We start from the raw sequence: 56707 nt of genomic DNA on the forward strand, positions 1-56707 counted from the left end.
TGGCTCATGCCTGCACACCTGTAAGCGTGAATCTGGTATCGTTGGGTCTGGGTCAGCTGTCGGTATGCCATGCTCTGTTTCACTTTGGTCGGTAAAGCAGAGAGAGTACCGGCGCTGGCCCTCCTGCTTCTACCTTGAGATCCAAAGTGCTGCGGTTATTCTATGAATCTAGGTTTTCAAGTGTTGGTATTAAAGAGGTGAGAACGCCTGCCCATGCGACAGTCTGTCGGATTGACCCACCGCTAGCCAGTCGGCATATTAGCTGTAAAAAAGGAGAACCCATGACGACCATGACGCATTATCCTGCCAGCAGACGGCTCAAGCGCTCCTGTTTAGGCAGTCTGGCGGTCAGCGCCTGGCTGCTGGCGACCAGCGCGTTGGCCAATGCCAGCGAGCTTCCCAAAGGGCACTTTTTGCTGCCCGAAACAGGCAACATGATTGGCGAGATCTACACGGTCACGGCCAGCAATGAAGATACGCTGCTGGATATCGCCCAGGCTCACAACGTGGGCTACGAGGAGATCCGCATGGCCAACCCGGATGTCAGTATCTGGGTGCCTGGCGAAGGTACCGAGGTGACCATTCCCGGCCAGTTCATTCTGCCTGACGAGCCGCGTACCGGCATCGTGATCAACGTCGCTGAACTGCGCCTCTACTACTATCCCGAGGCAGCGGCTGGCGAGCCTGCCGTGGTCGAGACCTACCCCATCGGCATTGGGCGCGATGCCTACAATACGCCTCTGGGGATTACCAAGACCACCATGCGGCTCGAAAATCCTGCCTGGTATCCGCCGGCGTCCATTCGTCGTGAGGCCGCCGAGCGGGGCGACCCGCCACCGGCTGTCGTGCCTCCGGGCCCTGATAACCCGCTGGGGCAGTTCGCCATTCTGCTCGATATACCGGGCTACTTGATTCACGGGACCAACCAGCCGGACGGCATCGGTATGCGCGCTAGCCGAGGCTGTATCCGGATGCACGGGGACGATATCGAGTCGATCTTCTGGCGCGTGCCTGTCGGCACTCAGGTCAATATCATCGATGCCCCCATCAAGCTGGGCTGGAGCGAGCAGGGCAATGCCTATATTCAGGCATTTTCCTCTACCGACGAGAAGGCTTTCGGCATGGACACCCTGCTGAATGTGATTGGCCTGATCGAAGAGCATAACGGCCAGGGCAGTGCCAACTACGAGCAGGTTGGCCGCGTGCTCGAAGAGGCCAATGGTCAAATCGTCCCCCTCAGCTAATGCTCAGGGCGGTAGCGCGGCCACCAGGCCCAGCGCTACCGCCTGACGTACCCAGTCTGCCACATTGCCCGCCTGCATCGTTTTCATGGCCCTCAGCCGATAGACTTCCACGGTTTTAGGGCTCACCTCCATGTGTTCGGCAATTTCCCGGTTGGTCAACCCGCGAGCCACATGGGTCATGATCTGCTGCTCCTTCGGCTTGAGCGACCTGTAGCGCGCCTTCAGGCTAGCCACTTGCGCCTGTGCCTGATGCCGTTGGCGAGCGTGTTCCAGGGCTCGCTGCACGATTTCGATGATCTGCTGGTGGTTGAAGGGCTTCTCGATGAACTCGAACGCCCCGGCTTTCAGGGCGGCCACCGCCATGGGAACATCGCCGTGGCCGGTCATCATGATGATCGGCAGGGTGTCCTGCTGATCCAACAGCGCCTGCTGTACCTGGAGGCCGCTGAGGCCGGGCATGCGCACATCCAGCAGCAGGACGGCTATGTGATCGCGCTGGGCCGCCAGAAACGCGTTTCCGCTGGCAAAGGGCTGGGCAGTCAGGCCGACCGACGACAGCAGCCATACCAGCGATTCGCGCAGGTCGGTGTCGTCATCGACCACGGCAATGGTGGAAAGGGGAGGTTCCATCAAACGTCTGTCTCCGTACGTAGCAGTACTTCAAAACAAGCCCCCTGGGGGCAGTCGCGAAGCGTCAGGGCACCGCCCATGCTTTCCAGCAAGGTTCGGCTGATGGCCAGACCCATGCCCAGCCCATCGTCCCGAGTGGTGTAGAAGGCATCGAAGATGTGTGGGCGCTGGGTATCGGGCACGCCTGGCCCTTGGTCTTCAACGCTCAGCGTTAGCTGGCGATGCCCGCTGGGTCGAACCGTGATGACCACGGCGGGGCGGTCGGGCATCTCACGGCTGGCGGCCAGTGCATTCAGTAGCAGGTTGACCAGCACCTGCTCCAGCGCGATGGGGTCGCCATAGACCCTGGGGAGTTCGTCGGGTAGCTGGCGCTGCAAAGGAATGGCAGCCTGCTGATACTGCCACTCGCAGAGTTGGCAGGCCGCCTCGATCACCGGAGCCAGCGCGACCGGATGCACTCGATGGCTGCGTTTGCGTACGAAGCTGCGCAGATGTCGCAAACGTTGCGCCAGGCGTTCGACCTGCTGGTTGATACGTTCCAGCGGCAGGCGCAGTTCTTCGGCAGAGGGGGCAGGTTGCTGCTGGCACTGCATCAGCGCGCCGCTGGCGTAGTTGGCGATGGCGCCCAGCGGTTGGTTCAATTCGTGGGCAATGTTGGACGCCAGCTCACCCGCGGCCGCTAGCCGGTTGGCATGGGCAATGTGCTCCTGATGGCGGCGCGCCTGCGCTTCGGCCTGCTTGCGCGCGCTGATATCGCGGTTGATGAGCGCGTAGTGGCCGGGTTCGGCGCCCTGAGCACGGTGGGCCAACACGACGCTGAGCACGGGCAGCAGGGCATCTGGTGCGCGTATCTCCAGCTCGCCGCTCCATGAACCGTAACGCTCGACGGCAGGAAAGACCACCTGCCGGAGCAGCCGCAGCGACTCGCAGGAGTATACGGTCTCCAGGGGAGCTTGCAGGGCCTCGTCGGGCAGTGCCAGGCAGCGCCGAGCGGCTTCATTGGCGCTGAATACCCGCTGGTCGGGCCCCAGAAACAGCACGTAGTCGGTGGTGGACTCGACCACCTGCGCCAGGCGTTCTCGGGTGGCTTCGGCTTCGATGCGCCGCCCCACGTCCCGTGAGACACAGAGAATGTCCAGCAGCTCCCCCGTGTTGGCGTCTCGTCGGGTCCGGCTGGTGGTTTCAAACCACACGTAATGGCCCGCCTTGGCGCGAAAGCGATAGGTCTGCTGGTAGAACCCATCATGGTAATAAACCCGTGGTGACTTGTTGAGCAGCGCGCTCAGGTCGGCGGGATGAAAGAGCTGATAAGCCGAGACGCCAATCAACTCCTCGGGCGCGTACCCCAGCAGGTCGCGGGCGGCTTGGGAGGCATACAAAAACGTGCCGTCGCGGGCATGCCGAGAGATCAGGTCGGTGGTGCTTTCCGCCAGCCACTGGTAGTGGCGCTTCTCCTCTTCCAGGGCGGCATTGCGCGCCTGTAACGAGGCGATTTCTGCTTGCAGGCGGGCTTCCAGCGGCGTGGTCATGGCATTATCGCGCGGGGTCCAGTACGCCACCCAGCGAGGCATTGCGGCGGAACCAGCCAGCAATGCTGGTGCGCGGCAGGCGCGTGGGCAGCACTTCGTGAGGGATGGTTTCCGATAAAAAGCAGGCAAACGTTCCCGCTTCGGGTACGACCCGGGCTACTTCCCGGCTGGGGTCTTCGGGGTCGTAGATGACCATTTCGCCTCCACCATCGGCGGGCCAGTCGGGGGTGAGGTAGCCGACGGTCGAGATGACGCGATTGGCCCGCCCGCGAAAGCTATCCAGATGGCGTTGGTAAAACGCCCCGGCAGGGTAGTGGGCAAAATGCGCCTCGTACTCGAACAGGCCAAGAAACAGCGCCTGATTCAACGAGCGCTGCAGCTCGGCCATGGCATCGAGATAGTGCCGCTGGGCTTCGCTTTCACGGTCCAGCCAGTGGATGGCGTCGCCGCGAATATCCTTGCGCAGCAGGTGCTGCTGACCACGCCCAATGCCTGCTTCATCGAGCGCATCGTGGGCTGCCAGGTGCAGCAGCTCGCCTTGCAGCGCCTGGCACAGGGCCGGGTCGATGACCCCTTGGCCCACGTACCAGCCCTGTTCCACCAGGGCGTCGACCAGAGCCACGTGGGCATCGGGGGCAAGAGCATGGGGGCGGGTTTCCATGGAAGCGATCATTTGGTGTGTCTCGTGACTGGCTTGTCGTTGCGATTGACGGTGGCTGGGCGCTGAGGAGAGCGCCGTTCGGGGTAGTGGCGCAAGGCGCCGACCGGGCGGCGGTAAAGGTCGATGTCCATGCCAAACCCTTCGGCCAGCAGCTCCACCAGCATCATGGCCGAGAGCCCCCAGATCACGTGGCTGTCTACTCGGTAGCTGGGCACGTAGTGAGCGACGCCATCCACGGTGATGACATCGGTATGGGTGCGCTGGTCCTCCAGAAAGTGGCTGAGCGGCACTTCGAAAATGGCATCCAGCTCCGCCGGGTCTGCCACCAATGGCAGGTCGGGGGGGATCAGGCCTACCCAGGGGGTGACCCGTATCCCGTGCAGCGAAATCACATCGGACAGGCGCCCCAGCGGCTGCACTGCCTGCGGTGCTAGCGCAATCTCTTCCTGAGCCTCCCGCAGTGCGGTGGCGTAGAGGTCTGCATCGGTGGCTTCACGCTTGCCGCCGGGGAAAGCGACCTGGCCGCTGTGGGTAGTCAAGTGGCCCGCGCGGCGGGTAAACAGCAGCGTCGGCGATGGCCGCTCGACGATGGGCATCAAGACGGCGGCCTCTGGCAGAGTAACGTGGTCCAGCCGTTGAGGCGTATGCAGTTGCAGCTGTTTGCGCAGTTTCTCTAACATAGGGGATTCCCGTGACTTTGTTCTCTTTTACCCAGCCATGACGATCAGCGTCAAGCGCGTTGATAGCTCGCCCTTCCAGCCATAGAGAAAACGCGATGAACTTTTGTAGTCAGTGTGGTGAAAAAGTCCGCTTTGCGGTGCCTGACGGAGATGACCGCCCCCGCTACCTGTGCGATGCCTGCGGTACCATTCACTACCAGAATCCGCGCATTGTGGCGGGTACGCTGCCGGTGAGCGGCTCGAAGGTCTTGCTGTGCAAACGCGCCATTGCGCCGCGCAAAGGGTATTGGACGCTGCCGGCAGGCTATATGGAAAACGCCGAAACCACGCAGCAGGCCGCATCCCGGGAGACCTGGGAAGAGGCCTTCGCCGAAGTCGTGCTGGGAGACCTGTACACCTTGATCGACCTGCCGCACATCAATCAAGTCTACATGATTTTTCGTGCCGACCTGGTGGGTGGCTTCAGTGCCGGACCAGAAAGCCTGGAGGTGGCGCTTTTCGAAGAGCACGAAATCCCTTGGGACGCGCTGGCCTTTCCTACCATCGAGCGGACCCTGCGGCACTACTTCGAAGATCGCCAGCAGGCGGAGTTTCCGCTGCACATCAGCAAGATCACACCCGAAGACCGCGAGCGCTACTTCGGCAGTGCCTGATGGGGCAGGGGGGAGCGCCTACAGGTTGGCCAGCTGCCACACGTCGTAGGCCACTTCTTCGTAGGGGTGGGCCAGCTTGAGGGCGGCAATGGCCGCCTGGATGTGCGCGTCGTCACAGACCAGCTCCACCTTGAACTCTTCCACCCTTTCCAGGGTGCCTACCTGACCGATATGCGGTTCGGCGCCCTCCATCGGCCGAAACTGGCCGGTGCCGCGGGTCTGGAAACAGACGTGCTCATAATCACCGATACGCCCCGCACCCGCGTCGAACACGGCGCGCTTGACGCTCTCGACATGGTCGACAGGAACAAAAAAAGCGAGTTTATACATGGATCATGCCCCTTTTTGAGCGGCGAAAGTCAGCAGAGGGCCACATGATACGCGATTTGGCGGTAGGTTGGGCACCGCCACCCTGTCAGGGGGCGGTGCCCTGTCGCTGGCTTACCAGGATTTATAAGGCAGGAACTTGCCGTTCAGGGTGAGCAGCACGCGGTCGCCTTTGGGGTCTTCGATCTTTTCCATCTCCATGGTGAAGTCGATGGCGCTCATGATGCCGTCGCCAAACTTCTCCTGCACGACATCCTTGAGGGTTTCACCGTAAACGCCGACCACTTCGTACAGGCGGTAGATGAAGGGGTCCTGAGGAATGGCCTCATCCCATGCCTTGGTGGGGAAGGCGGTCAGCGCGGTGGCCACGTCGCCATCGACTTCCAGCACGTCGCACAGTTTATGGGCGACATCGGCACTGGCGCTGTTCATGCCGTAGCAGGCTGACGCCACCCAGACCGGTGACATGCCGACCGCGCTGGCAATCTCGTCCCAGCTCATTTGCTTGCGTGCCTTGGCGGCGAGAAGGGTGTGACGCATTTCAAGCTTATCCATGACGGATCTCCTTGGGAGTAAATGTGACCAGCTTTTCCTGGGGCGGCACGCTCTTGGGTGCCGGGGTGGAGTCGGGCGAGGCGCTGCCTTCTGCCAGGGTCACGGGGTTGACCGGTGTGGGGTAGCGCAGGCCCTTGCCGTCGGACTCCTGGGTGCGTAGCTCACTGGAGCGGTTTACCAGGAAGTCGACGAGGTAGTTGCGAATCGTATAAAAGTGGGGATGCTTGACGATCTCCGCCCGCTGGCGCGGCCGTGGCAGGTCGATTTCGACCGCTTCGGCAATCCGCGCCTGGGGGCCGTTGGTCATCAGGAAGATACGGTCGGCCAGCAGAATGGCTTCGTCCACGTCGTGGGTGATCATGAACACGGTCTGCTGGTCCTGGCTCCAGATCTTGACCAGTTCGTCCTGGATGACGCCGCGGGTGAGGGCATCCAGGGCCCCAAAGGGCTCATCCAGCAGCAGCAACTTGGGCTTGGTGGCAAACGCACGCGCGATGCTGACCCGCTGGCGCATGCCGCCAGAGAGCTGGGCGGGCTTGCGGCCGACCACTTCTTTCAAGCCCACCAGGGTCAGGTATTTCATGCTGTGCTCGGTGATTTCGTGCTCGCTCCAGGCGGGCCAGCGGGCACGTACGCCAAAGCGCACGTTGTCCAGCGCAGTGAGCCAGGGCAGCAGGCTGTAGTTTTGAAATACCACGCCACGTTCGAGGCTCGGCCCATGGATCTCCTTGCCATCCATGACCATGGAGCCTTCGGAGAACTGATCCAGCCCGGCCAGCGCATTCATGATGGTGGATTTGCCACAGCCGGAGTGGCCGATGATGCAGACGAACTCGCCCTTCTTGAGCTGAAAGCTGATGTCTTCGAAGACCGTGAGCGGTGCAGCGTCCTTGCCAGCGCCGGGGAAGCGTTTGGCGGCCTTCTGCACCTCTACAAAGGCATGACTCATGACAGGCTCCTTATTCGGCGTAGGTGACGAAACGGGCGACATAGCCCAGCGACATATCCAGCAGCATGCCGACGACGCCAATCATCAGGATGGAAAAGATCACGCTGGTCAGGTCCAGGTTGTTCCACTCGTTCCAGACGTAGTAGCCGATGCCGGTACCACCCACGAGCATTTCTGCGGCGACGATGACCAGCCAGGCAATACCGATGGAGATACGCATGCCGGTCAGAATGGTCGGGGCCGCGGCGGGCAAAATGACCTTGAAGGCCGTTTGCAGCGGCGACAGTTCATGGGTGCGTGCCACGTTCACCCAGTCGCTGCGCACACCGGCCACGCCAAAGGCGGTATTGAGCAGCATCGGCCAAATGGAACAGATAAAGATCACGAAGATGGCTGACGCTTCGGCATCCCGAATGATGAACAGCGCCAGAGGCATCCAGGCCAAGGGAGAAATCGGCCGCAAGACCTGAATAAACGGGTTGAGCGCTTTATACGCCAGCGGTGACATGCCAATCAGAAAGCCGATGGGGATCGCTACCACGGCGGCCATGAGATAGCCGCTGAGCACGCGGTAAAGGGAGTAACCCAGTTGGATGCCGATCCCCTTGTCGTTGGGGCCTGCATCATAGAAAGGGTTGGAAAGCTGCTCCCATGCCCGCTCGAAAATCGCCGACGGCGGGGGAACGCGGGCCGTTTCATCGGCCCCGCCCAGCAGCAGTTCGTACTCGCTCAGCTCTTCCGTGCCGCCCAGCAGCGGCGAGCGGTCGAGTCCTTCCCATAGCCCCAGCAGCACGGCAAGCAGGACGAAGGCTAACAAGCCAGCGCGCACGTTCAGGCTGATGTTCCAGTCGGTAGTGGTGCGGTCCATGATTAGCTCCTGCGGATATCAAAGCTGGCCAGATACCCTTCGGGGTCGGTGTAGTCGAAGGTCTTGCCCATGATCTGGTAGTTGCGCGAGGTCTCTTCGGGGGCGTCGTAGCCCAGCTCGTTCATCACCGTGCGTGCTTCGCTGGCCAAAAAGACATCCCGGGCAATCTGCTGATAATCGACGCTGCCCTCGATGTAGCCCCAGCGCTTCATCTGGGTCAGGATCCAGACGGCCATGGAGTGCCAGGGGAAGGGGTCGAAGTCGATCCGGTCCGGCACGTTCTGAACATTGCCCAGGCCATCGGCAAAGCGCCCTGTCAGCACCTGCTCGATCACCGTGACCGGCTGGTTCAGGTAGTTGGTCGGGGCAATGGCCTCGGCGATTTCCGAACGGTTGGCCGGGTCGGACGAGTATTGGGTGGCATCGATGATCGCCCGCAGCAGCGCGCCGTAGGTGTTGGGGTTTTGCTGGGCAAAGCGAGCGCTGGTGGCAAAGGCGCAGCACGGGTGGCCGTCCCAGATCTCCTTGGTGAGCAGGTGGATGAAGCCGATGCGCTCGAACACGGCGCGCTGATTGAACGGGTCGGGGGAGAGAAACCCATCGATGTTGCCCGCGCGCAGGTTGGCGACCATTTCGGGGGGCGGAATGACGCGAATCTGAATGTCCTGATCCGGGTCCAGGCCATGCTCGGCCACGTAGTAGCGCAGCAGGAAGTTGTGCATGGAGTACTCGAAGGGCACGCCGAAGGTGAAGCCTTTCCACTGCTGCGGGTCACGCTTGTCCTGGTGGTCGTTGTGCAGCACGATGGCTTGCCCATTGACGTTCTCGATGGCAGGCGTCACGAAGGCCCGCTGGGTCGAACCTGCCCCCAGGCTCATGGCCAACGGCATGGGGGAGAGCATGTGAGCGGCATCGTACCGGTCGTTCAGCGAGTTATCGCGAATCAGCGCCCAGCCAGCGGTCTTGATCACATTGACGTTCAGGCCGTAACGCTCATAGAACCCCATGGGGTGGGCCATGATGATGGGCGTGGCGCAGGTGATCGGAATGAAGCCGATGTCCAGCTCGGTTTTCTCCAGCGGGCCGAGGTTCTCCTTGACCGCCGCCTTGATCGACTCCATGGGCAGCAGCGTGGCCAGGGCAGCCGCCGCGGTGCCGCCACCCACCAGCTTCATGAATTGCCGGCGGTGCATGTCGCTATGGCCAAAGATGCCACGAACCAGCGCGCTCTCCACCACCCGATCCATGATCTGTTCGGCATTGCTGGGCGGCGCTTCGCCACCGGCCAGGGTGGCCTGATGGGAAGGTACGCTGGGGCGGGCAGGGTGGCACTGGTGGCAATCACACTGGCGGCCATGGATCAGCGATTGACGGTGATCGAAAGGGTTGCCGAGACTGCTGTGGTCATTGTTCTCTTTCATGGGCGTTCACCTCTCAGGAGCAAATGGGCTTCTAGCTGCGCCGTCTTGGTGCGAAACAGAGCGTTGCGGCACTGTTTCGGTAGTGCGACTTGTGTGCCACAACCGTTCGTTTTGTTTAAAGATTCATAAATTCAATAAGTTGTGGTGTTTGGTGGAATCTTGGAGGCCATGCTTGAAAACAACGATTTTTCGTTAATAACGATATTTCGTTGTTTAAATGACGAAATATCGTTATTGGCCCGTTGTTTGTATGGGTAGTGGGTATGTCGCCGCCATCGCCAGGAGATGCAGATGCCCCCCATGCCCATGACGACCGAGCCGTTGATGAGCGAGCCGTCGCTCAAGCTCATGGCCAGCCATGCCCCGCTGGCCATGCTAGTGGTCGACCCGCTGGCCGATGAGCTGGTGGCTGCCAATGCGGCGGCCTGCCAACTGTTGATGCTGGAAGAGGGCGATTGGCGGGCGTCGCCGTTCAGCCATCGGTTGAGTGCCTCCTTGCCGCTGTGGGTCAGCTTTACCGATGAGGTATTGACTACCGGGCAGGCGTGGTCGGATGACCTGGTGGTGCTGGACAGCGTGCGTCAGCCACGCCGGGTAGAAGTCTTCGGTGAGCGTTTGCCGGACCCCCCGCGGCTCTTATTGACCCTGATCGACCGGCAGAAGGCCGAGCAGCGGCGCGCCCGCGCCGAGCTGGGGCGTCAGCATCGCCAGGGGGATGTAGGGTGGCAGCGCGTCGAGCAGGTGTTCGAGCGAATCGAAAGGCAGAACCAGCTGATTCTCAGCGCCGCCGGAGAGGGCATCTACGGGCTGGATGCGCAGGGCAGAACCACTTTCGTCAATCCAGCGGCCGAACGCATTCTGGGCTGGAGCACCGAGGATATGGTGGGCCACGATGCGCATTTGATGTTTCACCATACCCATGCCGATGGCTCGCATTTCCCGGTGCAGCAGTGCCCCATCCATGCCTCGTTCAGCGATGGCCAGGTGCACCACGTCGACGATGAAGTGTTCTGGCACAAGAACGGTGAGGCGATTCCCGTCGAGTATACGAGCACCCCCATTTTCGAGATGGGGCGGCTGGTGGGGGCCGTGGTGCTGTTTCGTGATATCCGCGAACGCAAACGGGCAGAGCAGCAGCTGCGCGATGCCCTGGAGGAGGTCGAGTCGCTGAAACGGCGGCTGGAGCTGGAGAACGAATACCTTCAGGAGGAGATCAAGGCAGAGGTCAATCACCGCAATATCGTGGGCAACAGCCCGGCGGTGGCCAAATTGATCCAGCAGATTGCCATGGTGGCGCCGACCGGGGCCAACGTCTTGATCAGCGGTGAGTCCGGCACGGGCAAGGAGCTGATCGCCAGGGCCATTCATGCTGGGAGTGGGCGCAGCGACCGGCCGCTGATTCGGGTCAACTGTGCCGCCATACCGCGAGATCTGTTCGAAAGCGAGTTCTTTGGCCATGTCAAAGGGGCCTTTACCGGGGCGATGCAGGATCGTCCGGGGCGTTTCGAGCTGGCCCACGGCGGCACGCTGTTTCTTGACGAGGTAGGAGAAATTCCGCTGGAGCTGCAGAGCAAGCTGCTGCGCGTATTGCAGGATCAGCAGTTCGAGCGAGTGGGAGACAACCGCACCCGCGAGGTGGACGTGCGCGTGATTGCGGCCACCAACCGTGATTTGAAAGAGATGATCGACGCCGGGCATTTCCGAGAGGATCTCTATTTCCGGCTCAACGTGTTTCCCATCGATTCAGTGCCGCTGCGCAAGCGCATCGAGGACGTGCCCTTGCTGGCGCGACATTTTCTGCACCGCGCCTGCTTGAAGTTCAACAAGCCGGGCGTGCGTATTCCTCCCGCCCAATTGGAGCTGCTGACCCGCTATCCATGGCCTGGCAATATCCGCGAGCTCGAAAACGTCATCGAACGACAGGTGATCGTGACCCAGGACCGCCGGCTCTGCTTCGACGACCTGTTGCCGCCGGAGCCCAGTGTGCCGGGGCAGGTCATGGCGGAGCGTGACAAGGGCGCCGAGCCCCTTGCCGAAACGCCGATGACCGAACAGGCGCTACAGCAGCGCCAGCGGGACAATGCGCTGAAGGCGCTGGCAGCGACACAGGGCAAGATCTCTGGCGCGGGTGGGGCGGCGGAGCTATTGGGGATCAAGCCCACGACGCTGGCCTCCCGGCTGCAAAAATGGGGCATCGACCCTCGGCAATTCAAGCGCCGTGAGCGTAAAAAGCCCCCCACCAACGGTGCATTGGACTAAGGTAAAAGGGCTTGGGCTGGGTAGGCGCTTTGTACACACAAATTCGCCAAGTTCAAGGCTGGCATACATACATGAATGTAACTATAATGCCCACTCTTTCAGGCTGGCGCCGCGCGTCTTCCAACGTTGACACCTAGAGGCAATCCCATGCGACTAGCACACTGGGCAGTCAATGCCCCTTTACGCCCCTTGCTAATGGCCGTGCTGACCTCCTCCTTCATTCTGCCTGCCCAGGCGGCTGACTTGATCACCATCACCCGTGATGCGTTGAACAACAACGCCGCCCTTGCCTCGTCACGCGCCGAATTTTCTGGCGTAGAGGCGGGCCGGGACGTAGCGCGCGGCGGCTTGCTGCCCCAAGTGAATGCTTCCGGGAGCGTCGTGCACAACCAGCAGTACGAAAGCCAGGGTTCTGCGCGGGGAGCGGGCGTCGGCGTGGGTGCCGACCAGGCCGCGGTGGGGGTCAGCGATGACCGTTACAACACCGCATCGCTGTCGTTGGAAGCGACCCAGGCGCTGTTCAATGCCGTGACGCGCCAGGAACTCAACCAGGCCGAGCGCCAGATCGATCAGCAGGTTTACCTGCTGGCCGCGACGGAACAGCAGCTGCTCATCGACGTGGTCAGCGCCTACTTCGATATTCTGCGTGCCCATGAGGTTCTGGAAGCGCGTCAGGCGCAAGAGCGCGCCATTGGCCGCCAGCTGGAGCAGGCTCGCGAGCAGTTCGAGGTCGGGCTGATTGCGATTACCGGAGTGGAGGAGGCGCGGGCCAGCTTCGACCAGTCTCGGGCCGACCGCATTGCCGCCGAGAGCAGCCTGCAAGTGGCGTTCGAAGCGCTGGAGCAGTTGACCGGGCAGCGTTACGCCAACATCGATGCCTTGGGCGACGCCATGCCGATTGCGCTACCTGCGCCCACCGACCGTGACTATTGGGTCGACCAGGCACTGGAGCGCAACCCGCAGGTGCTGGCCCAGCGGGCAGGCATCGAGCTGTCGCGGGCCGGTGTGGAAGTCGCCCGGGCAGGGCGTCTACCCACCGTGCAGGCGTTCGCCAACTATCAATACTCGGACAGCGACAGCGATGTGGTCAGTGGCTACAACTCTTCTAGCCAGGTAGGCGTTTCCGCCAACCTGCCGATTTACACCGGTGGCAGCACCAGTGCGCGTATCCGCCAGGGCACCTTCCAGCTCGAAAGTAGCCAGTACGACTTCGAGTCCCAGCGGCGCACCACGATCCAACAGGTGCGCTCGCTGTACACCCAGGTCAGCAATAACGTGGAAACCGTGGATGCTCGCCGCCAGGCCATCGTGTCTACCCGCAGCGCTCTGGAAGCAACGCGCGCAGGCTACGAGGTGGGTACCCGCAATATCGTCGATGTGCTGAATGCCGAGCAGAACCTCTATAACGCCATCGCCAGCTACGCCGAAGCGCGCTACGACTACGTGGTGAATCTGATGTCGCTGCGCCAGCAGTCGGGCATGCTGGACGTGGCGGCCATCGAGGAAGTCAATGCCTGGCTGACCGGTGACAGCGTCAACTTCACCCTGCCTGAAAGCAACGCGCCTGATACTTACCAGCGCGCGATGGACATTGGTGCTCCTCCTACCCCAGGCGCCTGAGCGCGGCCAATGGGGGCACGCCTGCGATCCGTCAACGTACAGAAAAAATGAATGGGAATTCGACGCATGAAAAGAGTGATGCACTCCACCCGGGCGAGCCTGGTGACGCTGATCGCCGTGCTGGCGCTGACCGCTTGTGGCCAGGAACAGCCGTCCCAGGAGCCGCAGGGCCAGCAGCAGGAAGCGCCACCCCACGCGGTGGAAGTCGCTGAAGTAAGCCGTCAGGACATTCCGCTCAACAAGTCCTATCCTTCGCTGCTGCGTAGCGACAGTGAAGTCACGCTGGTGGCGCGGGTCAACGGCTTTCTGGAAGAGCGGCATTTCGAACCCGGGCAAATGGTCGAGGAAGGAGATCGCCTCTACACCATCGAGCCGGACTTGTACCAGGCCACGGTGAACCAGCGTGAAGCAGACCTGCAGAGCGCCCGGGCAGAGCTGGCACGCGCCCAGCGGGATGCGCAGCGTTTCGAGCAGCTGCTGAGCCAGAACTCGGTCAGCCGCCAGCAGTACGACCAGGCGCTGGCAGAGCAGCGGGTCGCGCAGGCCAGCGTGGCACAGGCGGAAGCCGCGCTCACCAGTGCCAATCTGGACCTGGGCTACTCCAACGTCACCGCGCCCGTTTCGGGCATGATCAGCTTGAGCCAAGTCAACGTGGGCAACCTGGTCACGTCAGGCACTGAGCTGGCCACCATCACGCCTCTGGACCCGCTGGAAGTGCGCTTTCAGCTACCCCAGCGCGATGCCTTCGAGCTGCGTCGCCAGTTGGCCGCAAGCGCCGGTGACATGTCCTCCATCACCGCCCATCTCAGCGTGCCCGGGTTAGCGGGTAGCGCTGGCGATGAGCTGGCGGGTCGCTTGAATTTCCTTGGCTCTCGTGTGGATACCGGCACCAGTACGGTGCAAGCGTCGGCCACGTTCGATAATCCCGATGGCGAAGTACTGCCGGGCCAGTTCGTGCGCGTACGCCTCGAAGGCTTGAAGCGCTTCGACGTCATCGCGGTGCCTGAAATTGCCGTTACCCAGGGGCTGATGGGCCCCCGTGTCTTCGTGCTGGACGACGAGAGCAAGGCGCGTGAGCGGACGGTTCAACTGGGTGATGTGGCTGGCCCCTGGCAGATCATCGTGGATGGTCTGGAACCTGGCGAGCGCGTTGTGGTAGGTGACCCGGCGGGTCTCAAGCCGGGCATGGAGATCGACCCGGTGCGTTTCGATGGCGATGCAGAACAGCTGGTCGATGACGTGGAAGAAGCCGAAGCGCAGGAACAGCAGGAGCAGGCCGAAGCGGCTGCCGAGATGTCCGAAGGCGCCGGTGATGCGCCCGCGGAAGGGGAAGAGGGCGCGCAATAATGAATTTCTCCAATTTTTTTATCAGTCGTCCGATTTTCGCCACTGTATTGGCGATCATCCTGACACTGGTGGGTGCGCTGACGATGCGGATACTGCCTATCGAGCAGTATCCCAGCGTTGTACCTCCCACGGTATCAGTGACGGCACAGTTCCCCGGAGCTGATGCCGAAACGGTGGCACAAACCGTCGCAGCACCACTGGCAGAGGCCATCAACGGGGTTGAGGACATGCTCTACATGACCTCGAACAGTGCTGATAATGGCATCATGAGCCTGAGCGTGGCGTTTGATATTGGTACCGATGGCGATATCAATACCATCAACGTCAATAACCGCGTGCAGGGGGCCTTGTCCCAGTTGCCAGAGGCCGTTCAGTCTCAGGGTGTCACCGTGGAGCTGCGTTCCGACTCCATTCTGATGCTGGTCGCGCTGACCTCGCCCAGCGGTGACTACAACAACGTCTATATGCAGAACTATGCCACGCTCAACATTCTCGATGAGCTGCGCCAGGTACCTGGGGTGGGCAACGCCGAGGTGCTGGGGGGCGGCGAGTTTGCCATGCGGATCTGGATGGATCCCGACAAGCTGGCTCAGTACGACCTGACCCCGAGCGAAGTGGCCAGTGCCATTCGCGCTCAGAACACCGAAATTCCGGCCGGTAATCTTGCCGCGACGCCCCAGAGCGAGCCGCGTGCCTATACCTACACCATTACCGCTGGCGGGCGTCTTTCCAGCCCGGATGATTTCCGCAACATCTTCCTGCGCACCAATGCCGATGGCTCTTCACTGCGCCTGGAAGACGTGGCGCGGATCGAGCTGGGCGCCTCTTTCTACGGCGTGGATGCGCGGTTGAACGGCGCGACCATGACGCCCATCATCATCAACCAGCAGCCGGGCGCCAACGCGCTGGAAACGGCCAACTCGGTGCGGGCGACCATGGAAGATCTGGCTGAACGCTTCCCGCCGGGGCTCGAGTACGTGACGCCTTACGATACGACGCTGTTCATCGATGCGTCCGTCGAGACGGTGCTCAAGACGTTCATCGAAGCGTTCCTGATCGTTATCGTGATTCTGTTCATCTTCCTGCAGAACTGGCGCTTTACGGTCATCGCCATGTCGGTGGTGCCGGTCTCGGTGATTGGTACCTTTGCCGGCTTCTACCTGTTCGACTTTTCGATCAACCTGTTGACGCTGTTCGCGCTGGTGCTGTCGATCGGTATCGTGGTGGATGACGCGATTCTGGTGGTGGAGAACGTCGAGCGGGTGCTCAGCGAAGAGGACGATATCAGCGTTCGCGATGCCACCATTCGCGCCATGAAAGAGGTCGGTGGGCCGGTCATCGCCACGTCGCTGATCATGGCGGCGGTGTTCGTGCCGGTGGCCTTCATGGGCGGCTTCACGGGCCAGATCTACCAGCAGTTCGCGATTACTGTGGCGATCTCGGTGGCGTTGTCGGCGCTGATGGCACTGACCTTCACCCCGGCGCTGTCCGCGATCTTCATCAAGCACAACCTGCACAAGACCCGTCAGTCCGCTTTCAAGCGTGCGATTACCACGCCGCTGCGCCTGTTCGATCGTTTCTTCGCAGGCTTCACGGCGCTCTACATGTGGTTCGTGAAGAAGCTGGTGCGCTTCTGGGTGCTGGCGCTGGCGCTGACCGTGGCGGTAGGGGCGGGCTCTTACTGGCTGTATGCCAATACGCCCTCCACGCTGGTGCCCGAAACGGACCAGGGGATCGTGCTGGTCAGCGTGTCGCTGCCGGACGCTGCCTCGCTGGATCGTACCCAGAACTACATGGCCGAGCTAAGTGCTGCCATTGAAGATATCCCCGGCGTGCAGTACTCCTCGGCGGTGGCGGGGTATGACATTCTCTCCAGCGCGGTGAACACCGCACGCGGGATCATTTTCGTCAACATGCAGCCCTGGTCGGAGCGCGACCTGACCGCCAACGAGCTGGTGGGCCGTATCATGCAGCTGGGTGCCAGCATCGACGGTGGTTCGGCCATGGCCTTCAACGTGCCGCCCATCATGGGGCTGTCGACCACTGGGGGCTTCACCGGCTACCTGCAATCCTTCGACGGCGCATCGCCCCGTGAGCTGTATGAAGCATCGCTGCAGATCATGGGGGCGGCGAACCAGCACCCTGCGCTGAATCAAGTATTCTCCACGTTCAACATGAACGTTCCCTCGTTCCGGGCGGAGATCGACCAGCAGAAGGCGTTGAGCTACGGCGTGGCCCTGGAGAATATCTCTTCGGCACTTTCCAATACCTTTGGTAATGGCTTCGTCAACTTCTTCAGCTACCAGAACCGTAACTTCCAGGTGTATCTGCAGAACGAGGACGAGTTCCGCAAGACCCCCGAAGACATCAACAATGTCTACGTGCGGGGCGGCAACGGTGAGCGCATCCCGTTATCCGAGTTCGTGACGCTGGAGCGCCAGGTAGGACCTTCGGTAGTGTCACGCTTCGGGGTGTACATCGGGGCGCAGTTCCAGGGCGGGGCGGCTCCGGGCTACAGCTCGGCGCAAGCCATCGCGGCCATGGAAGAAGTCGTGCTGGAAACGCTGGGGCCGAACTGGGGCATGGGCTGGACCGGTACCGCGTATCAGGAGGCCAACCTGGGCAATACCGCCATGCTGGCCATCGTGTTCGGTATCCTGATGGTGTTCCTGATCCTGGCGGCCCAGTACGAGAGCTGGTCCTTGCCGCTGGCGGTCTTGACGGCCACCCCGTTTGCCTTCCTCGGGGGGATTGGCGGTATCGTGCTGCGCGGGCTGGATACCAGTGTCTACGTGCAAATCGGTATGCTGGTGGTCGTGGGGCTGGCGGCCAAGAACGCGATCCTGATCGTCGAGTTTGCCGAGCTGCAGCGTAAAGAGCAGGGCAAGACGATTCGTGAAGCCGCGATCACGGCGGCCGAGCTGCGCTTCCGGCCCATCGTCATGACCTCGCTGGCGTTCGTCTTTGGCACGCTGCCGCTGGCCCTGGCCACCGGGGCCAGTGATGTCAGTAGCCACCATATCGGCACCACGGTGGCCGTGGGCATGGCGTCCGTCGCCATTCTGGGCAGCCTGTTCATTCCCAGTTTCTACGCCATGATTGCCACTGTTTCTGACTGGCTCTACCGCAAGCGTCATCCTGAACGCAAGGAGGATGAGCAGGCGGCGCTGGGTCACGATCAGACCTGACCTGATCGCCAGCGATCCACCAGACGGGCACCCCACGGGGTGCCCGTTTTTTGTGGGCGTCGGGCCAAAGGCTGATACGGGGCAATGCCCGAGCTACTGACATGGCTAAGATGAGCTAAGCTGAAAGTGACCATCGTTTTAGCCTGAGTAGCACAATAATGGTCGACAATAGGCTCAGGCGAGAACAAGACCGGGCAGCTTGCCCGGAGGAGAACACGCCATGCAAACCTTCATGTCTGCTGCTCTGCAGTTTCCAACCATCGTCTTTGCCCTGTTGCTGGTGCTGGGCACGCTCTATTGGCTGCTGGTGTTGTTGCGATTGGCGCCGTTGGAGCTGTTCGAACGCGATAGCCTGCGCGATGACCACATGGCGAGCACGCTCGTCTCGCTGGGCTTTGCAGGCGTGCCGGCCTCGCTGGCGCTGAGCCTGCTCGTTCTATTGGCAGGCGCCATCTCGCTGGCCGTCGAACTACTGGTGCTACGCTGGCTACCGCTGGGCATGTTGAGAGTGCCCGTGGGCGTGCTGGTGCTGTGGGCTTCCTTTGCCGTTGCTTCGCCGCTGGCGGCCGCCGTGTGTCACGCCCTGCAGCGTGGGCTGCATCGCTACCCGCCGTTCCAGCGCCGTTGCCTGCTGGGCGCTACCGCGGTGGTGATCGAGCGAGACCAGCAGGGCGGTGCCACTGCTCGGCTGCTCAATGAGCCAAACAGCGTGGTGCGCTTGCATTGCAAGGCGGGGGATTGCCCCCAGCCGGGTGAGCACCGGGTATTGGTCAAATATCTGGCCAGTGAAGGGGCCTACCGCAGCGTCATGGAGCAGGACTACCTGGATACGCGGGTACGTCTCAACAGGCTGCGTTTGCAGCACAAGCATCACCCCAACGGCTACCCGACGTAACCAGTCCTATCTACCGCCTCTCAGGTAACGCCACACATCTGCCAGCCACTGGCTGAACGTGCCAGCTGGCTGGGCAGGTGTCGCCGTGGACGGCGCGGCTAACGGAGTCGTCAGAAAGCGCTGTATGGGTTTGACCTGCTGGGTGTCGTTGAGCATCGGCGCATGCCCGCAGCCCGGCACGGTCATGGTCACCAACGATGGCTGTGACTCGGCCATTTTGGGCAGCGTCTCGGCGGCCAGCAGAGCCGACGTTTCACCGCGAATGACCATGAGCGGGCAGCGAATCTTCGCCCAGTCGGCCCAGGTATCCCGGGGGGTGTCGTGGATAAACTGCTCGCCTATGCGGGGGTCGAAGTGGTAGGTCCAACTGCCATCGGGCAGGCGTCGTGCGCTATTGAGCGCCAGCTCGCGCCACTCCGCCTCGCTGGTGATGCCGAAGCTGGCATAGTGCTTGATCAGCTCTGCCTGCAGGTTGGCAAAGTTGTTGAAACGGTGGGTGACGCCAAAGTAGCTCGACAGCGCAATCAGCCCTTCCTTGTCGAGTTCAGGCCCAACGTCATTGAGGACCAGACGCGCAATGCGTGCTGCGTGTTGCTCGTCGGCGGCGATCAGCATACCAAGCAGCCCTCCCATGGAGGTGCCCAGCCAGTCCACCTGCTCCAACTGGTAGTGATCCAGCAGCGCGATGGCAACGGTGACATAGTGGCTGTAAAGGTAGTCATGGGCGGGAAACAGCGACCAGCTCGATAGGCCGCGCCCTGGGGTGTCCGGGGCCAGTACGCGCCATTCGCTGCCTAGCTGGCGGGCCAGGGCGGCAAAATCACCGCCGTGGCGAGCCAGCCCGTGCCAGGCAATCAGGGTTCGTTTGGCGTCAGGGTTCCAGATGCGAACCGCAATCTCCAGCTCACGTACGCGTACAAACTCCAAGGCATCCATACACGGCTCCTGTCATGTGGTGCCTGTAGTATAGATGCAATGCTGCGGTGCAGTAGAGCGTTTACTTGCGCATCATGCGGATCAGCGTATCGATGATTTCTGCGCCGCGCTCGGAGACAGAAAAAGCATCGGGTGTGCGCAGCCAATCATGAAACAGGCCGCCGAGCGTACACAGCATCAGACGGGTGGCCGTTTCCGGGCTGATATCTTCGCGCATATCCTGCTGTTGCTGGGCCAGTTGGAACACCGGCAGCATTTCGTCGAAGCACTCTTCGCCGATTTCATCCTGCATGGCAATGGGGTTGATATCGCTGAAGAATTCACAGCGGTGAAGCAGGATCGACAGAATACGCTGATGGGAAGGTTGCTCGATACGCTGCAAGCCCGCGTGGCAGGCCAGGCGAATGGCTTCCAGCGGCGAGACGTGTGGGTCGGCGTTATTGACTTCATCGATCAATGACTGGAAGGGTATGCGCACCCGCTCCACCAGTGCCATGAACAGATCGCCCTTGTTCTTGAAGTGCCAATAGACGGCGCCGCGGGTCAGCCCCGCATGGCGGGCAATCTGCTCAAGCGAGGTGCGAGCAACGCCTTTTTCGAAAAACACCTCTTCAGCCGCATCCAGCAGCGCTTCGCGCGTTGCCGCAGCCTCCGCTTTGGTTTTTCTTGCCATGGAACCTCACCTCACTCTCGACACGTATGCGGCGTATTTTATATGAACTCGTCGGTTTTTTACATTCAAAAGTGTATGGTTAATCGCAGAACTTCATGGCGTGCGTTAACAAAGATGTCGGATAATGCTAAATAGAGTTGTCAGACATCAGGTTTTCCAACCTTTTAGCTACTGCACGATGCTTGATCGAGGAGTTGTCATGGGGCGAGCGCCTTTTACGCTAGCCGGGCATGAGGTGTTGCCCGGCCAGCGGTCACAGATCGATGTGCCGGTGGCACGCCTCTACACCCACACACCGCTGCATATTCCCGTCGAGGTGGTGCATGGCCGCAAGGAGGGGCCGGTCATGCTGGTCTGTGGCGGTATTCATGGGGATGAAATCAACGGCGTGGAAATCGTGCGGCGCGTACTGCGCTCGAAGTCCATCAACAGCCTGCGCGGAACGCTGATTGCCGTGCCGGTGGTCAATGTCTTCGGTTTCTTGCAGCAGACCCGCTACCTGCCCGACCGCCGCGACTTGAACCGCTGCTTTCCAGGCAGCGAAAAGGGCTCGCTGGGGGGGCGTATCGCCGCGCTGTTCAGAGATGAGATCGTCGATCATGCGACGCATATCATCGACCTGCACACGGGGGCGATTCATCGCACCAACCTGCCGCAAATTCGTGCGCAGTTGACCCCTGGCAGCGAAACCGAGCGCATGGCCGATGCCTTTGGGGCCCCGGTCATTCTGAATGCCGAACTGCGGGAAGGCAGCCTGCGCCACTACGCGCAGAACCTGGGCATTCCCGTGCTGACCTATGAAGCCGGTGAGGCATTGCGTTTCGATGAGTGGGCGATTGCGCCTGGCGTCAAAGGCATCCTCAGAGTCATGCGCCGCTTGGGCATGCTGAGTGGCGAGCAGCGCCGCCGTACCCCCGCCCCCGCCGAGCTGGCCAATGGCTCCAGTTGGGCGCGTGCGCCTATCGATGGCATTTTACGGCCCCAGGTGCGCCTGGGGGCGCGCGTGGCCAAGGGCGAAGTGCTGGGCAAGGTAGCGGACCCCTTCGGCAATGATGAGGGCGAAGTGCTGGCCATGGCCGATGGCATCGTGATTGGCATGAGCCGCCTGCCGCTGGCCAATGAAGGCGAAGCGCTTTATCACATCGCTCGTTTCGATGAGATAGAAGAAGCCGAGACGGCCATCGAAAGCTTTCAATCCAGCCTGGAACCGCCTCCCGACTCCCTGTATTGAGCTTTTTAATAGCAAATATTGATCGCTTCAATAGCCAACGTTAAGGCGCCATGGATGGCGATATGCCTGCTTGTTGACTATACCTGTGGGGGAGCCAGCCAGCGCAAAGGCGAAAGCCTCGTGCGCTGTGGGCCATTTCCAACGACGCAACGGCGTCTGGTCGAATGTGACAAGGAGGAAGCGCCATGAGTAGTCACCAGCACTCCACCACCAACGAAGCCGGTATTCCGGTTGCCAGCGACGAGCACTCGCTTTCGGTAGGGGCCGATGGTCCCATCGTCATGCATGACCACTATCTGATGGAGCAGATGGCGGCTTTCAACCGTGAAATGATTCCTGACCGTCAGCCCCATGCCAAAGGCAGCGGGGCGTTTGGTCATTTTGAAGTGACTCAGGATGTCAGCCAGTACACCAAGGCTGGCTTTCTACAGCCGGGCAAGAAGACCGATGTGCTGATCCGCTTCTCGACCGTGGCAGGCGAGAGCGGAAGCCCAGACACTTGGCGGGACCCCCGCGGGTTTTCCATCAAGTTCTACACCGAGGAAGGCAACTTCGACATGGTGGGTAACAACACCCCCGTGTTTTTCGTTCGCGACCCGATGAAGTTTCAGCACTTCATTCACTCCCAGAAACGCCGGGCTGACAACGGTCTGCGAGACCACGACATGCAGTGGGATTTCTGGACGCTGGTGCCCGAGTCGGCCCACCAGGTGGCATGGCTGATGGGAGACCGGGGCGTTCCTGCCACGTGGCGGCACATGAACGGCTATTCCAGCCATACCTATATGTGGGTCAATGAGGCAGGCGAGCGGTTTTGGGTGAAGTATCACTTCAAGACCGACCAGGGCATCAAGTGCATGACCCAGGAGCAGGCCGACCAGATGGCCGGTAGCGATGCCGACTACCACCGTCGTGACCTCTTCGAAGCCATTCAGCGGGGGGATCACCCTACCTGGACTTTGAAGATGCAGATCATGCCCTTCGAAGATGCCAAAACCTACCGCATCAACCCTTTCGACCTGACCAAGATTTGGCCCCATGACGACTACCCGCTGATCGAGGTGGGCAAGCTGACGCTGGACAGGAACCCCACTGATTTCCACAGTGAAATCGAGCAGGCCGCTTTTGAGCCCAACAGCATGGTGCCGGGCACGGGGCTGTCGCCGGACAAGATGCTGCTGGCAAGGGCGATCTCCTATGCCGACGCGCACCGTGCTCGGCTGGGGGTGAACTACAAGCACATTCCGGTCAATACGCCCAAATGCCCGGTGCACAGCTATGGCCAAGGGGGCGCAATGCGTATTCGTCACGCCACCGACCCTACCTATGCACCCAACAGCAAGGGTGGCCCCAAGGCAGATGGGCAGCGCTTCCCGGAAGACGCCGTGTGGTCGACCGACGGGCAATTCATACGGACGGCCTACACACTCAGAAAAGATGACGATGACTGGCGCCAGGCCCACGCGCTGGTGCGCGACGTGATGGACGACGCCCAGCGCGAACGGCTGGTGTCCAATGTGGTCGGGCATCTCTCGGGAGGCGTCTCTGAGCCGGTATTGGGCCGGGCGTTCGAGTATTGGCGCAATATCGACCAGGAGGTGGGAGAGCGTATCGAGCAAGGCGTTCGCGAACAGTAGCCTCTTGAACGAAAACGCCCAGCGATCAGCTCGCTGGGCGTTTGTTCGGAACAGCCCGTTGGCCGTCAGGCCACGGGCTGTTTTGTTGCTTGCTCTTCTACTGGCGGTGTATCGGTCTCCGGCTCGCGCACCAGGCCGAGCGCGTCATCGAACAAGCGTAACCCCGCACCCTCTTTATGGGCGTGTTCCGACAGATGACGGCGGAACCGGCGCCCGCCCGGGCAGCCCTGGAACAGCCCCAGCAAATGCCGCGTAATATGATTTAGTTTGGCGCCCTCATCCAGGCGCTGCTGAATATAGGGGCGAAAGGCCGTGGCCGCTTCCAGGCGCGTGCGGGCCGGACCGGGCTCACCAAACAGCTGCTCATCGACACCGGCCAGTAGCCACGGGCTCTGGTACGCCTCGCGGCCTACCATCACGCTGTCCACGTGCTCCAGCTGCGCCTGGCACTCGTCCAGGGTTTTAATCCCGCCGTTGATGCCAATGTGCAGCTCGGGGTGGCTCTGCTTCAAGCGATGCACCCGAGGGTAGTTCAGCGGTGGAATGTCACGGTTCTCTTTCGGGGATAACCCCTGTAGCCAGGCTTTGCGGGCGTGAACGGTAAACACGCTGCAGCCTGCCGAAGCCACGATATCAATGAACCGCGCCAAATCGGCGTCTTCATCCTGGTCATCGATACCAATACGGCATTTCACCGTCACCGGAATCGACACCGCCGCCTGCATGGCCTTGACTGCGGCGGCCACTTTTTCGGGGTGGCCCATCAGGCAGGCGCCAATCATGTTGTTCTGCACCCGGTCACTGGGGCAGCCCACGTTCAGGTTGACCTCGTCATACCCCCACGCCTCAGCAATCGCAGCACACTCCGCCAACTCTCCCGCATCGCTGCCCCCCAACTGCAGGGCAATCGGATGCTCCACCTCGCTGTACCCCAAAAAGCGCTCACGCGGGGAACCGTGCAGCACCGCACCGGTGGTCACCATCTCGGTATACAGCAGCGCACGCCTGGTCAAGGTGCGAGCGAACGCACGGTAGTCTCTTGTGGTCCAATCCATCATGGGGGCCACAGAAAACAATCTACCCCTGTCGGCACTGTTGTTGCTAATGAAATCAGTCATTTAAGAAATTCTGTAACTGTAAGAATATGCGCATATGTTGCCACCTGATACCGTTAAAAACCGCCCTCAGTGTACCGCCAGTGTACCTAGTGGCGGAGAACGCCCACTTTCCAAAAATCGTGGTACACCAATAGCGAGTCTTCAGAAGCGGCAAGGGGAATGGCGGACTATTGTACGGAAGAAAGGCCATCGCTCACAGAGTAAAACGTGCAGCAACAACGCTCGGGCTCAGAAGTGGCCGCGCCAGGCCGAGGATTTCATCACCGTGCTATCCGGTGGAGAGGATGTCTTGTTTGCCCTGTGCAATACCGCGCAGCATCAGCAGGCGAGCAGGGGCCTTCCTGGAAAGCACTTCAAGCTGTTGAATCCGCTTCATCTCGGCACATGCGAGCTTGTTGAGCTAGGCCATCATGGGCTGCTGGCAGCCTCACGTGGCATAATTCAGCTTAGGGTTAATGGTGTTGTGAGGGTTCATGAGTTAGGCTCTAAATATCAAAAACGATGCATTTTAACCCGCAGCGCTCGTTCACACGTGCCAGCTTGCGCTGAAGGAAGTGCTCGTCAACGTGCAGCGATTCGATGGACGGCACCTTGGCCGATGGCGACTGGGTGCTGGTGGATCGCAGCAACCGCGACCCGAAGTAGGAAGGGGTGTTCTTGCTGCTGGTGAGCGGCGGATTAAGCGGGTACAGCGACTGGCGGGCGGGGCGCTGTATCTGATTAGCGATAACGACCATTACCAGCCGGAAATGATCAAGCCGCAGGATATGCACGATGTGGAAATCTTGGGGCGGTGTGTGGTTCGGATTGGGCGGGTGGTTTGAGTTTACAGCGTATTGGTAGAAAAGCATTTCTTATTACTGATATGAATAATTATTAACAGCCTATTAATGCATGAATTTTAATTTGGGGTGCGATATGGCCAAATATCCTTATTCAAAAGAATTATATACAAGTGAGTTATTGTTTGATCCAGAAAACCCTAGGTTTCCTAGAGAGGTTTCGTCTGGAGCAGACAGCGTCATCTTAGAGAAGATGATTCGAGATGAGCGTGTTGCAGAGATTATGCAAAGCGTGGGGGTTCAAGGCTACTTTGAAGGTGAGCCATTACTGGTGGCGCAGGTGCCAAGTAGTGATGATTATTATGTCGTTGAAGGTAATCGCCGCTTAGCTGCTTTGAAACTCCTCAACGGAGAGCTTGAAACTCCAAAAAGACTTAAAAGTGTTGTTTCAATAATAGACGATGCGTCCGAAAAACCTAATAAAGTGCCGTGTATAATTTTTTCAGAGAGAAAAGATATCTTAAGATATTTGGGTTTTCGCCACATTACTGGGATAAAAGCTTGGGGGCCGCTTGCTAAAGCTAGATACTTAAAACAATTAAGAGAAGATATATATGCCAATGAGCCAGAAGATGAGCAACTCAAAATGCTCGCTAAGGAGATAGGCAGTAGATCTGACTATGTTGGAACTATGCTTACGGGTCTTGAATTATATGATAAGGCGAAAGATAGTGAGTTTTTCAATTTGCCGGGCATTAATGAAAAAAGTATCGAATTTACACTGTTAACTACTGCTATTGGTTATAGAAATATTTCAGATTATATTGGTCTTGATAGCAAAGTTGATACCCAGTGTGAGCATGTGGAAAAAGATAGACTCAAGGACGTGTTTTCTTGGATATATTCCCAAGATCAACAGGGAAATACTATTGTCTCTGATTCAAGGAAGCTTAAAGACCTTGCAGCTGTTGTGGCCAATCAGGATGCAGTTTTGAATCTAAAAAAGAAAGGAGATTTAAATGAAGCCTTTCTTATGACTGAAGGGCCGCAAGTTGCTTTTTCACAAATGCTTGAAGCGGCAAAAAAGCGGTTAAGTTTGGCTTATGAAACTTTGCCCGCGGTCAAAGAGCTCGATAAAAGCCACTACGAAGAAATTCAAAATATTTTCGAATTAACAAAAAGTATTCGTTTGGTTATTCAAGGGCGATTAGATGATGAATAATGGTATCCTGACAAAATTAGATTCTTTACCAAGGCTGCCTGACGTATTTGTATGGAATGACTATATTGAACTTCGCTGCTTAGTTCATCCTGATAAAGCTTTTTCTCGCTCTGATTTGATGGAAACACAGGAAGAGATGACAGATACGAGAGATGACGCGGATGATATTTCAGATGAGGAATATGCCTATGATTTAGGTATTAAAGTTGATGATTTTCAACATGATGATATGTATCAATCTACTCCAGCTAAAAATGATCGTTTGCAACAGAAAACTTACGAGCGTTTTGTACATTTACAGAGTAGGCTGAGGCATTATGGCGATGAGCTTTACCCCTTTTATTTCGATGAAGAACTCCAGTCAATTCACCTAAGGCAAGAGCTGAATGATTGGCATTATTTTTATTTGCAACTTTTAATATCTTCTGCGCTACGCTATTGCCCACGCTCTCGTCGTCATGAGCTAACGGGCCCATTTGAAGAAATTAGTTATGCCATATTCAAATGCTTAATGCCAGATGGCTGGGTGGTACATCAATTCGGTAAAGACAAGTCAAGTAGGTATGAAGGCCACTTGTACGATAAACTTTCACTTCTTGCACAAGATGTTTGGGGGAAGTTAGATACTAAACGGTCGCATTTTAATGAACGTGATCGAGGTGATGGTGGGTTGGATTTAGTGGCGTGGCACCCAATGTCCGATGACCGCAATTTAGTCCCTATGGCCTTTGCTCAGTGTGGTTGCACGGCTGAAGAATTTGGCATGAAAATGTTAGAAGCATCCCCTGGTAAATTAGCGCTACACCTGAAAGTAGGGTATGAATGGGCTTCTTATTATTTTATGCCCCAATCTATGCTTACAAATGACGGGAAGGACTGGTTGAAATATTCAGACTTTGCTAGAGCTATTGTTGTTGATCGCTTTCGTATTATCAAAATTGCTAAGCAATACGAAATTAATGTTAGGGAAATTATGAAGTCAGAAACAATTCAAGAAGCCCTTGAAACTTCTTTTTATTAATACCAAATGTTTGGTAGAGCCCGTGCTACTGCCTCAAAAAGGGGCGGTGGCACAGCGTTTCCTACAACTTTATAGCGCATGCTCATGCTGCCCGATTTATGTTCCGGGAAAACAAGATTTCCAAATCCCTGTAACTTGGCTGCTTCGCGATAACTAAATCGGCGAGCGGGTCCATCATGTATGAAACGCCACACGTTATGCTCAAGCTTCTCCAATGGAGGGCTCATCGGGTGCAGTGGCATGTGGCGCGGGTTGGCAACGATCGTTTTTGACTGTTCTTTCCAGCCGTTCCGGCGGTTTCTGGAGAGGTAGTACCAATGAAAATCGAGATCGTAAAACTCACCTTCCGGCCACTCAGGCATACCGCCAATGGCGTCTTCTATGGTGGCTTTAGCTTGCCCGCCTACAACGCCGTGGGTCGGCTGGGGGAATTCGTACTCAATTCCAAAATCGTCACGAAGCCCGACGATGAAAATTCTCTTTCGCTCCTGGGCAACGCCAAAATCTGCTGAGTTAAGCACTTGGAATGACACGTTATAGCCAGCCTCAGTGAACACGCGAAGCTGATCCTGAAGCAGGTGGGCGTAATTCTTACGCACCATGCCAGAGACATTTTCAACGATGAACGCTTTTGGCTTGATTTGGTACAGGGCACGGGCAAATTCGAGATAAAGGGTGTTGATTTGGCGACCAGCATCACGCACGCCGCCTTGGCTAAACCCTTGGCATGGGTAGCAGCCCACCAGTAACTCAGCATCAGGGAAATGTTCTATTCCACTTATGCTTCCAAGGCGGTAGTCAGTCTCTGGGTGGTTGTGCTCATAAACTGCCTTTGCATAGGCCAACACATCGTTGGCCATCAGCACATCAAAGCCAGCATTGATGATACCAGCGTCGGAGCCCCCGCAACCTGAGAAAAGTGACACTGCTGTTGGCATGATGTTGTCCTAAACCTTAGCTCCCTCACGGGATGGTGATATTCGAGAAGGTGGGATTCTAACGCTCCCTGATGGCGTTGGCACACCCCCTGTGCGTTATTTCTTCATTGCGTTCTTGCGTCGTAGCGTTATTTCACGCCATTTGAGTGCCTCACCAATGATGTGGTCAGCGCTCATTTTGCTGCCTTCTCATCCGTATACGCCTTCATCAGATCCCAGTGCGTCGTGGCTACGGTTCGCACAGCGTAGGCTCCAGGAGTCTTTTTTCCGGTAGGCCCAAGTGTGCCGTGCCTTGCCTTTTACTATCTGCCCGAGCAGTACATCCATGGTGCCCACATCTTATTGGCTGAAAGTGCCTTTCCATAACCCTTGTCAATGGCTGGTTTCTTATACAGTATAAGGCGTTAGGGGCGTGACGTGCCAATGCCATGGCACGTCGCCAAATGTGGAGCTAGCACAGGGCAACAGCATGCGAGTGACCTACCTAGGGACTGCCGTGGTGGGTGTGGAGCACCCGGAGGTAGCAGAGATAGATCGGCGAAAAATTCCGCCGGCCTGCTTTCTGGTGGAGATCAACGACGACGTGCCCCAGGTGGGCCATGGATGGAGGGCGACGTGCTGGTGGTGGACGAAGCGCGCTCTTATGGCCACGCCGATTTGGTGGTGGCGGAGGTAGAGGGCGAGTATTGGCTCTTCAAAACCCACCACGTGGGCAGCCGCTGCCGCTTGTTGCCGCCTTTGGGTGGGGAAGGGTGCTTTATCACGGCGACGCAGTTTCGTGGGGTGGTGGTGAGGCAGGCGCGGTGTTGGGCGGTGTAGACAATTTCTTACACAAGAATCAGCGATGGCTTACAGCTGCCTGGATGATTTTTTGAGATGATAAATCAGTCGCTTGGAAGCACGCGGGACGGACTCCGCCTCGTCAGAAGGATGCGGCACCGATATCCCCAGCCATGGAATGGCTGGGGGTTTTTGTTTGGGGCTTAGCTGGCTTGTTTGTTCCTGGCCAGTTCGGCCATGGCGACGCGGGAGAGAAAGCCAGAGCGGGTTTTGTCGCCGGGGTGGCGGGCGACGAAGTCGTCGATCTGTTTGACCAGGAGGTCGGGCAGGGTGACGTTGATCTTGTGGCTTTTGCCCAGGTACGGGGTGACGTCGATATCGACGACGGCCCAGATCCAGCCGGTGAAGTCGGGATTGTCCATGTGGTGTTCGATGGACGTGGCTTCGGGGATGGGATCGCCGTACTCGACCGCGACTTCCAGCCAGCCATCGATGGCTTCTTTGGCGTTGGCCAGGGCCTCTTCGAAGGTGTCGCCTGCGGAGTGGCAGCCGGGCAGGTCGGGCACGACGACGCCATAGGCGTGTTGTTCGTCGCCGCGTTCAATGGCAATGGGAAATAACATGGCTCACCTCTATCAGTGGGGGCAGCAGTGGCCAGCCTCATTCGAGGCCAGCGCTTTTCCTGATTCCTTTGACCAATCCCGTTTTCAGATCCTTTTTCGGATGTGGCACGGTGATGGTGCCGGGTTTGGTCGGGTGCCTGAAGTGGTGGTGGCTGCCTTTGACTCTGAGTAATGTCCATCCATCCGCTTCCAGTTCCTTGATCAGTACTCTGCTGTTCACCTCCTGCCCCTTTGTCGTTGAACATGGGGTTACTATAACCCTGAAATGTGAGCCTGTCAAAATTTATAACCCCAATAACCCTGTTTGCTGTTCAGAGAGCCAATGGTTTGTGTACCGCTAACGCCTCTCCATACGAATGCTGCAGGTATACCCCTGCTCCGTGAAATTGTGCGTGACCTCGCTTATCAGCCAGGCCGTGGCGTCGATCTGGGGCTTGAAGCCTGCGAGCGTGAGCGGTGTTTCGGGCAGTAGGTCGGGGCCGATGCGCAGGGCCAGCATCGCCGTGATGCTGAACGGCAGCAGGGTGGCGGCTTGCACGGTGAGGCGATCCGTCAGCGGGCGGCGTTCATCGACGCGCTTGCGAACGGCGTCCAGCAACGCTTGGCTGGGTTGGCCATCGGCTTCGCGGAAGAGAATGGTAAGCACGACCTCCACGGATTCCGGGCTGGCCACCGAGCGTGGGGTTAGTGACACCGAATAGGCTGGCGGGAATGATGGATGTTTTTTAGCTAAAAGCTAAAATTTTTTGCTGCTAATTCGCTGTTAGCTATAATGGTGGTAATGAAAACGATCACTTACCGTAAAAGCGCGTTGAAGGTGTTGCAGCGAATGCCGCGACCTGAGTCGAAGCGCATACAAGGCAAAATCAAGGCCTATGCGGAAGACCCGGAAAGCCAGCGCAACAATGTGAAGGCCTTGAAGGGGAGCGATTATATTCGGCTGTGGGTAGGCGACTGGCGGGTGATCATCGACGAGCATGGCGATGTACTCGACATCATTAACATCGGTGCCCGTGGCGGCGTTTATCAATAAAGTGCCCATAACGCACCAGACAATTTACAGGAGGCTGCATGAGCATACCTCAAATTATTCAAACGCCCACGGGCGAGCGGTTAGTGGTTCTGCCTGAGCAGGAGTACCAAGCGTTGCTTGCGCGGCTGGAAGACCAGGACGATATTGACGCTGCCAACGCGGTGGTGGCGCGTGGTGAAGAGTCATTTCCTGTGGCGGTTGTGGATGCGCTGCTGGATGGCGTGGCACCCGTGAAGGTGTACCGCGAATACCGTGGACTACGTGCAGGTGAGCTGGCGGAAAAAGCAGGGATCAGCCAAGGGTACCTTTCCGAAATAGAGTCAGGGAAAAAAAGCGGCTCGTTGAGTGTGCTGACCCGTATTGCGACTGCTTTAGAGGTTGAACTGAGCGACCTTACCTAGCCATCCCTCTTTCCCTACGATAGATGAGCCGCACCCGCTGGGCGTACTCGACGCGGGGGCGGTCGCGGGTGACGCGATCTTTCAGGCCGCGCTGGTGGGTGGTGGCTTCTGGCGGCGACGCGCGCGAAGGCGTTCGATGGGGTGGCTTTTGCAAAGGGATGAAGCGATGTCGATATCCATAACCCCAGCAATTCCGCGTGTCCTTCAAAGCGCTTCTCAAGCCTGGTCTGATATTGGGTAAATGCTTGCATCACTTTGCGTTTTTTGTGGTCAAAGGCGGTATGGTAGGTATCCGCCAATAACAAGGGGAAGACGTGGTAATGGGGAAAGCGCTAGGTTACGCAGGAGCCGCTCTGCTGGGTGCATTGATGTTGCAGGGCTGCAGTGGTCCTGAAGAGGAGGCGCCGACAGAGACGGTCCAGGCGGAAGAGACCGCCGCGGCCGAGCCAGTAGCGGAAGCCGAGCCTATCGAGCCGCTGGAGGTGGAGGTGTCGACCTCTGCTCAACTACTCTCTGATCGCCGATTGATGATTGCGGGCCAGACCAACTTGCCGGACGGAGCCCAGGTACAGGTCGTGGTCGAGCGTGAGCTGAGCCGAGTGCGCTGGCAGGCACGTACTCAAGTCAGGGAAGGGCAGTTCGAAGTCGGGCCGCTGGGTACGGGAAGTGGGTTGCCGGATGGCGGTTACGTGGTGCGAGTACAGCTTTCCGAAGCCGCTGTTCAGCCAGCTAGCGTGCGGGCACGGATTGGTGATCTGGGTGAGCATTTGGCGGGAGAGCTGGTCAGCCAGTCCCGCCATGGGTTGGGTCAGGTGGCCACCTACTCGCGGCGTCTCTTGATAGGCAGTGAACCAAGACGAACGCGCGACCAGGTGGACGTGTTTGAGGACAATTAGGGACGGGGAGGTAAAGATGCTTTAGGCAGCACACCAGTGGGCAAGCAGAACGGCATGGATCGAGGTGCTATTGGGCGCTTTTGTATAGTGCTCAATGACGTATTGATCATCCCGTTGTACCAGGTAATGCCCAGCCTTGTGGAACACGTGTGTCGGGCCGAGGAGCAGCAGGTCTCCCGCCGACGCTGGTGAAAAATCTGCTTCCTTGGCAGGTGTCACCATCACGCAAGGTGCTTTCCAGTCGATCTTCAACGGCAGGTGATGCGGCACGGTGATAGCAGTGGCCTGAACCTGTTCCCAGGGGAGGGGACCAGTATGGTTCAGGGTGAGCAGTTGTGGCGCGCTGTCTCCTTCCAATAGGGTAGCTAGCGAGCAATCCAGTGCGTCCGCGAGCGCCACCAGGCGTTCATGGCCGATCTGTTTGATTGCCCCAGATTCCCAATAAGAAATGGTGACATCCGACACGCCAACTTTACGTGCTAGGGCAGCTTTGTTGAGCTTGGCCCTAAGCCTCAATTGCTTGATACGTGAGCCTAGCGATTCCATTTCATCTTCCTATCGATGAGCTAAATCAGCTCGTTAAGTGTACTTCCACCTATTCGGTGGCGCTCAGAACACGCTGTAAACGATGAGAATCGTTCGCATACATGAACACGAATCATGGGTACTACACCATACTAAGCGATTGTGCTTTAACGCGCATCTTTCACACCGTGGACATTGAGCTTGGGTTATGACGCTTTTGAGGTAAACTCGTTCCCCTGCGGGTGCTGTTGGATATAGCTGGGGCGCGTATAATGTGGAGATGCATTTACCGCCACAAGGATAGATTGATGACCGTACGTACTCGTATTGCGCCTTCCCCCACTGGGGACCCGCACGTAGGCACGGCCTATATTGCGCTGTTCAACCTCTGCTTTGCCCGTCAGCACGGTGGTCAGTTCATCTTGCGCATTGAAGATACCGATCGGGTGCGTTCTACCCCTGAATCAGAACAGATGATTCTCGACTCGTTACGGTGGCTGGGGCTCGAATGGGACGAAGGCCCTGATGTAGGCGGCCCGCATGGCCCTTACCGTCAAAGCGAGCGCGGCGATATCTATGCACAGTATGCACAGCAGTTGCTGGACGCCGGGCATGCCTTCAAGTGCTACCGCACCAGTGAAGAGCTGGACGAGCTGCGTGAATCCCGCAAGGAAGCAGGCCTGCATCTGGCCCTGAAGCCTGCAGACCTGGCGCTGGACGCCGCCGAGCAGGCGCGTCGTGAACAGGAAGGCTGGCCGTATGTCATCCGCATGAACGTGCCCAGTGAAGGCGTCTGTGTGGTCAGCGACATGCTGCGCGGCAGAATCGAGGTGGAGTGGGCGCAGGTGGACGCGCAAATCCTGATGAAGTCCGATGGTATGCCCACCTATCACCTGGCCAACGTGGTCGATGACCATTTGATGGGCATCACCCATGTGCTGCGTGGCGAAGAGTGGATCAACTCGGCACCCAAGCACCAGCTGCTCTACGACTACTTCGGTTGGGAAATGCCCCAGCTCTGCCACATGCCGCTGCTGCGCAACCCGGACAAGTCGAAGCTCTCCAAGCGCAAGAACCCGACCTCGATCAACTATTATCGTCGCATGGGTTTCCTGTCTCAGGCCGTCACCAACTATCTGGGGCGGATGGGGTGGTCGATGCCGGACGAACGCGAAAAGTTCAGCCTGAGCGAAATGATGGCTGAGTTCGACATTCAGCGGGTATCGCTGGGTGGGCCGGTATTCGACCTGGAGAAGCTGACCTGGCTGAACGGCGTTTATATTCGTGAAGACCTGGATGATGACGCGTTGCTGCAGGCGCTGCGCGAGTGGGCGTTCAACGATGCCTATGTCAAGCAGATCCTGCCCCAGGTTCGCCCGCGGGTCGAGACGCTCTCGCAGGTGATTCCGCTGGCGGGCCACTTCTTCTCTGGGCTGCCCCCGTTGGAAAAGCAGGATTTCGACGCTATCAAGCTGGAAGACGAAGAGCTGGTGAAGCTGCTGCAGTTTTTGGTGTGGCGCTTCGAAGCCGTCAATGCCTGGCACAAGGAAGCGCTGCTGACGGAAGTCAAACACCTGGCGGAACACTTCGAGCTGAAGATGAAGGCGTTTCTGGCGCCGGTGTTCATTGCCATTACGGGCAGTGCTTCCAGCACATCCGTCATGGACGCCATGGCGATTCTCGGGTCGGACGTGACGCGGGCCCGCTTGCGCCACGCTATCGAGGTATTGGGTGGCGTATCGAAAAAGCAGGCGAAACGCTTCGAAAAAGAGTTCCGCGACCTGTAAACGCTCGACCTGTAAAACAGAGGGGCAGGGAGCGTCAGATGAGCGGCAAGCGAGATATTTGACGCTTCTTGCGAAAACAGGGTTGACGAAGGCGAGCGTAATCAGTAATATACGTTCCGTCTTCACGACATGTGGGGCCTTAGCTCAGCTGGGAGAGCGCAACACTGGCAGTGTTGAGGTCAGCGGTTCGATCCCGCTAGGCTCCACCATCATTAGCCCATGCTAACGATGTACCATGATGTAAAAAGGTAGATACGTCCCATTCGTCTAGTGGTCCAGGACACCGCCCTTTCACGGCGGGAACAGGGGTTCGAACCCCCTATGGGACGCCACCTTCTTCTGGTTTTTTGTATTTCCCCCTTTTTTAAAGTCTCGATAGCAACCCAATGTCGCGTTGCCTTTTCGGCTGCTTCCTGTTTGGCGTTTTAGCCAATTTATCGCTTTTTTTGTCAATATTGTGCTTGACTTGTCCACTTTTGCTCGTCTGGGTAAAGGGTTGTGCACAGCCTCGTGAATATGACATAAAAAATCAGCGTCTTAGCTTAATCTCTTTTAAATCAATGGCTTATGAGAGGTTAAAAAATGACCAATTTAAGGCTGGGTCACTGTTCATGGCGATTACGGGACGTTTTGTAGTGGTTGTGAACAGGGTTATCCACAGATAGTGTGGAAAACCCTGATCCGGCTGTCAGTGTCAAAATGTCAAGCGCTATTCGCCTTTGCGGAGACGCTTCAACAGCGAAGAGGTGTCCCACCGGCCACCCTGCATACGCTGGACGTCGGCATAGAACTGATCCACCAGTGCGGTGACGGGTAGCGTGGCGTCCAGTCTGCGCGCTTGCTCCAGGCAGATGCCCAGATCCTTGCGCATCCAGTCGACGGCAAAGCCGTGCTGATACTCATCGGCGATCATGGTCTTGTGGCGGTTTTCCATCTGCCAGGATCCTGCGGCACCTTTCGAAATCACCTCGATCACTTGATGCTGATCCAGTCCTGCCTGTTCGGCAAAGTGCAGCCCCTCTGCCAACCCTTGTACCAGGCCGGCGATGCAGATCTGGTTGACCATTTTGGTGAGCTGGCCGCTGCTGGCGGGGCCCATGAGCGTGACAGCGCGAGCATAGTGGTCAAGCACGGGGGCGACGGCGTCGAAAGGGGCCTGTTCACCGCCGCACATGATGGTCAGCGCGCCGTTTTCTGCGCCTTGCTGGCCGCCAGATACCGGGGCATCGATAAAGTGAATGCTCTTCTGGCGACAGGCGGCATCCAGCTCCAGTGCCAGGTCGGCTGAGGCCGTGGTGTGGTCCACCAGATAGCTGCCTGGGGCCATGGACTGCAGTACGCCGTGCTCGCCGGTGGTGACCTGACGCACGTCGTCGTCATTGCCCACGCACACCAGCACCAGATCGGCGCCCTGGGCCGCCTCGGCGGGCGTGGCGTGGGCCGTGCCGCCGAACTGATCGGCCCATGCCTGGGCTTTGGCGGCCGTGCGGTTATAAACGCGGGTGGTCAGGCCCTGCTTGGCCAGGTGTCCTGCCATGGGATAGCCCATGACGCCCAGGCCGATAAAGGCAACGGTAGTAATAGAAGACATAAAGCACCTTTGTTGTTGATGGGGGAGTGGTGTCATGAAGGGGTAGGCTGCACGCAAAAGGCCACCCGTGGGTGGCCTTTGTGTCGTTCAGTCATCGCCGTACAAGCCGCCGATTACTTCTTGGGGTAGTCACGCTGGTCATGACCAATGTAAAGCTGGCGCGGACGACCGATCTTGTAGCTTTCGCTGAGCATTTCGTGCCAATGGGAGATCCAGCCAATGGTACGGGATACCGCGAAAATCACGGTAAACATGTTGGTCGGAATGCCCATGGCCTTGAGGATGATGCCGGAGTAGAAATCGACGTTCGGGTACAGCTTGCGCTCGATGAAGTATTCGTCTTCGAGAGCGATCTGCTCCAGGCGCTTGGCGATCTTCAGCTGCGGGTCATCGGCCAGGCCCAGCTCGGCCAGTACCTCGTCGCAGGTCTCTTTCATGACCTTGGCGCGCGGGTCGAAGTTGCGGTAAACGCGGTGGCCGAAGCCCATCAGCTTGAACGGGTCGTTCTTGTCTTTTGCCTTGTCCACGAAGCGCTGAATGTTCTCTTCGGAATCGTCGCCGATTTCGTCGAGCATGTTCAGCACGGCTTCGTTGGCGCCGCCGTGTGCCGGGCCCCAGAGTGCCGCGATGCCCGCACTGATACAGGCAAACGGGTTGGCGCCGGTAGAACCTGCCAGGCGTACGGTGGAGGTGGAGGCGTTCTGCTCATGGTCCGCATGCAGCATGAAGATGCGGTCCATGGCTTTGGCGTACACCGGGTTGATCTTGTACTCCTCGCAAGGGTTGCTGAACATCATGTAGAGGAAGTTCTCTGCATAGCTCAGGTCGTTGCGCGGGTAGTTGAAGGGTTGGCCAACGTTGTACTTGTGCGACATGGCGGCCAGGGTAGGCATTTTGGCAATCAGGCGAATCGCGCTGATGACGCGGTCTTCTTCCTGAGTGATGTCCATGTGGTCATGGTAGAACGCTGCCAGACCACCGACCACGCCACACAGGATCGACATCGGGTGTGCGTCGCGACGGAAGCCCTTGAAGAAGTTGTTGATCTGGTCATGCACCATGGTGTGATTGCGAATGCGCGATTCGAAATCGGTGTACTGCTCTTTTGTGGGCAGTTCACCAAACAGCAGGGTGTAGCACACTTCGACGAAGTTGGATTCTTTTGCCAGTTGGTCGATGGGGTAGCCGCGGTGCAGCAGTACGCCCTTGCCGCCATCGATGTAGGTGATTGCGGACTGGCAGGAAGAGGTGGCCATGAAGCCGGGGTCGTAGGTAAACAGGCCTTCGGCGCCCAGGCCGCGCACGTCGATGACGTCGGGGCCAAGTGTGCCGGAATACATGGGTAGTTCGATCGTCTTGTCGAGACCGTCTACCGTCAATGTCGCTTTCCTGTCAGCCATGATGGCCTCCTTTCGAGTTCGGTTTGGGACGTAAAGTCGTTGTTTCGCATGCCGCGCCGGCGAAAAGGCTTGCCCACTATAGAAGTGTGCGACATTTTGTCAATTAGCCTAAATGCTAGACATGCTTATACAGGATGTGTTGTTTTGGATAATAATTGTATATGATTGATCGGAATCTATAGTACCGAAGTGACAGAGGATTGACGATACGTTAACAGGCTTATCAAACCGTCCATCTAATGTCACTATAACCATGCTGCATCGCAAAATCGACTCAGACCATTGGCTATTTTCTTGCACCATGGTCGAGTTAAGTCTGAGATCGGTTTGTCAGCAGGGGCTAAGGTTCTTATAATCCACGGCGCGCGACCGGCAGGTAGGTGGTCGTGCCCGACTTGGCAACGGCCGAGCCCCTTCCAGCAACCACCGCCCGCTCGGGTTATGCCCGACCGTCGCTGAGCGGGCCAAGAGAGTGTGTATAACGCCGTGAATAGCAAACGACCCGTAAACCTAGACCTGACAACGATACATTTCCCACTGCCAGCGCTGACGTCGATTACGCACCGTATCACCGGCGTGATCCTGTTCGTCGGCCTGATTTTCGCTTTCTGGGCGCTGGGCAAATCCCTGTCATCTCCGGCTGGCTTTGACGCTGTCAGCAACGCCCTGGCGAACAACGTCTTCGCCAAGTTCGTTGCCTGGGGCCTGCTGTCTGCCCTGGCATTCCACTTCGTGGCAGGCATCAAGCACCTGCTCATGGATGCCAACATTGGCGTGACCCTGGAGGGTGGCGTGAAAAAAGCACAGGCTACGGTCGTAGTCAGTGCGGTTCTGATTATTCTGGCAGGAGTTTGGGTATGGTAACCAACATCACTAGTTTTGGCCGTAGCGGTCTGTCCGATTGGTTGATGCAGCGAGTATCTGCGGTCATCCTGGCCCTTTACACGGTCTTCATCGTCGCCTACCTGCTGTTTAACCCGAACCTGGATTACTACACCTGGAGCGGGCTGTTCGAGCAAACCTGGATGCGTATTTTCTCGCTGCTGGCCTTCATTTCCATTGCAGCGCACGCCTGGATCGGTTTGTGGACAGTCACTACCGATTACCTCAAGTCCACTCGCCTGCGCGTGGGTGCCCAGACGCTGATCATTCTGGCCATCTTCGTATACCTGGTGTGGGGCATCCAAATCCTGTGGGGAGCTTGATCTATGTCTAACCTTCGTAGCCTGACGTTTGACGCCATCATCGTGGGTGGCGGTGGCTCTGGCCTGCGTGCCGCTCTTGAACTGGCCAAGTCCGGTAAAAAGACAGCGGTACTGTCCAAAGTGTTCCCGACACGCTCCCACACGGTTTCTGCTCAGGGCGGTATCACCTGTGCGATTGCCTCTGCCGACCCGAACGACGACTGGCGCTGGCACATGTATGACACCGTCAAGGGCGGCGACTATATCGCTGACCAGGATGCTGCCGAGTACATGTGTTCAGAAGGCCCCAAGGCCGTCTTCGAACTCGAGCACATGGGCCTGCCGTTCTCGCGTTTCGACAATGGCCGCATCTATCAGCGTCCGTTCGGTGGTCAGTCCAAGAACTTTGGTGAAGGTGGTCAGGCCGCACGTACCTGCGCCGCCGCCGACCGTACCGGTCACGCGCTGCTGCACACCCTGTACCAGAACAACCTGAAGAACAACACCACGTTCCTGAACGAGTGGTACGCGGTGGATCTGGTCAAGAACGCCAACGGTGACGTGGTGGGCTGTATCGCCATGTGTATCGAAACCGGCGAAGTGGTGCACGTCAAGTCGAAAGCCACCGTGCTGGCGACCGGCGGTGCCGGACGCATCTACGCGTCGACCACCAACGCCTTGATCAACACGGGTGACGGCATCGGCATGGCGCTGCGCGCTGGTTTCCCGATGCAGGACATGGAAATGTGGCAGTTCCACCCGACCGGTATCTACGGTGCGGGCACGCTGGTCACCGAAGGTTGCCGTGGTGAAGGTGGCTACCTGGTCAACAAGGATGGCGAGCGTTTCATGGAGCGCTATGCGCCCAACGCCAAAGACCTGGCGGGCCGTGACGTCGTGGCGCGCTCCATGGTCATGGAAATCCTCGAAGGCCGCGGCTGTGGCGAGAAGGGCGACCACGTGTTCCTGAAGCTGGATCACCTGGGCGAAGAAGTGCTTGGCAAGCGTCTGCCGGGTATCGTAGAGCTGTCTAAAACCTTCGCTCACGTCGATCCGGCGAAAGACCCGATTCCGGTCGTCCCGACCTGCCACTACATGATGGGCGGTATCCCGACCAACATTCATGGTCAGGCGATCACCCAGGACGAGAGCGGTAACGACAAGATCGTCAACGGTCTGTTCGCGTGTGGCGAAGCTGCCTGTGTATCGGTACACGGTGCCAACCGTCTGGGCGGTAACTCGCTGCTGGATCTGGTGGTCTTCGGTCGCGCTGCGGGTATGTTCATCGAAGGCGCGCTGAACGAAGGTATCGAGTATCTGGACGCTTCCGAGTCAGACATCGAATTCGCCATGAAGCGCATCACTCGCTGGAACGAATCTGAAGGCGGTGAAAGCATTCCTGAGCTCAAGGCCGAACTGCAAAGCATCATGCAGAACTCTTTCGGTGTATTCCGTGAAGAGAAAAACATGCAGGAAGGTGTCAAACAGCTGGCGGAACTGCGTGGTCGCATCGACAATGCGCACCTGCCGGACAAATCCAACGCCTTCAACACTGCCCGTGTCGAAGCGCTGGAGCTGGACAACCTGATGGAAGTGGCAGAAGCAACGGCGATTGCTGCCCTTGAGCGTAAAGAGAGCCGTGGTGCCCACTCGCGCTACGACTACCCCGACCGTGATGATGTCAATTGGCTGAAACACTCGCTCTACTTCCCGGCTAGCAAAGAGCTGAAGAAGCGCGACGTCAACTTCAAGCCGAAAACAGTCGATACGTTCGAGCCGAAGGTTCGCACCTACTAATCTCCGCACCGACGAGAGGGAGACACCATGTCAAATCTTCAGGTATCCGTGTATCGCTACAACCCGGAAACCGACTCCGCGCCCTACATGCAGGAGTTCCAGGTCGATACCAAAGGTCGCGATCTGATGGTGCTGGATGTACTGCACCTGATGAAAGAGCAGGACAGTGGCCTGGCCTATCGCCGCAGCTGCCGTGAAGGCGTGTGCGGCTCCGATGGCATGAACATGAACGGCAAGAACGGCCTGGCGTGCATCACGCCGCTGTCGGACGTCGTGAAAAACAACAAGCTGACTCTGCGTCCGTTGCCTGGCCTGCCGGTCATCCGCGACATGGTCGTGGACATGGGCTTGTTCTACAAGCAGTACGAGCGCATCCAGCCGTATCTGCAAAACGACACGCCAGCGCCCGCCATCGAGCGTCTGCAGTCGCCAGAAGAGCGCGACAAGCTGGACGGCCTGTACGAGTGTATCCTGTGCGCCTGCTGCTCCACGTCCTGCCCGTCGTTCTGGTGGAACCCGGACAAGTTCGTGGGCCCGGCGGGTCTGCTGCAGTCATACCGCTTCCTGGCCGACAGTCGCGATACCGCCACGCGTGAGCGTCTGACCAGCCTGGAAGACCCGTTCTCGGTGTTCCGTTGCCGCGGCATCATGAACTGCGTGGCGGTATGCCCGAAAGGTCTGAATCCGACCCGTGCAATTGGTAAAATTCGTGAAATGTTGCTCGCAGATGCGACGTAACTCATTCATCCTGTGAAAAAAAAGCGACTACCACGTAAGTTGCATCACAAAGCTACTTAAATCGTGGCGCTTCGCTTGTTATCATAGGGGCTGTCATGGTGCGGCGACGCGCCGCACCATGGATCAGCCAAGTTTAAAAGCCGGTGCGACGAGTACCGGCTTTTGAGCATGAACTGGTAATGAAACGCGTCATCATACGTGTATGAAAAAGGGCTACCGGCCTCAGGTCGGCGCCGCCGGCAAACGTCCCGCCCCGCCGGCAGGGCAATAGCGATGTCGTTGCACGCATGCAGCGATGCCGATACCACCCCATCAGTGCAGGGTGACCGAGAGATGCAACAAGGCATAATGGAGTTGATGTGGCGTTCCTCTCACGTTAGTGGTGGCAATGTCCACTACGTGGAAGCGCTTTACGAGCAGTACCTCGCCGATCCTGATTCTGTCTCAGACGAGTGGCGCAGCTATTTCGATCAGTTGCCGCGTGCTGAAGGCAGTGCCTCCCACGATGTTCCACTAAGCCCCATTCGTGATCAGTTCTACCAGCTTGGCCGTGAAAGGCGCCCAGGCCGGGTAGTCGCCGCGTCCGACAGCGGTGAAAACAAAAAGCAGATTAAAGTCCTGCAGCTGATTAACGCGTATCGCTTCCGTGGCCATCAAAAGGCCAATATCGACCCGCTTGGTCTGCGTAATCCCACCCCCGTCCCCGACCTCGACCTGTCATTCCATCAGCTATCCAAGGCTGATCTTGATACCGAGTTCCAGACAGGTTCTTTCTTCCTGGGTGTTGATAAAGCACCGTTGCGCGAGATCGTCGATGCGCTGGAGCAGACCTACTGCCGCTCCATCGGCTGCGAAATCATGCACATCGTGGATACCGAAGAGAAGCGCTGGCTGCAGCGTCGTTTCGAATCGGTACGCAGCGCGCCCAAGTTCAGCGATGACGTGCGTAAGCACGTACTGGAGCGCCTGACGGCTGCAGAAGGTCTGGAAAATTACCTGGCCTCCAAGTACCCGGGTACCAAGCGCTTCGGCCTTGAAGGTGGCGAGTCGTTCGTACCGATGATGGACGAGCTGATTCAGCGCGCCGGTGGCTATGGCACCAAGGAAGTCGTGATCGGCATGGCCCACCGTGGCCGCTTGAATCTGCTGGTCAACATCCTGGGCAAGAACCCTGCGGACCTGATCGACGAGTTCGATGGCAAGAAAGTCATCGAGCGTGGTTCTGGTGACGTGAAATACCACCAGGGCTTCAGCTCCAACGTCATGTCGCCTGGTGGCGAAGTCCACCTGGCCATGTCGTTCAACCCGTCGCATCTCGAAATCGTCGCGCCGGTGGTGGAAGGCTCGGTACGTGCCCGCCAGGATCGCCGCAATGACGTTGACGGAAGCAAAGTGCTGCCGATCAACGTTCATGGCGACGCCGCCTTCGCCGGCCAGGGCGTGGTCATGGAGACATTCCAGATGTCCCAGACCCGCGCCTACAAGACCGGCGGCACGGTGCACATCGTGATCAACAACCAGGTGGGCTTCACTACCTCCCACCCGCAGGATGCGCGCTCCACCGAGTACTGCACCGACATCGCCAAGATGGTCCAGGCGCCGATCTTCCACGTCAACGGGGACGACCCGGACGCGGTGCTGCACGCGACCCAGGTGGCGATCGACTTCCGTCAGCAGTTCAAGAAGGACGTGGTGATCGACCTGGTCTGCTACCGTCGTCGCGGCCACAACGAGGCCGACGAGCCATCGGGCACCCAGCCGCTGATGTACGCCAAGATCAAGGACCACCCCTCCTCACGCACGCTGTATGCACAGCGTCTGATCGAGCAGGGCGTGCTGTCCGAAGACGACGCCAAAGCCATGGTGGAGGCCTACCGCGATGATCTCGTGGCAGGCAATCACGTGGCCAACGCGCTGGTTCAGGAACCCAACAAGTCGCTGTTCGTCGACTGGGCTCCCTACCTGGGCCATGAGTGGACCGGCAATGCCGACACCACCTTCGACATGAAACGCCTGCAACAGCTGGCAGCGAAGATGTGTGAGATTCCCGACGGTGTCGAAGTACAGCGTCAGGTCGCCAAGATCTATGAAGACCGCCGCAAGATGCAGGCGGGCGGCATGGGGCTCAACTGGGGCTTCGCCGAAACGCTGGCCTATGCCACGCTGCTGGATCAAGGCCACCCGGTCCGGATTACCGGTCAGGACGTTGGCCGTGGCACGTTCTCGCATCGTCATGCGGTGGTGCACAACCAGAAAGACGCGACGACCTACGTGCCGCTGCAGAACATGGCAGATGGTCAGCCCCGTTTCACCATCCACGACTCCTTCCTGTCGGAAGAAGCCGTGCTGGCGTTCGAGTATGGCTACTCCACCACGGCTCCCAACGATCTGGTGATCTGGGAAGCGCAGTTCGGTGACTTCGTCAACGGTGCCCAGGTCGTGGTCGACCAGTTCATTTCCTCTGGTGAGACCAAGTGGGGACGCCTGTGTGGCTTGACCATGCTGCTGCCCCATGGCTACGAAGGCCAGGGCCCCGAACACTCTTCGGCACGCCTTGAGCGCTTCTTGCAGCTGTGCGCCGAGCACAACATGCAAGTGTGCGTACCGACGACGCCTGCCCAGATTTTCCATCTGCTGCGCCGTCAGGTGATTCGCCCGCTGCGCAAGCCGCTGGTGGTCATGTCGCCCAAGTCGCTGCTGCGCCACAAGGAAGCCGTGTCCAGTCTCGAAGATCTGGCCCATGGCAAGTTCCACATGGTGCTGCCCGACCAGGGCAACCCGGATGTCGAGAAGGTCACTCGTGTGATCATGTGCGCTGGCAAGGTCTACTATGATCTGGCCAACTGGCGTGCTGAGAGCGAGCGTGACGATACGGTCATCCTTCGTCTTGAGCAGCTCTACCCCTTCCCGAAAGAAGAGCTTCTGGAAGTGCTCCAGGCATATGCCAATGTGGAAGATATCGTCTGGTGTCAGGAAGAGCCGCTGAATCAGGGCGCCTGGTACTCCAGTCAGCACCACATGCGTGCCGTGGCCGACCTGTTGAAAGACGGCCTGGGTCGTGAGTTGAAATTCGCAGGGCGTCCTGCCTCGGCTGCTCCGGCAGCGGGCTACATGTCCGTCCACATTGAACAGCAGCGCCAGCTGGTGGAAGACGCTTTTAATATTTAAGCGTCCGCCAGGCTTAGAGAACATATAAGGGAAACGACATGGCTACTGATATCAAAGCGCCAACCTTTCCGGAATCCGTTGCCGAAGGCACCGTGGCCGCGTGGCACAAGAAGCCGGGTGACAGCGTCGAACGCGACGAGCTGATCGTTGAAATCGAGACCGATAAAGTGGTGCTTGAAGTCGTCGCACCGGAAGCGGGAACCCTGACCGACGTGATGGCCGAAGAAGGCGATACCGTCGAGTCCGAGCAAGTATTGGGCAAGATTGGTGAAGGCAGCGCCTCGGGCGACAGCGGTAAGAAAGAAGAAAAATCTTCTGACAACGCCGAGAAGGCCGAGTCCAAGGAAGCCGCTAAGCCAGCCGCCGGTGGCAAGCAGCACGACGTGAAGGCGCCCAGCTTCCCTGAGTCCATTCAGGAAGGCACCGTGGCGACCTGGCACAAGAAAGTAGGCGAAGCGGTCAAGCGTGACGAAGTGCTGGCCGACATCGAAACCGACAAGGTCGTGCTGGAAGTCGTGGCGCCTGCCGATGGTGCCCTGGCGGAAATCAAGGCAGAAGAAGGCAGCCAGGTTGAGTCCGAAGCGATTCTGGCAACCTTCGTAGAAGGCGGTGGCAGTGACCAGGCCAGCGCTTCTTCTTCCAGCAGCGCTTCCAACGACGCTGACGATGAAGGCGCCGATGAGAAGGTGGGTGACAAAGTGCTGGCACCGGCTGCTCGCAAGATGGTTGCCGAGCACGATCTGGACGTTTCCAGGATCGAAGGTACCGGCAAAGGCGGTCGCATTCTGAAAGAAGACGTTCAGAAAGCCGTCAAGGATGGTTCGGCCAGGAAAGCTGCCAAGTCCTCTGCGCCGGCCAAGGCTGCGGCGGCTCCGGCGGTGGCGGGTGAGCGCGAAGAGAAGCGCGTACCGATGACCCGTCTGCGCCAGACCATCGCCAAGCGCCTGGTTCAGGCACAGCAGACCGCGGCGATGCTGACCACGTACAACGAAGTGGACATGACGGAAATCATGGCCCTGCGTGCCCAGTACAAGGACACTTTCCAGAAGACCCACGATGTCAAGCTGGGCTTCATGGGCTTCTTTGTAAAAGCCGCTTCCGAAGCGCTCAAGCGCTTCCCGGACGTCAATGCCTCCATCGACGGCACCGACATCGTCTACCACGGTTATCAGGATATCGGTGTTGCCGTCTCCACCGACCGTGGCCTAGTGGTACCGGTACTGCGTGATACCGACAGCATGAAGATCGCAGACGTCGAGCGCAGCATCGTCGACTTCGGCAAGCGTGGCCGTGACGGCAAGCTGGGCATGGACGACATGATCGGCGGTACCTTCACCATCACCAACGGTGGCACCTTCGGTTCACTGATGTCGACGCCGATCATCAACCCGCCGCAGACCGCTATCCTGGGCATGCACAAGATTCAGGATCGCCCCATGGCGGTGAATGGCAAGGTCGAGATTCGCCCGATGATGTATCTGGCGCTCTCCTACGACCACCGCATGATCGACGGTAAAGATGCGGTAAGATTCCTGGTGACTATCAAAGAGCTGCTGGAAGACCCGGCTCGCTTGCTGCTGGACGTATAACGAAGCGCGTTGATCCGCCTTCGCTGTTGATGAAACGTTCTCTGCAATCGCACTTTGCCTCCTGCCCGGTTTAGATCAACTCGGGAGGGGGCAGCCAAGCTAAAGGAGCCAACATGGCTGACAAGTTTGATGTGATCGTTATCGGTGCTGGCCCTGGTGGCTACGTAGCGGCTATCCGCGCTGCGCAGCTGGGCCTGAAAACCGCCTGTGTTGAAAAATGGATTGGCAAGGAAGGCAAGGTCGTCCACGGCGGCACCTGTTTGAACGTAGGCTGTATCCCGTCCAAAGCGTTGCTTGAAGCGTCGCACAAGTTCGTCGAAGCCAAGCACGATTTCGACGACATGGGTATCGAAGCCGGTGACGTCACCATGGACGTCAAGAAAATGATGGCCCGCAAGGACAAGATTGTTAAGAACTTGACCGGCGGCATCTCTGGCCTGTTCAAGGCCAACGGCGTGACCGCCATCGAAGGTACCGGCAAGGTCGTATCTGGCAAGCAGGTCGAAGTCACCGATCTGGACGGCAACACCACCGCCTACGACGCCGACAGCATCGTCATCGCGGCAGGCTCCGTGCCGGTGGAAATTACGCCCACGCCGCTGACCGAAGGCCTGATCGTCGACTCTACCGGCGCACTGGAATTCCAGGAAACGCCCAAGCGCCTTGGCGTGATCGGCGCTGGCGTCATCGGCCTGGAGCTGGGCAGCGTCTGGAACCGTCTGGGTTCTGAAGTCACCGTGCTGGAAGCGATGGACTCCTTCCTGCCGATGGTCGACACCACGATTGCCAAAGAGACTCAGAAACTGCTCAAGAAGCAGGGCCTGGATATCAAACTGGGCGCCCGTGTGACCGGCTCCGAGACCAACGGTGAAGAAGTCATCGTCAAGTACACCGATGCTGACGGCGAGCAGGAAATCACCTTCGACAAGCTGATCGTATGTGTTGGCCGTCGTCCCTACACCAAAGGCGTCGTAGCCGATGGCATGGGCGTCGAGCTGGACGAGCGTGGCTTCATCTTCGTGGACGACCAGTGCCGTACCAATGTGCCGGGCGTTTACGCGATTGGCGACTGTGTACGTGGCCCGATGCTGGCCCACAAGGCCTCTGAAGAGGGCATCATGGTGGCGGACATCATCGCCGGTCACAAGGCCGAGATGAACTACAACACCATCCCCAGCGTCATCTATACCTTCCCGGAAGTAGCCTGGGTCGGCATGACCGAGCAGGACGCCAAGGCCAAGGGTATCGAAGTCAAGACCGGTAGCTTCCCCTTCGCAGCCAGCGGCCGTGCCATGGCCAACAACGCCACCGAAGGCAGCGCCAAGATTATTGCCGATGCGGAAACCGACCGTATTCTCGGTATGCACATCGTGGGTCAGCACGCCGGTGAGATGATCGCCCAGGGCGTGATCGCCATGGAATTCGGCTCCAGCGCCGAAGACCTGGCATTGACCTGCTACGCGCACCCGACCATGTCGGAAGCCGTACACGAAGCTGCTCTGGCGGTAGAAGGTCATGCCATTCACATGGCCAACCGCAAGAAGCGCAAGTAATTCGCTAAGCAACAACCAAGCGCCACCGTCAGGTGGCGCACCACTTTCATGGCGGCGTGGCAACTCGCCGTCATGAAAGTACGGGGATGACCAGCACCTGCAAGATGTTCTTCAGGGCGACTGATCATCGTTCGAGTCACATGCAACCAATGGCATGAATCGATGAACCTTCACGAGTATCAAGGTAAACAGCTGTTTGCCGATTATGGTCTGCCAGTGTCCAAAGGCTTTGCCGTGGACACTCCCGAAGAAGCAGTAGAAGCGTGCAAAAAAATCGGCGGCGACATGTGGGTCGTCAAAGCCCAGGTTCACGCTGGCGGCCGCGGTAAAGCGGGCGGCGTCAAGCTGATCAAGGACCCGGCAGAAGCCAAAACCTTCGCCGAGCAGTGGCTGGGCAAGAACCTGGTTACTTACCAGACTGACGAAAAAGGTCAGCCGGTTGCCAAGATTCTGGTAGAGACCTGCACCAACATCGCCGACGAGCTGTACCTGGGCGCGGTCGTTGACCGTACCACTCGTCGCGTCGTGTTCATGGCCTCCACCGAAGGCGGTGTCGAGATCGAAACCGTCGCCGAAGAGACGCCGGAAAAGATCCTCAAGGCCGAAATCGATCCGCTGGTCGGCGCACAGCCCTATCAGGCGCGTGAACTGGCGTTCGCGCTGGGTCTGAAAGGTGATCAGGTGAAGCAGTTCACCAAGATCTTCCTGGGTCTCTCCAAGCTGTTCCACGACAAGGATCTGGCGCTGCTCGAGATCAACCCGTTGGTGATCACCGACGAAGGCAACCTGCACTGCCTGGACGCCAAACTGGGCCTCGACAGCAACGCCCTGTACCGTCACCCGGACCTGCAGGCGATGCGCGATCCTTCCCAGGAAGATCAGCGTGAAGCCGACGCCGCGAAGTGGGAGCTGAACTACGTGGCCCTCGACGGTAACATCGGTTGCATGGTCAACGGCGCTGGCCTGGCCATGGGCACCATGGACATCGTCAACCTGAGCGGCGGCAAGCCGGCCAACTTCCTGGACGTTGGCGGCGGCGCGACCAAAGAGCGCGTAGCCGAAGCGTTCAAGATCATCCTGTCTGACGACAACGTCAAAGCCGTTCTGGTGAACATCTTCGGCGGTATCGTTCGTTGCGACATGATTGCCGAAGGCATCATCGGTGCCGTTGAGCAAGTTGGCGTCAACGTGCCGGTCGTCGTTCGCCTGGAAGGTAACAACGCTGAATTGGGCGCTGAGAAGCTGGCGTCCAGCGGTCTGAACATCATCGCTGCTACCAGTCTGACCGACGCGGCTCAGCAGGTTGTCAAAGCAGCGGAGGGCAAGTAATGAGTATCCTGATCGATAAGAACACCAAGGTCATCTGCCAAGGGTTCACCGGTGGCCAGGGCACGTTCCACTCCGAACAGGCGATTGCCTATGGCACGCAAATGGTCGGCGGTGTTACGCCGGGCAAAGGTGGCCAGACGCACCTGGGCCTGCCCGTGTTCAACACCGTGAAAGAAGCGGTCGAGAAAACCGGCGCAGAAGCCAGCGTGATCTACGTACCGGCAGCGTTCTGCAAAGACTCGATCCTTGAAGCGGCCAACGCTGGCATCAAGCTGATCGTGTGCATCACCGAAGGCATCGCGACCCTCGACATGCTCGAAGCGAAAGTAAAATGCGACGAGCTGGGTGTACGTCTGATCGGCCCGAACTGCCCCGGCGTGATCACCCCGGGCGAATGTAAAATCGGCATCATGCCGGGTCACATTCACCAGCCGGGTAAAGTGGGCATCGTATCGCGTTCCGGTACCCTGACCTACGAAGCGGTCAAGCAGACCACTGACCACGGTTTCGGCCAGTCTACCTGTGTCGGCATCGGTGGTGACCCGATTCCGGGCTCCAACTTCATCGACATCCTGGAGATGTTCGAGAAGGACCCGAAAACCGAAGCGATCGTGATGATCGGTGAAATCGGCGGCACCGCTGAAGAAGAAGCCGCGGCCTACATCAAGGCCAACGTTTCCAAGCCGGTGGTTTCCTACATTGCCGGTGTGACAGCACCTCCTGGCAAGCGTATGGGCCATGCAGGCGCCATCATCTCTGGCGGTAAAGGTACTGCCGACGAGAAATTTGCTGCCCTGGAAGACGCCGGTGTCAAAACCGTACGCTCCTTGGCGCAAATTGGCGATGCACTGAAAGAAGTGACCGGCTGGTAAGCCGCGTACTTTTTCAGAGCGCTAAAAAAGGGCACCTTCGGGTGCCCTTTTGCATGGTGCTGCTCATGGCCTCGCCGACGCTTGCCGCGAGGCCATGCCGGGGTCAGGCGGCGGGTTTCGCCACCAGCGAGCGGGTCTCTTCACGGGCTTCCGTGAGCGAGACACGCAGGCTGTCGCCCAGTTTGAAGCGCTCTTCGCCTTCGATCTGAATGCGGCCCTCTTTATCGTCGATCACCACCTTGTCGCGGTCACTGTGCATCAAGGGGGCTGGCACGAAGGCCGTGGCGCCGTTTTCGATCAGACGCACCCGCATGCCGCCACGATTGATGGCCATGATTTCGGCCTCGAAGGTATCCTGGTTCTGTGCTGCCGGGGTCAGGTAGCGAACGTAGAGCCAATCTTTCACGTCACGCTCGGCCATACGGTTCAGGCGGCGGCGTTCGGTGAGCTGCTCGGTGAGCTGCTGGCTGGCCTCTGCCGGGGCCTGTTCACCCTTGAGCACGCGCTTGATCAAGCGGTGGTTGACCATATCGCCATACTTGCGGATCGGCGAGGTCCACGTGGCGTAGGCGGGCAGCCCCAGGCCGAAATGTGGGCCAGGTTGGGCCGACATGCTGGTGAAGCCCTGGAAACGGCGCAGGCGGGCATCCAGCCAGGCGTCGTCACGGCTTTCCAGTGCGCGCTTGAGCTCTTTGTAGTGCGCCAGCTCGGTGAGCGCTTCCTGGGCCACCTCAATCTCCTGACTGGCGAGGAACTCCTGGGCCGCTTCGGCTTTTTCGGGCTCGAAGGCGCGGTGCACGTTGAAGATGCCGTGGCCGATATGGCTGGCCAGGAAGTCTGCACAGCAGGCGTTGGCCGCAATCATCGACTCTTCGATCATGCGGTTGGCGATGCGCCGGTCTTCGGTACGCACGCCCAGCACGTTGCCTGCTTCGTCCAGATCGAACACGTAATCCGGGCGGTCCTTGAACACCAGCGCGTGCTCGTTGCGCCAGGCGGTGCGGGCTTCCGTCATGGCCTGCAGCGCTTTGAGCTGCTCGGCAATCTCTTCGGCCGGTGCCCAGTCGCCTTGGCCTTCGATCCAGTCAGAGACGCGCTCGTACACCAGCTTGGCGTGGGAGGTCACGTTGGCGGCAAAGAAGCGGTAGTCGCCCAGGCTGCCGTCGGCGTTGATGTCCAGCGTACACGCCAGGGCCGGGCGCTCCTGGCCTTCCCACAGCGAGCACAGGTCATCGGCCAGCTGCTCCGGCAGCATGGTGACGTTCTGGCCCGGCAGGTAAACCGTGAAGGCACGCACACGCGCTTCCAGGTCGGCCGCGTGCTCCTCATCCACATACGCCGTGGGGTCGGCAATGGCCACGCTCAGCTGCCAGCCGCCTTCCGGACGCGCCACCACGTGCAGGGCATCGTCCATATCGCGGGTCTTCTCACCATCGATGGTGAAGAAGGGGCGTTGCGTCAGGTCTTCCCGAGTCAGGCCCTCATCGCGCAGCGGCCAGTCGCTACCGGCATCCGGGCACTCCTGCTCCAGCGCGTGGCGCGCCAGGGTGACACGCCACGGTACGGCGGGGTTGTCGACCTTGGCGACCAGCTCGTCGATTTGGGCAAAGAAGCCGCGATCGTTCTCCTTGAGCGGGTGACGCACCAGACGCGCCACGACCCAGTCGCCGTCGCCAATGCTGTCTTCGTCCAGGCTGTTCTTGATGCGGGCTTTCAGCACATTGCGAATCGAGGGGTGATCGGGCACCACTGCCAGGCGGCCTTCGCGCTTTTGCACGCGGGCGATGAAGCGGTCCAGGCCCGCTTCGATCAGCTTCTCCGGCTCGACGGATTTTTTGTCGCCGTTCTCATGAATCACGGCTTCGACGCGGTCGCCGTGGAGCACCTGCTTCATGGCAGGCGGCGGCACGAAATAGGATTCGCCGCTGTCGGTTTCAAGAAACCCGAAGCCTTTTTCGGTGGCTTTGATCACCCCTTCGGCGCGGGGAGTGGTTTCACGGATCTGTTGCTTGAGCTGGGCAAGCAGGGAGTTATTTTGAAGCATGTGTTCGATCAGTTGGCGAGAGTAGGGTGCCACTATACGGATTCCCGTTGGCCGCGCCAATCGTTGCCCTTGGGTAAGTCACACCCGCTCAGGCGGGTCAATGACTTACCCGCTTGCGGATGAATCGGTTAAGCTGAGGCTCTCTTCATGCGCCACGCCCAAGGAGCCTGTATGACCCCACGCCTGATTGTTTCCGACCTGGACGGTACGCTGCTGGGTAGCGACCACCGGTTACACGACAGCACGGTAGACGTACTGCGCGCCCTGGTGCAACAGGGTCATCATGTGGCGCTGGCCTCGGGCCGTCACTACCACGACATGCGGGTGTTTCGTGAGGAACTGGCGATTCCGGCCCATTTGATCAGCACCAACGGTGCTTACACCCACGCCCCGGATGACCGCTTGATCAGCGCGTCTCACTTGGCACCTGAACATGCACACACCTTGATTCATCTGCCCAGGCCCCCGCAGGTGCGCCTGAGCCTGTATCGCGATGATGGCTGGCATGTCGATGCCGAAGCGCCGCACCTGCTGTCGCTGCACGCCTCCACCGGGTTCACCTATGACGTGGTGCCACCCGAACAGATGGACCGCCACGGGGTGGGCAAGGTGCTCTATCTGGGTGACCCTCAGGCGCTGGCCGAACTGGAGGCCCAGGCCCACGCGGCACACGGTGAGGGGCTGCACATCACTTACTCCACGGTGGACTCACTGGAGATCATGGCGGGCGGGGTGAACAAGGGCGTTGCGCTGGCGGCGCTGCTGGAGTCATTGGGCCTCACCGCCGCCGACTGCCTCGCCTTTGGCGACAACCTCAACGACACCGAGATGCTGACCCTGGCCGGGGAGGCGCAGGTCATGGCCAACGCCCACCCGGCGCTGTTCGACCGTGTGCCCGATGCCCGGCGCATTGGCCATCACGGGGAAGCGGCGGTGGCCCACTGGTTGGCTGAGCGTTTCGGACTGTCGGGTTAGCTCTGCCACCTTAGTCGAGGGCCGCTTGCGGTAGCGACAGCGCTCCACCATCATCTAGCCCCTAAAACGATAACAACCCAGGGGCGCTTTCCACGATGACAACCACGCCTGCGACCTTGATGGTGGTCGATGATGACCCGGAAATCCGCGAGCTGCTGGCGCGTATCAAGGCCGTGCTGCGTCGAAGCCGCACGGCACAGCTGGAGCAGCTCGATGAGCTCTCCAGCAACATGGCCTTCAGCATTGCGTCCACCATGCGCTTTTTTCGTTCGCTGCCGGTGGACTATCGCCATATCGTGCTCGACCAGCGGCGCATCCCCGTGGAGGACATTGGCAGCGGTTACCGCTGGCTCTCTTCAACCGCATGCAGCTGGCCTGAACCGCTGCCTGACGCGCTGTGACAGGCTTACTCCTTGTGCCGCGTGGTGGCAGGGGCGGGCTCTTTGTCCAGCCGTTTGAGCTGTCGCCAGAGATCCTGACGCAGGTCGGCCAGCCGCGGCTGCTCTTCCGGGCTGAAAGCCACTGGCCGACACAGGCGCTGGGCGCGCAGCCCCAGACGGGCGCTCAGCAGCCCCGTGGCCAGCCCCTGGCCTGCACGTGCCGACAAGCGCCCTGCCAAATCCAGCGAGAGCATGTTGACGCTGGCATCGGTGGCCAGTTCGCTGGCTCCGGCAAAGGCCATGTTGTGCAACACATGGCGAAACAGCCTCAGTCGGCTGGCGTAGCCGAGCTCCAGCCCGTACAGGCGGCTGAGCCTGTCTACCATGGCCAGGCTGCGCCAGGCCACCAGGGCCATATCTACCAGCGTCAGCGGGCTGACCGCCACCATGATGGCGGTTTCACCCGACATGCGGGTAATCAAACGCTGGGCTTCCCGGTCTCGAGGGGCCAACAGGTGGTAGCGCAGCAGCGTATGGATCTCTTCTCCGCTATGGTGGGGCTGGCAGGCGCGCTGAAAGGCCAGCCAGTGAGGGTCGTCGTTGCCGAGCTTCAGCTGCTGGCGAAGCTGTTCGGCCATGGCCAACGCCTGTTTGCCGGAGCGCTGGGGCAGTTCGGCCAGGTTGGCCCGCAGCCGGTCATGGCGCTTGAGCCGCCCCAGACGGCCAATCTCTTTCAGCAGCGAGACACCGCCCAGGCCAATCAGGCTGATACCGAAGAGCTGCCAGGCCATGGTCAGCCACTGGGACTGCGCGAGCGCATCGGGGATGCCGGTGACCAGTTCCACGGTGCCCAGCGTGGCACCGCCTGCCAGCGCAAACATCAGCCCCCAGCGGCGCTTGCGGGGAGCGCCCAGGGTTTCTTCCGGCAGGGCTTTCAGCTCGGCCTGGGTGGCCAGCGGCTGGTGGGTGTCCGTGTTGGCAAAACGCTCGTGCTGACGCAGAGTCTCTGCGGCGGGCTCGGGGGGCGCTTCGCTATGAAAGTCGCGGCGGGGCTGAGGGTTGCTCATGACAGTTTATCTCCAATCAGCCAGTCGATCGCGGCGTCCATACGGATGTGGGGCAGCGCCTCGCCGTTGGCGGGCATCGGGCGGAAACTCGGAAAATCGAACCCCTGCTGCTGCCAGAAATCGGCCCTGGGTAAGCGGCTGGGCACGTCGCCTGGGTAGACCAGCACCTCTTCGCCTTCCAGGGTGGTGCCTTTGAGGGCCGGGCTGCGCTGGCCGTCGTGGAGCACTTCCCGGGCCTCGGTGGCGCGGATGGCGGCCAGCGACAGCGCTTTGACGGGAATGTCCGCGTAGCGCAGGTCCTTGAGCGGCTCCGCCAGCAGCGCTTCCAGCAGGGTCACCACATGGGGGTGCTGGTCGGGGGTGACATGGTCGGCTTTGGTGGCGGCAATCGCCAGCCGGTCGATTTTGGGCGCAAACAGCCGGGTCAACAGGCTGCGCTTGCCGTAATCGAAGCTCTGCATCAGCTGATGCAGCGCTTTGGAAAGGTCCTCGAAACGCTCCGGCCCCGCGTTGAGCGCGCCGAGCACATCCACCAGCACGATCTGTCGGTCAAAGCGCCGGAAGTGGTCGCGGTAGAAGGGCCGCACCACCTGCTGCTGATAGTAACGAAAGCGCGATGCCAGCGTGGCGTAGAGGCTCGTGGCCGGAAGCGCGTCGAGACGCTCCTGGGGAGTCTCCAATCCAGGCAAGGGAAAGAACTGCAGCACCGGCGCGCCGTCCAGCTCGCCCGGCAGCAGGAAGCGGCCCGGCTGCAGGTCGGAAAAGCCCGCCTGCTTCGCGCGACGCAGCCCCAGCGCATAGGCCTCTGCCAAGCGTGCCAGGTGCGCTTCATCCGCCTCGGCGCTGGGGTCAATCTGCTCGGCCTCGGCCAGCCACTCACTGAACAGCGCCCGGCGGTGCGGCCCCAGATGCTGGGTCTGCTGCTGGCTCCAGCTGTAAAAGTCATGCTGCAGCAGGGGAAGATCGAGCAGCCACTCGCCGGGATAATCGAACAGGTCCAGGGTCAGGTGGGCGATCTCGGGGGTGAGCCAGCCCGGCCTTGCAGGGCGATAACGCAGCTGCAGGCGCAGCTCGCTGATGCCTCGGGTCGGCTCCGGCCAGCGCGGCGGGATGTCGTTCAGCGCGCTCATGCCCGGGTCGTAGGGGAAGCGCGGCACGCCCAGGTCAGGCTGGCTCAGCCGCTGGGCGCCCAGCAGCCTGCCTTCCCGGGCGACGGGCAGCAAGTCAAGCTGTGCTTCCACGCCTGCGTGGCGTAACTGATTGACCAGCGAGGTCAGAAAGGCCGTCTTGCCCGCCTGGGAAAGGCCGGTGACGGCCAGCCGCAGCTGGCGATCCCGGCTGCGTTCCAACAGGTTGCCTAGTTCACGACTCAACGGCTGGCGCATAACAACTCTCTCGCAGGCAGGGCATGGGAAGCAGGGCAGGGCGGCATCAGTAGCGTAGCATCAGCGTCAGCTGATAGAACATCGGCATCGTGGCAATCTGAAAGCCGATGACGGCAATCACATAGCCTGGCCACTTGCGCGACATTTTTTGTGCCAGCGTCAGCCCCACGATACACACCACCATACCCACAAGATTGAACGCGATGGTCGCGGCCTCAAGCATATCTTGAGGGTTCATAGTAGCTCCTTACTCGATGGCAGACAGGCTTACCTTACCAAGGGCTGGATGAATCCAGCATTAACCGCGACTTAATGTCGTACCCAGCAGGTGCTGGGCGCCGGGCACCAGCCATACGGGGTCCAGGCGCGTGTTGGCCGCCTCTACGCAGACGAAATGGCGGCCCGCCTCGGCGGGGGTGTCGCTGGGCAGGTCGCTGTCGGGATGCCATACCACCGTCGAGTCGCTGGACTGCTTGGCGATGCGCAGGGTGCGTACACCGTCGTTGAGCAGGACGGCTTCGTTGGTGTGGTAGATGCGGTCGACGGCGCCCCGGATGGCCAGCGTGCCTTGCTGCTGTGCTTCGCTGAAGTCGCGCAGCTTGTCCAGGTAACGGGCGCCGGAAAGCCCTTCCAGGCGGCACTGATGCACGTCATCGACAGCCAGGTAGGTATGCAGTGCGCCGCTGGTCTTGACCGGCGCCTCGCCAATGTTTTCGGTAATCAGCTCGACATTGAGGCGCTGGGCGTTGGCTTGAACCACCAGCCGAGCGGTCAGTTGGCTGTGCAGGGGCTGGGTGGGTGACAGGTGCACCTCGATGCCTTCCGCATGATCGTCCACAGCGTCCAGGCGCCACTGGGCGTGGCGAGCCAGACCGTGAAAGGGGCCGTTGCGCTCGGGGCTTTCGTCGGCATAACGCTCGTCGGCAAACCAGGGCCAGCACAGTGGGATGCCGCCACGAATCGCTCCCGGCATCGCCTGGGGCGTGGGCGTCACCCATAGCCAGGGCTGCTCGTTGCGCGGTTGAAAGTGCAGCACCTGGGCACCCTGCAGGCTGATCACCATACTGCCCCAGTCCATGTTGAACAGCGCGACGTCGCGCCCTTGCCAGGTAGCCGGTTGGTGGCCATCGACATCGGCAAGCAGCTGTGTGAGGGAGTCGGGAATCATGGGAAGTCCTTGTAAGAAGGCCTTGTGAGTAAAGGCAA

At 59.3% G+C, this 56707-nt stretch carries 51 protein-coding genes, 2 tRNA genes and 1 pseudogene; 29 read left to right on the forward strand and 25 right to left on the reverse strand.

Annotated features, from left to right (window positions below):
* The first annotated feature begins 290 nt into the window (after positions 1–290).
* Complete coding sequence (locus tag CWI66_RS05635; RefSeq protein WP_373294927.1) at positions 291–1244, forward strand: L,D-transpeptidase family protein; 954 nt, start codon at positions 291–293, stop codon at positions 1242–1244.
* A gap of 3 nt (positions 1245–1247) precedes the next feature.
* Here CWI66_RS05635 and CWI66_RS05640 read toward each other — a convergent pair whose 3' ends face one another.
* From CWI66_RS05640 to CWI66_RS05655, 4 genes are read right to left on the reverse strand one after another with little or no spacing between them, the layout of a single operon-like run.
* Entirely contained in the window at positions 1248–1874 is a 627-nt protein-coding gene (locus CWI66_RS05640) for a response regulator transcription factor (RefSeq protein ID WP_081195557.1), read from the reverse strand.
* Positions 1874–3403, reverse strand: a complete 1530-nt coding sequence (locus tag CWI66_RS05645; RefSeq protein ID WP_198517459.1) for an ATP-binding protein — start codon at positions 3401–3403, stop codon at positions 1874–1876. The genes CWI66_RS05640 and CWI66_RS05645 overlap by 1 nt, the downstream gene beginning before the upstream one ends.
* A 4-nt stretch (positions 3404–3407) precedes the next feature.
* The gene (locus CWI66_RS05650; protein ID WP_100731152.1) at positions 3408–4076 is read right to left on the reverse strand and encodes a 2OG-Fe(II) oxygenase; all 669 of its coding nucleotides are present in this window, start codon (positions 4074–4076) and stop codon (positions 3408–3410) included.
* Positions 4073–4744 carry a CoA pyrophosphatase gene (locus CWI66_RS05655; protein WP_100731153.1) on the reverse strand — a complete coding sequence of 224 codons (672 nt, stop codon included), beginning with the start codon at positions 4742–4744 and terminating at the stop codon, positions 4073–4075. The genes CWI66_RS05650 and CWI66_RS05655 overlap by 4 nt, the downstream gene beginning before the upstream one ends.
* Before the next feature lie 95 nt (positions 4745–4839).
* Between CWI66_RS05655 and CWI66_RS05660 the strand changes: the two genes are divergently transcribed.
* Complete coding sequence (locus tag CWI66_RS05660) at positions 4840–5397, forward strand: NUDIX hydrolase (RefSeq protein ID WP_100731154.1); 558 nt, start codon at positions 4840–4842, stop codon at positions 5395–5397.
* 18 nt (positions 5398–5415) lie between these two features.
* Here the strand turns inward: CWI66_RS05660 and CWI66_RS05665 are convergent, their stop codons facing one another.
* The 5 genes from CWI66_RS05665 to CWI66_RS05685 form a co-directional block, all read right to left on the reverse strand.
* The gene (locus CWI66_RS05665) at positions 5416–5727 is read right to left on the reverse strand and encodes a Nif3-like dinuclear metal center hexameric protein (protein ID WP_016914566.1); all 312 of its coding nucleotides are present in this window, start codon (positions 5725–5727) and stop codon (positions 5416–5418) included.
* Between the two features lie 111 nt (positions 5728–5838).
* On the reverse strand, positions 5839–6279 hold the full coding sequence (cynS, locus tag CWI66_RS05670; RefSeq protein WP_039176430.1) for a cyanase: 441 nt from the start codon (positions 6277–6279) through the stop codon (positions 5839–5841).
* Positions 6272–7228 carry an ABC transporter ATP-binding protein gene (locus tag CWI66_RS05675; RefSeq protein ID WP_100731155.1) on the reverse strand — a complete coding sequence of 319 codons (957 nt, stop codon included), beginning with the start codon at positions 7226–7228 and terminating at the stop codon, positions 6272–6274. The genes cynS and CWI66_RS05675 overlap by 8 nt, the downstream gene beginning before the upstream one ends.
* A gap of 10 nt (positions 7229–7238) precedes the next feature.
* On the reverse strand, positions 7239–8096 hold the full coding sequence (gene ntrB, locus CWI66_RS05680; protein ID WP_096922563.1) for a nitrate ABC transporter permease: 858 nt from the start codon (positions 8094–8096) through the stop codon (positions 7239–7241).
* A gap of 2 nt (positions 8097–8098) precedes the next feature.
* Entirely contained in the window at positions 8099–9517 is a 1419-nt protein-coding gene (locus CWI66_RS05685; RefSeq protein ID WP_100731156.1) for a CmpA/NrtA family ABC transporter substrate-binding protein, read from the reverse strand.
* Positions 9518–9817: 300 nt separating this feature from the next.
* On the opposite strand from CWI66_RS05685, the gene CWI66_RS05690 reads away from it, so the two are divergent.
* The 5 genes from CWI66_RS05690 (at position 9818) to CWI66_RS05710 (ending at position 18826) form a co-directional block, all read left to right on the forward strand.
* The gene (locus CWI66_RS05690; RefSeq protein ID WP_446718681.1) at positions 9818–11776 is read left to right on the forward strand and encodes a sigma 54-interacting transcriptional regulator; all 1959 of its coding nucleotides are present in this window, start codon (positions 9818–9820) and stop codon (positions 11774–11776) included.
* Between the two features lie 147 nt (positions 11777–11923).
* Positions 11924–13396, forward strand: coding sequence for a TolC family outer membrane protein (locus CWI66_RS05695; RefSeq protein WP_100731157.1), 1473 nt, complete (start codon positions 11924–11926; stop codon positions 13394–13396).
* Positions 13397–13462: 66 nt separating this feature from the next.
* Positions 13463–14743 (forward strand): efflux RND transporter periplasmic adaptor subunit, encoded by a 1281-nt coding sequence (locus CWI66_RS05700; RefSeq protein WP_100731158.1) that lies wholly within the window; start codon positions 13463–13465, stop codon positions 14741–14743.
* Complete coding sequence (locus CWI66_RS05705) at positions 14743–17931, forward strand: efflux RND transporter permease subunit (RefSeq protein WP_100731159.1); 3189 nt, start codon at positions 14743–14745, stop codon at positions 17929–17931. Before CWI66_RS05700 ends, CWI66_RS05705 begins: the two co-directional genes overlap by 1 nt.
* Positions 17932–18151: 220 nt before the next feature.
* Positions 18152–18826 (forward strand): hypothetical protein, encoded by a 675-nt coding sequence (locus CWI66_RS05710; RefSeq protein WP_081137441.1) that lies wholly within the window; start codon positions 18152–18154, stop codon positions 18824–18826.
* A 6-nt stretch (positions 18827–18832) separates the two neighbouring features.
* On the opposite strand, the gene CWI66_RS05715 is transcribed toward CWI66_RS05710, so the two are convergent.
* Both CWI66_RS05715 and CWI66_RS05720 read right to left on the reverse strand, forming a co-directional pair.
* Positions 18833–19762: an alpha/beta fold hydrolase gene (locus tag CWI66_RS05715; protein ID WP_081137442.1), complete on the reverse strand. Its 930-nt coding sequence runs from the start codon at positions 19760–19762 to the stop codon at positions 18833–18835.
* Between the two features lie 61 nt (positions 19763–19823).
* On the reverse strand, positions 19824–20435 hold the full coding sequence (locus CWI66_RS05720) for a TetR family transcriptional regulator (RefSeq protein WP_100731160.1): 612 nt from the start codon (positions 20433–20435) through the stop codon (positions 19824–19826).
* Between the two features lie 199 nt (positions 20436–20634).
* Here CWI66_RS05720 and CWI66_RS05725 point away from each other — a divergent pair, with 199 nt between their 5' ends.
* Together CWI66_RS05725 and CWI66_RS05730 are read left to right on the forward strand one after the other, a co-directional pair.
* The gene (locus CWI66_RS05725) at positions 20635–21666 is read left to right on the forward strand and encodes a succinylglutamate desuccinylase/aspartoacylase family protein (protein WP_100731161.1); all 1032 of its coding nucleotides are present in this window, start codon (positions 20635–20637) and stop codon (positions 21664–21666) included.
* 185 nt (positions 21667–21851) lie between these two features.
* A complete protein-coding gene (locus tag CWI66_RS05730; protein WP_100731162.1) occupies positions 21852–23303 on the forward strand; it encodes a catalase in 1452 nt (483 codons plus the stop codon).
* Between the two features lie 65 nt (positions 23304–23368).
* On the opposite strand, the gene dusA is transcribed toward CWI66_RS05730, so the two are convergent.
* Together dusA and CWI66_RS05740 are read right to left on the reverse strand one after the other, a co-directional pair.
* Complete coding sequence (gene dusA / locus CWI66_RS05735) at positions 23369–24421, reverse strand: tRNA dihydrouridine(20/20a) synthase DusA (protein WP_100731163.1); 1053 nt, start codon at positions 24419–24421, stop codon at positions 23369–23371.
* 485 nt (positions 24422–24906) lie between these two features.
* Entirely contained in the window at positions 24907–25272 is a 366-nt protein-coding gene (locus CWI66_RS05740; protein ID WP_157808954.1) for a hypothetical protein, read from the reverse strand.
* A gap of 67 nt (positions 25273–25339) precedes the next feature.
* On the opposite strand from CWI66_RS05740, the gene CWI66_RS05745 reads away from it, so the two are divergent.
* Together CWI66_RS05745 and CWI66_RS05750 are read left to right on the forward strand one after the other, a co-directional pair.
* Positions 25340–26425, forward strand: coding sequence for a ParB N-terminal domain-containing protein (locus CWI66_RS05745; RefSeq protein WP_157808955.1), 1086 nt, complete (start codon positions 25340–25342; stop codon positions 26423–26425).
* The gene (locus CWI66_RS05750) at positions 26418–27446 is read left to right on the forward strand and encodes a hypothetical protein (RefSeq protein ID WP_157808956.1); all 1029 of its coding nucleotides are present in this window, start codon (positions 26418–26420) and stop codon (positions 27444–27446) included. The genes CWI66_RS05745 and CWI66_RS05750 overlap by 8 nt, the downstream gene beginning before the upstream one ends.
* On the opposite strand, the gene CWI66_RS05755 is transcribed toward CWI66_RS05750, so the two are convergent.
* Positions 27443–28384, reverse strand: a complete 942-nt coding sequence (locus CWI66_RS05755) for a DNA cytosine methyltransferase (RefSeq protein WP_081137453.1) — start codon at positions 28382–28384, stop codon at positions 27443–27445. The two genes, CWI66_RS05750 and CWI66_RS05755, sit on opposite strands and share 4 nt — an antisense overlap.
* Positions 28385–28987: 603 nt before the next feature.
* Here CWI66_RS05755 and CWI66_RS05760 point away from each other — a divergent pair.
* Complete coding sequence (locus CWI66_RS05760; protein WP_081137454.1) at positions 28988–29203, forward strand: hypothetical protein; 216 nt, start codon at positions 28988–28990, stop codon at positions 29201–29203.
* Positions 29204–29367: 164 nt separating this feature from the next.
* Here the strand turns inward: CWI66_RS05760 and CWI66_RS05765 are convergent, their stop codons facing one another.
* The 3 genes from CWI66_RS05765 to CWI66_RS05775 all read right to left on the reverse strand — a co-directional run bounded on the left by CWI66_RS05765 (position 29368) and on the right by CWI66_RS05775 (position 30481).
* Positions 29368–29787, reverse strand: coding sequence for a type II toxin-antitoxin system HicB family antitoxin (locus CWI66_RS05765; protein ID WP_016914543.1), 420 nt, complete (start codon positions 29785–29787; stop codon positions 29368–29370).
* A 37-nt stretch (positions 29788–29824) separates the two neighbouring features.
* Positions 29825–30007 carry a type II toxin-antitoxin system HicA family toxin gene (locus CWI66_RS05770; RefSeq protein ID WP_081137457.1) on the reverse strand — a complete coding sequence of 61 codons (183 nt, stop codon included), beginning with the start codon at positions 30005–30007 and terminating at the stop codon, positions 29825–29827.
* A gap of 117 nt (positions 30008–30124) precedes the next feature.
* Positions 30125–30481 (reverse strand): baseplate J/gp47 family protein, encoded by a 357-nt coding sequence (locus CWI66_RS05775; RefSeq protein WP_100731166.1) that lies wholly within the window; start codon positions 30479–30481, stop codon positions 30125–30127.
* Between the two features lie 135 nt (positions 30482–30616).
* On the opposite strand from CWI66_RS05775, the gene CWI66_RS05780 reads away from it, so the two are divergent.
* The 3 genes from CWI66_RS05780 (at position 30617) to CWI66_RS05790 (ending at position 32117) form a co-directional block, all read left to right on the forward strand.
* Entirely contained in the window at positions 30617–30820 is a 204-nt protein-coding gene (locus tag CWI66_RS05780) for a type II toxin-antitoxin system RelE family toxin (protein WP_232710759.1), read from the forward strand.
* Positions 30821–30858: 38 nt separating this feature from the next.
* Positions 30859–31221 carry a helix-turn-helix domain-containing protein gene (locus CWI66_RS05785; RefSeq protein ID WP_039176367.1) on the forward strand — a complete coding sequence of 121 codons (363 nt, stop codon included), beginning with the start codon at positions 30859–30861 and terminating at the stop codon, positions 31219–31221.
* 320 nt (positions 31222–31541) lie between these two features.
* The gene (locus tag CWI66_RS05790; protein ID WP_198517461.1) at positions 31542–32117 is read left to right on the forward strand and encodes a hypothetical protein; all 576 of its coding nucleotides are present in this window, start codon (positions 31542–31544) and stop codon (positions 32115–32117) included.
* Between the two features lie 21 nt (positions 32118–32138).
* On the opposite strand, the gene CWI66_RS05795 is transcribed toward CWI66_RS05790, so the two are convergent.
* Positions 32139–32663, reverse strand: coding sequence for a helix-turn-helix domain-containing protein (locus tag CWI66_RS05795; RefSeq protein WP_016914537.1), 525 nt, complete (start codon positions 32661–32663; stop codon positions 32139–32141).
* A gap of 287 nt (positions 32664–32950) precedes the next feature.
* On the opposite strand from CWI66_RS05795, the gene gltX reads away from it, so the two are divergent.
* The 3 genes from gltX (at position 32951) to CWI66_RS05810 (ending at position 34761) form a co-directional block, all read left to right on the forward strand.
* A complete protein-coding gene (gene gltX / locus CWI66_RS05800; protein WP_100731169.1) occupies positions 32951–34429 on the forward strand; it encodes a glutamate--tRNA ligase in 1479 nt (492 codons plus the stop codon).
* A 133-nt stretch (positions 34430–34562) separates the two neighbouring features.
* A tRNA-Ala gene (locus CWI66_RS05805) sits at positions 34563–34638 on the forward strand.
* 47 nt (positions 34639–34685) lie between these two features.
* Positions 34686–34761 (forward strand) — tRNA-Glu (locus CWI66_RS05810).
* A 377-nt stretch (positions 34762–35138) separates the two neighbouring features.
* Here CWI66_RS05810 and CWI66_RS05815 read toward each other — a convergent pair.
* Complete coding sequence (locus CWI66_RS05815; protein WP_100731170.1) at positions 35139–36020, reverse strand: NAD(P)-dependent oxidoreductase; 882 nt, start codon at positions 36018–36020, stop codon at positions 35139–35141.
* 113 nt (positions 36021–36133) lie between these two features.
* A complete protein-coding gene (gene gltA / locus CWI66_RS05820; RefSeq protein WP_039176356.1) occupies positions 36134–37420 on the reverse strand; it encodes a citrate synthase in 1287 nt (428 codons plus the stop codon).
* A 486-nt stretch (positions 37421–37906) separates the two neighbouring features.
* Here gltA and sdhC point away from each other — a divergent pair, with 486 nt between their 5' ends.
* The 9 genes from sdhC to sucD all read left to right on the forward strand — a co-directional run bounded on the left by sdhC (position 37907) and on the right by sucD (position 49650).
* Positions 37907–38284 carry a succinate dehydrogenase, cytochrome b556 subunit gene (gene sdhC / locus CWI66_RS05825; RefSeq protein WP_186299111.1) on the forward strand — a complete coding sequence of 126 codons (378 nt, stop codon included), beginning with the start codon at positions 37907–37909 and terminating at the stop codon, positions 38282–38284.
* The gene (sdhD, locus tag CWI66_RS05830) at positions 38278–38625 is read left to right on the forward strand and encodes a succinate dehydrogenase, hydrophobic membrane anchor protein (protein ID WP_016914532.1); all 348 of its coding nucleotides are present in this window, start codon (positions 38278–38280) and stop codon (positions 38623–38625) included. The genes sdhC and sdhD overlap by 7 nt, the downstream gene beginning before the upstream one ends.
* A gap of 3 nt (positions 38626–38628) precedes the next feature.
* Positions 38629–40401 (forward strand): succinate dehydrogenase flavoprotein subunit, encoded by a 1773-nt coding sequence (sdhA, locus tag CWI66_RS05835; protein WP_100731171.1) that lies wholly within the window; start codon positions 38629–38631, stop codon positions 40399–40401.
* A 27-nt stretch (positions 40402–40428) separates the two neighbouring features.
* A complete protein-coding gene (locus tag CWI66_RS05840) occupies positions 40429–41139 on the forward strand; it encodes a succinate dehydrogenase iron-sulfur subunit (RefSeq protein ID WP_016914530.1) in 711 nt (236 codons plus the stop codon).
* Between the two features lie 333 nt (positions 41140–41472).
* Positions 41473–44307 (forward strand): 2-oxoglutarate dehydrogenase E1 component, encoded by a 2835-nt coding sequence (locus CWI66_RS05845; protein ID WP_100731172.1) that lies wholly within the window; start codon positions 41473–41475, stop codon positions 44305–44307.
* Positions 44308–44345: 38 nt separating this feature from the next.
* Positions 44346–45896 carry a 2-oxoglutarate dehydrogenase complex dihydrolipoyllysine-residue succinyltransferase gene (gene odhB, locus CWI66_RS05850; protein ID WP_081195581.1) on the forward strand — a complete coding sequence of 517 codons (1551 nt, stop codon included), beginning with the start codon at positions 44346–44348 and terminating at the stop codon, positions 45894–45896.
* Positions 45897–46009: 113 nt separating this feature from the next.
* A complete protein-coding gene (gene lpdA, locus CWI66_RS05855) occupies positions 46010–47449 on the forward strand; it encodes a dihydrolipoyl dehydrogenase (RefSeq protein ID WP_081137467.1) in 1440 nt (479 codons plus the stop codon).
* Between the two features lie 162 nt (positions 47450–47611).
* Positions 47612–48778 carry an ADP-forming succinate--CoA ligase subunit beta gene (gene sucC / locus CWI66_RS05860; RefSeq protein WP_100731173.1) on the forward strand — a complete coding sequence of 389 codons (1167 nt, stop codon included), beginning with the start codon at positions 47612–47614 and terminating at the stop codon, positions 48776–48778.
* Positions 48778–49650 (forward strand): succinate--CoA ligase subunit alpha, encoded by an 873-nt coding sequence (gene sucD, locus CWI66_RS05865; RefSeq protein ID WP_016914525.1) that lies wholly within the window; start codon positions 48778–48780, stop codon positions 49648–49650. Before sucC ends, sucD begins: the two co-directional genes overlap by 1 nt.
* 103 nt (positions 49651–49753) lie before the next feature.
* Here sucD and CWI66_RS05870 read toward each other — a convergent pair whose 3' ends face one another.
* The gene (locus tag CWI66_RS05870; protein ID WP_100731203.1) at positions 49754–51694 is read right to left on the reverse strand and encodes an exoribonuclease II; all 1941 of its coding nucleotides are present in this window, start codon (positions 51692–51694) and stop codon (positions 49754–49756) included.
* A 171-nt stretch (positions 51695–51865) separates the two neighbouring features.
* On the opposite strand from CWI66_RS05870, the gene CWI66_RS05875 reads away from it, so the two are divergent.
* Positions 51866–52669: a Cof-type HAD-IIB family hydrolase gene (locus tag CWI66_RS05875; protein ID WP_100731174.1), complete on the forward strand. Its 804-nt coding sequence runs from the start codon at positions 51866–51868 to the stop codon at positions 52667–52669.
* 188 nt (positions 52670–52857) lie between these two features.
* Positions 52858–53010 (forward strand): annotated as a pseudogene (locus CWI66_RS18670) (ATP-binding protein); the annotation flags it as partial.
* Between the two features lie 65 nt (positions 53011–53075).
* On the opposite strand, the gene CWI66_RS05885 reads toward CWI66_RS18670, so the two are convergent.
* Genes CWI66_RS05885 through CWI66_RS05900 form a run of 4 tightly spaced genes read right to left on the reverse strand, consistent with a single transcriptional unit; the run spans position 53076 to position 56669 of the window.
* A complete protein-coding gene (locus CWI66_RS05885; protein WP_100731176.1) occupies positions 53076–54116 on the reverse strand; it encodes a YcjF family protein in 1041 nt (346 codons plus the stop codon).
* A complete protein-coding gene (locus tag CWI66_RS05890) occupies positions 54113–55501 on the reverse strand; it encodes a YcjX family protein (protein WP_100731177.1) in 1389 nt (462 codons plus the stop codon). Before CWI66_RS05890 ends, CWI66_RS05885 begins: the two co-directional genes overlap by 4 nt.
* A gap of 46 nt (positions 55502–55547) precedes the next feature.
* Complete coding sequence (locus CWI66_RS05895; RefSeq protein ID WP_016914514.1) at positions 55548–55739, reverse strand: hypothetical protein; 192 nt, start codon at positions 55737–55739, stop codon at positions 55548–55550.
* Positions 55740–55799: 60 nt separating this feature from the next.
* On the reverse strand, positions 55800–56669 hold the full coding sequence (locus CWI66_RS05900) for a D-hexose-6-phosphate mutarotase (protein ID WP_081195585.1): 870 nt from the start codon (positions 56667–56669) through the stop codon (positions 55800–55802).
* Between the last annotated feature and the right edge of the window lie 38 nt (positions 56670–56707).

It is taken from the genome of Halomonas sp. 141, assembly GCF_002810305.1.
GTDB lineage: Bacteria > Pseudomonadota > Gammaproteobacteria > Pseudomonadales > Halomonadaceae > Vreelandella > Vreelandella stevensii.

Coding starts and splice junctions, on each gene's coding strand:
- CWI66_RS05760 (WP_081137454.1), top strand. CDS start 28,988: ATGGAGGGCGACGTGCTGGTGGTGGACGAAGCGCGCTCTTATGGCCAC.
- lpdA (WP_081137467.1), top strand. CDS start 46,010: ATGGCTGACAAGTTTGATGTGATCGTTATCGGTGCTGGCCCTGGTGGC.
- CWI66_RS05720 (WP_100731160.1), bottom strand. CDS start 20,435: ATGGCAAGAAAAACCAAAGCGGAGGCTGCGGCAACGCGCGAAGCGCTG.
- CWI66_RS05700 (WP_100731158.1), top strand. CDS start 13,463: ATGAAAAGAGTGATGCACTCCACCCGGGCGAGCCTGGTGACGCTGATC.
- CWI66_RS05650 (WP_100731152.1), bottom strand. CDS start 4,076: ATGATCGCTTCCATGGAAACCCGCCCCCATGCTCTTGCCCCCGATGCC.
- cynS (WP_039176430.1), bottom strand. CDS start 6,279: ATGGATAAGCTTGAAATGCGTCACACCCTTCTCGCCGCCAAGGCACGC.
- odhB (WP_081195581.1), top strand. CDS start 44,346: ATGGCTACTGATATCAAAGCGCCAACCTTTCCGGAATCCGTTGCCGAA.
- CWI66_RS05730 (WP_100731162.1), top strand. CDS start 21,852: ATGAGTAGTCACCAGCACTCCACCACCAACGAAGCCGGTATTCCGGTT.
- CWI66_RS05705 (WP_100731159.1), top strand. CDS start 14,743: ATGAATTTCTCCAATTTTTTTATCAGTCGTCCGATTTTCGCCACTGTA.
- CWI66_RS05690 (WP_446718681.1), top strand. CDS start 9,818: ATGCCCATGACGACCGAGCCGTTGATGAGCGAGCCGTCGCTCAAGCTC.
- CWI66_RS05765 (WP_016914543.1), bottom strand. CDS start 29,787: ATGTTATTTCCCATTGCCATTGAACGCGGCGACGAACAACACGCCTAT.
- sdhA (WP_100731171.1), top strand. CDS start 38,629: ATGTCTAACCTTCGTAGCCTGACGTTTGACGCCATCATCGTGGGTGGC.
- ntrB (WP_096922563.1), bottom strand. CDS start 8,096: ATGGACCGCACCACTACCGACTGGAACATCAGCCTGAACGTGCGCGCT.
- CWI66_RS05900 (WP_081195585.1), bottom strand. CDS start 56,669: ATGATTCCCGACTCCCTCACACAGCTGCTTGCCGATGTCGATGGCCAC.
- CWI66_RS05780 (WP_232710759.1), top strand. CDS start 30,617: ATGCCGCGACCTGAGTCGAAGCGCATACAAGGCAAAATCAAGGCCTAT.
- CWI66_RS05725 (WP_100731161.1), top strand. CDS start 20,635: ATGGGGCGAGCGCCTTTTACGCTAGCCGGGCATGAGGTGTTGCCCGGC.
- CWI66_RS05755 (WP_081137453.1), bottom strand. CDS start 28,384: ATGCCAACAGCAGTGTCACTTTTCTCAGGTTGCGGGGGCTCCGACGCT.
- CWI66_RS05710 (WP_081137441.1), top strand. CDS start 18,152: ATGCAAACCTTCATGTCTGCTGCTCTGCAGTTTCCAACCATCGTCTTT.
- CWI66_RS05695 (WP_100731157.1), top strand. CDS start 11,924: ATGCGACTAGCACACTGGGCAGTCAATGCCCCTTTACGCCCCTTGCTA.
- CWI66_RS05675 (WP_100731155.1), bottom strand. CDS start 7,228: ATGAGTCATGCCTTTGTAGAGGTGCAGAAGGCCGCCAAACGCTTCCCC.
- CWI66_RS05840 (WP_016914530.1), top strand. CDS start 40,429: ATGTCAAATCTTCAGGTATCCGTGTATCGCTACAACCCGGAAACCGAC.
- CWI66_RS05890 (WP_100731177.1), bottom strand. CDS start 55,501: ATGCGCCAGCCGTTGAGTCGTGAACTAGGCAACCTGTTGGAACGCAGC.
- CWI66_RS05745 (WP_157808955.1), top strand. CDS start 25,340: ATGGCCAAATATCCTTATTCAAAAGAATTATATACAAGTGAGTTATTG.
- CWI66_RS05640 (WP_081195557.1), bottom strand. CDS start 1,874: ATGGAACCTCCCCTTTCCACCATTGCCGTGGTCGATGACGACACCGAC.
- CWI66_RS05635 (WP_373294927.1), top strand. CDS start 291: ATGACGCATTATCCTGCCAGCAGACGGCTCAAGCGCTCCTGTTTAGGC.
- CWI66_RS05875 (WP_100731174.1), top strand. CDS start 51,866: ATGACCCCACGCCTGATTGTTTCCGACCTGGACGGTACGCTGCTGGGT.
- CWI66_RS05660 (WP_100731154.1), top strand. CDS start 4,840: ATGAACTTTTGTAGTCAGTGTGGTGAAAAAGTCCGCTTTGCGGTGCCT.
- sucC (WP_100731173.1), top strand. CDS start 47,612: ATGAACCTTCACGAGTATCAAGGTAAACAGCTGTTTGCCGATTATGGT.
- sdhD (WP_016914532.1), top strand. CDS start 38,278: ATGGTAACCAACATCACTAGTTTTGGCCGTAGCGGTCTGTCCGATTGG.
- CWI66_RS05795 (WP_016914537.1), bottom strand. CDS start 32,663: ATGGAATCGCTAGGCTCACGTATCAAGCAATTGAGGCTTAGGGCCAAG.
- CWI66_RS05870 (WP_100731203.1), bottom strand. CDS start 51,694: ATGCTTCAAAATAACTCCCTGCTTGCCCAGCTCAAGCAACAGATCCGT.
- CWI66_RS05645 (WP_198517459.1), bottom strand. CDS start 3,403: ATGACCACGCCGCTGGAAGCCCGCCTGCAAGCAGAAATCGCCTCGTTA.
- gltX (WP_100731169.1), top strand. CDS start 32,951: ATGACCGTACGTACTCGTATTGCGCCTTCCCCCACTGGGGACCCGCAC.
- CWI66_RS05715 (WP_081137442.1), bottom strand. CDS start 19,762: ATGGATGCCTTGGAGTTTGTACGCGTACGTGAGCTGGAGATTGCGGTT.
- CWI66_RS05665 (WP_016914566.1), bottom strand. CDS start 5,727: ATGTATAAACTCGCTTTTTTTGTTCCTGTCGACCATGTCGAGAGCGTC.
- CWI66_RS05885 (WP_100731176.1), bottom strand. CDS start 54,116: ATGAGCAACCCTCAGCCCCGCCGCGACTTTCATAGCGAAGCGCCCCCC.
- sucD (WP_016914525.1), top strand. CDS start 48,778: ATGAGTATCCTGATCGATAAGAACACCAAGGTCATCTGCCAAGGGTTC.
- CWI66_RS05655 (WP_100731153.1), bottom strand. CDS start 4,744: ATGTTAGAGAAACTGCGCAAACAGCTGCAACTGCATACGCCTCAACGG.
- CWI66_RS05750 (WP_157808956.1), top strand. CDS start 26,418: ATGAATAATGGTATCCTGACAAAATTAGATTCTTTACCAAGGCTGCCT.
- gltA (WP_039176356.1), bottom strand. CDS start 37,420: ATGGCTGACAGGAAAGCGACATTGACGGTAGACGGTCTCGACAAGACG.
- CWI66_RS05845 (WP_100731172.1), top strand. CDS start 41,473: ATGCAACAAGGCATAATGGAGTTGATGTGGCGTTCCTCTCACGTTAGT.
- CWI66_RS05685 (WP_100731156.1), bottom strand. CDS start 9,517: ATGAAAGAGAACAATGACCACAGCAGTCTCGGCAACCCTTTCGATCAC.
- CWI66_RS05815 (WP_100731170.1), bottom strand. CDS start 36,020: ATGTCTTCTATTACTACCGTTGCCTTTATCGGCCTGGGCGTCATGGGC.
- dusA (WP_100731163.1), bottom strand. CDS start 24,421: ATGACTGATTTCATTAGCAACAACAGTGCCGACAGGGGTAGATTGTTT.
- CWI66_RS05740 (WP_157808954.1), bottom strand. CDS start 25,272: ATGCTTTTCTACCAATACGCTGTAAACTCAAACCACCCGCCCAATCCG.
- CWI66_RS05895 (WP_016914514.1), bottom strand. CDS start 55,739: ATGAACCCTCAAGATATGCTTGAGGCCGCGACCATCGCGTTCAATCTT.
- CWI66_RS05790 (WP_198517461.1), top strand. CDS start 31,542: ATGGGGAAAGCGCTAGGTTACGCAGGAGCCGCTCTGCTGGGTGCATTG.
- CWI66_RS05785 (WP_039176367.1), top strand. CDS start 30,859: ATGAGCATACCTCAAATTATTCAAACGCCCACGGGCGAGCGGTTAGTG.